Source organism: Paenibacillus sp. FSL R5-0341 (assembly GCF_037975235.1).
Lineage (GTDB): Bacteria > Bacillota > Bacilli > Paenibacillales > Paenibacillaceae > Paenibacillus > Paenibacillus amylolyticus_A.
Window position 1 is genome coordinate 5,820,886 of sequence record NZ_CP150241.1, and the last position, 57,671, is coordinate 5,878,556.

At 46.2% G+C, this 57,671-nt stretch carries 41 protein-coding genes (1 of these 41 running past the window's edge); 1 reads left to right on the forward strand and 40 read right to left on the reverse strand.

Annotated elements, in window-relative coordinates; all coding sequences use genetic code 11:
* Positions 1 to 137: 137 nt before the first annotated feature.
* The 3 genes from MKX75_RS26295 to MKX75_RS26305 form a co-directional block, all read right to left on the reverse strand.
* Positions 138 to 542 (reverse strand): TIGR03826 family flagellar region protein, encoded by a 405-nt coding sequence (locus tag MKX75_RS26295; RefSeq protein WP_339167428.1) that lies wholly within the window; start codon positions 540 to 542, stop codon positions 138 to 140.
* A gap of 149 nt (positions 543 to 691) precedes the next feature.
* A complete protein-coding gene (locus MKX75_RS26300; RefSeq protein WP_339167429.1) occupies positions 692 to 5,143 on the reverse strand; it encodes a fibronectin type III domain-containing protein in 4,452 nt (1,483 codons plus the stop codon).
* A 377-nt stretch (positions 5,144 to 5,520) separates the two neighbouring features.
* Positions 5,521 to 5,919, reverse strand: coding sequence for a ComF family protein (locus MKX75_RS26305; RefSeq protein ID WP_167350930.1), 399 nt, complete (start codon positions 5,917 to 5,919; stop codon positions 5,521 to 5,523).
* Positions 5,920 to 6,192: 273 nt separating this feature from the next.
* Between MKX75_RS26305 and MKX75_RS26310 the strand changes: the two genes are divergently transcribed.
* Positions 6,193 to 6,399 (forward strand): hypothetical protein, encoded by a 207-nt coding sequence (locus tag MKX75_RS26310; protein WP_175623753.1) that lies wholly within the window; start codon positions 6,193 to 6,195, stop codon positions 6,397 to 6,399.
* Between the two features lie 185 nt (positions 6,400 to 6,584).
* On the opposite strand, the gene MKX75_RS26315 is transcribed toward MKX75_RS26310, so the two are convergent.
* From MKX75_RS26315 to atpB, 37 genes are all read right to left on the reverse strand, one after another.
* Positions 6,585 to 7,838 (reverse strand): helicase-related protein, encoded by a 1,254-nt coding sequence (locus MKX75_RS26315; protein WP_339167430.1) that lies wholly within the window; start codon positions 7,836 to 7,838, stop codon positions 6,585 to 6,587.
* A gap of 1,059 nt (positions 7,839 to 8,897) precedes the next feature.
* A complete protein-coding gene (locus tag MKX75_RS26320; protein WP_175623752.1) occupies positions 8,898 to 9,323 on the reverse strand; it encodes a hypothetical protein in 426 nt (141 codons plus the stop codon).
* A gap of 329 nt (positions 9,324 to 9,652) precedes the next feature.
* A complete protein-coding gene (locus MKX75_RS26325; RefSeq protein ID WP_026081439.1) occupies positions 9,653 to 10,375 on the reverse strand; it encodes a response regulator transcription factor in 723 nt (240 codons plus the stop codon).
* Positions 10,376 to 10,382: 7 nt separating this feature from the next.
* Positions 10,383 to 11,543, reverse strand: coding sequence for a sensor histidine kinase (locus MKX75_RS26330; protein ID WP_062836988.1), 1,161 nt, complete (start codon positions 11,541 to 11,543; stop codon positions 10,383 to 10,385).
* Positions 11,544 to 11,590: 47 nt separating this feature from the next.
* Positions 11,591 to 14,305 carry a stalk domain-containing protein gene (locus MKX75_RS26335; RefSeq protein ID WP_339167432.1) on the reverse strand — a complete coding sequence of 905 codons (2,715 nt, stop codon included), beginning with the start codon at positions 14,303 to 14,305 and terminating at the stop codon, positions 11,591 to 11,593.
* Positions 14,306 to 14,536: 231 nt separating this feature from the next.
* A complete protein-coding gene (locus MKX75_RS26340) occupies positions 14,537 to 15,616 on the reverse strand; it encodes a stalk domain-containing protein (RefSeq protein WP_339167433.1) in 1,080 nt (359 codons plus the stop codon).
* Positions 15,617 to 15,723: 107 nt separating this feature from the next.
* On the reverse strand, positions 15,724 to 19,434 hold the full coding sequence (locus MKX75_RS26345) for a SwmB domain-containing protein (RefSeq protein WP_339167434.1): 3,711 nt from the start codon (positions 19,432 to 19,434) through the stop codon (positions 15,724 to 15,726).
* Positions 19,435 to 19,625: 191 nt separating this feature from the next.
* Positions 19,626 to 20,828 (reverse strand): methionine adenosyltransferase, encoded by a 1,203-nt coding sequence (gene metK, locus MKX75_RS26350; protein ID WP_339167435.1) that lies wholly within the window; start codon positions 20,826 to 20,828, stop codon positions 19,626 to 19,628.
* A gap of 255 nt (positions 20,829 to 21,083) precedes the next feature.
* Entirely contained in the window at positions 21,084 to 21,356 is a 273-nt protein-coding gene (locus tag MKX75_RS26355; protein ID WP_017691962.1) for an alpha/beta-type small acid-soluble spore protein, read from the reverse strand.
* 148 nt (positions 21,357 to 21,504) lie between these two features.
* Positions 21,505 to 22,071 carry a hypothetical protein gene (locus MKX75_RS26360; protein WP_339167436.1) on the reverse strand — a complete coding sequence of 189 codons (567 nt, stop codon included), beginning with the start codon at positions 22,069 to 22,071 and terminating at the stop codon, positions 21,505 to 21,507.
* Between the two features lie 140 nt (positions 22,072 to 22,211).
* Positions 22,212 to 24,812 (reverse strand): hypothetical protein, encoded by a 2,601-nt coding sequence (locus MKX75_RS26365; RefSeq protein WP_339167437.1) that lies wholly within the window; start codon positions 24,810 to 24,812, stop codon positions 22,212 to 22,214.
* Positions 24,813 to 24,949: 137 nt separating this feature from the next.
* Complete coding sequence (locus MKX75_RS26370; protein WP_339167438.1) at positions 24,950 to 27,967, reverse strand: S-layer homology domain-containing protein; 3,018 nt, start codon at positions 27,965 to 27,967, stop codon at positions 24,950 to 24,952.
* Between the two features lie 558 nt (positions 27,968 to 28,525).
* A complete protein-coding gene (locus MKX75_RS26375; protein ID WP_076332560.1) occupies positions 28,526 to 28,867 on the reverse strand; it encodes a hypothetical protein in 342 nt (113 codons plus the stop codon).
* Positions 28,868 to 29,072: 205 nt separating this feature from the next.
* On the reverse strand, positions 29,073 to 33,029 hold the full coding sequence (locus MKX75_RS26380; RefSeq protein WP_076332559.1) for an S-layer homology domain-containing protein: 3,957 nt from the start codon (positions 33,027 to 33,029) through the stop codon (positions 29,073 to 29,075).
* 165 nt (positions 33,030 to 33,194) lie between these two features.
* Positions 33,195 to 34,322: an MraY family glycosyltransferase gene (locus tag MKX75_RS26385; RefSeq protein WP_036612523.1), complete on the reverse strand. Its 1,128-nt coding sequence runs from the start codon at positions 34,320 to 34,322 to the stop codon at positions 33,195 to 33,197.
* Positions 34,323 to 34,695: 373 nt separating this feature from the next.
* Positions 34,696 to 35,457 carry a WecB/TagA/CpsF family glycosyltransferase gene (locus MKX75_RS26390; RefSeq protein WP_076254027.1) on the reverse strand — a complete coding sequence of 254 codons (762 nt, stop codon included), beginning with the start codon at positions 35,455 to 35,457 and terminating at the stop codon, positions 34,696 to 34,698.
* A gap of 7 nt (positions 35,458 to 35,464) precedes the next feature.
* Entirely contained in the window at positions 35,465 to 36,646 is a 1,182-nt protein-coding gene (gene csaB / locus MKX75_RS26395; protein ID WP_339167439.1) for a polysaccharide pyruvyl transferase CsaB, read from the reverse strand.
* The gene (locus MKX75_RS26400; protein ID WP_339167440.1) at positions 36,622 to 38,643 is read right to left on the reverse strand and encodes a DUF5693 family protein; all 2,022 of its coding nucleotides are present in this window, start codon (positions 38,641 to 38,643) and stop codon (positions 36,622 to 36,624) included. Before MKX75_RS26400 ends, csaB begins: the two co-directional genes overlap by 25 nt.
* Positions 38,644 to 39,051: 408 nt before the next feature.
* On the reverse strand, positions 39,052 to 40,773 hold the full coding sequence (locus MKX75_RS26405) for a phospho-sugar mutase (RefSeq protein ID WP_339167441.1): 1,722 nt from the start codon (positions 40,771 to 40,773) through the stop codon (positions 39,052 to 39,054).
* 111 nt (positions 40,774 to 40,884) lie between these two features.
* Complete coding sequence (gene fabZ / locus MKX75_RS26410; protein WP_036613058.1) at positions 40,885 to 41,316, reverse strand: 3-hydroxyacyl-ACP dehydratase FabZ; 432 nt, start codon at positions 41,314 to 41,316, stop codon at positions 40,885 to 40,887.
* A gap of 478 nt (positions 41,317 to 41,794) precedes the next feature.
* Positions 41,795 to 42,019, reverse strand: a complete 225-nt coding sequence (locus tag MKX75_RS26415) for a DNA-directed RNA polymerase subunit beta (RefSeq protein ID WP_062836973.1) — start codon at positions 42,017 to 42,019, stop codon at positions 41,795 to 41,797.
* A 12-nt stretch (positions 42,020 to 42,031) separates the two neighbouring features.
* On the reverse strand, positions 42,032 to 42,871 hold the full coding sequence (locus MKX75_RS26420) for a flagellar hook-basal body protein (protein ID WP_062836972.1): 840 nt from the start codon (positions 42,869 to 42,871) through the stop codon (positions 42,032 to 42,034).
* Positions 42,872 to 43,291: 420 nt separating this feature from the next.
* Entirely contained in the window at positions 43,292 to 44,176 is an 885-nt protein-coding gene (locus MKX75_RS26425; protein WP_062836971.1) for a flagellar hook-basal body protein, read from the reverse strand.
* Positions 44,177 to 44,278: 102 nt separating this feature from the next.
* On the reverse strand, positions 44,279 to 45,277 hold the full coding sequence (locus MKX75_RS26430) for a rod shape-determining protein (protein ID WP_062836970.1): 999 nt from the start codon (positions 45,275 to 45,277) through the stop codon (positions 44,279 to 44,281).
* A gap of 219 nt (positions 45,278 to 45,496) precedes the next feature.
* The gene (spoIIID, locus tag MKX75_RS26435; protein WP_024632710.1) at positions 45,497 to 45,784 is read right to left on the reverse strand and encodes a sporulation transcriptional regulator SpoIIID; all 288 of its coding nucleotides are present in this window, start codon (positions 45,782 to 45,784) and stop codon (positions 45,497 to 45,499) included.
* Between the two features lie 170 nt (positions 45,785 to 45,954).
* Positions 45,955 to 46,695 (reverse strand): M23 family metallopeptidase, encoded by a 741-nt coding sequence (locus MKX75_RS26440; RefSeq protein WP_339167444.1) that lies wholly within the window; start codon positions 46,693 to 46,695, stop codon positions 45,955 to 45,957.
* Between the two features lie 345 nt (positions 46,696 to 47,040).
* Positions 47,041 to 48,381, reverse strand: coding sequence for a stage II sporulation protein D (gene spoIID, locus MKX75_RS26445; protein WP_339167446.1), 1,341 nt, complete (start codon positions 48,379 to 48,381; stop codon positions 47,041 to 47,043).
* A 463-nt stretch (positions 48,382 to 48,844) separates the two neighbouring features.
* A complete protein-coding gene (gene murA / locus MKX75_RS26450) occupies positions 48,845 to 50,191 on the reverse strand; it encodes a UDP-N-acetylglucosamine 1-carboxyvinyltransferase (protein ID WP_082762960.1) in 1,347 nt (448 codons plus the stop codon).
* Between the two features lie 521 nt (positions 50,192 to 50,712).
* The gene (locus MKX75_RS26455; RefSeq protein WP_076332551.1) at positions 50,713 to 50,970 is read right to left on the reverse strand and encodes a DUF1146 family protein; all 258 of its coding nucleotides are present in this window, start codon (positions 50,968 to 50,970) and stop codon (positions 50,713 to 50,715) included.
* Between the two features lie 608 nt (positions 50,971 to 51,578).
* On the reverse strand, positions 51,579 to 51,983 hold the full coding sequence (locus MKX75_RS26460; protein ID WP_062836965.1) for a F0F1 ATP synthase subunit epsilon: 405 nt from the start codon (positions 51,981 to 51,983) through the stop codon (positions 51,579 to 51,581).
* A 60-nt stretch (positions 51,984 to 52,043) separates the two neighbouring features.
* A complete protein-coding gene (gene atpD, locus MKX75_RS26465; RefSeq protein WP_047840699.1) occupies positions 52,044 to 53,447 on the reverse strand; it encodes a F0F1 ATP synthase subunit beta in 1,404 nt (467 codons plus the stop codon).
* Positions 53,448 to 53,542: 95 nt separating this feature from the next.
* Complete coding sequence (gene atpG / locus MKX75_RS26470) at positions 53,543 to 54,415, reverse strand: ATP synthase F1 subunit gamma (protein WP_036612560.1); 873 nt, start codon at positions 54,413 to 54,415, stop codon at positions 53,543 to 53,545.
* 209 nt (positions 54,416 to 54,624) lie between these two features.
* A complete protein-coding gene (gene atpA / locus MKX75_RS26475) occupies positions 54,625 to 56,139 on the reverse strand; it encodes a F0F1 ATP synthase subunit alpha (RefSeq protein ID WP_047840700.1) in 1,515 nt (504 codons plus the stop codon).
* Positions 56,140 to 56,155: 16 nt separating this feature from the next.
* Complete coding sequence (locus tag MKX75_RS26480) at positions 56,156 to 56,704, reverse strand: F0F1 ATP synthase subunit delta (RefSeq protein WP_062836964.1); 549 nt, start codon at positions 56,702 to 56,704, stop codon at positions 56,156 to 56,158.
* Positions 56,701 to 57,189: a F0F1 ATP synthase subunit B gene (gene atpF / locus MKX75_RS26485; RefSeq protein WP_062836963.1), complete on the reverse strand. Its 489-nt coding sequence runs from the start codon at positions 57,187 to 57,189 to the stop codon at positions 56,701 to 56,703. The genes MKX75_RS26480 and atpF overlap by 4 nt, the downstream gene beginning before the upstream one ends.
* A gap of 115 nt (positions 57,190 to 57,304) precedes the next feature.
* A complete protein-coding gene (gene atpE, locus MKX75_RS26490) occupies positions 57,305 to 57,529 on the reverse strand; it encodes a F0F1 ATP synthase subunit C (RefSeq protein ID WP_017691934.1) in 225 nt (74 codons plus the stop codon).
* Between the two features lie 78 nt (positions 57,530 to 57,607).
* Positions 57,608 to 57,671, reverse strand: the 3' end of a protein-coding gene (atpB, locus tag MKX75_RS26495) for a F0F1 ATP synthase subunit A (RefSeq protein ID WP_062836962.1). 755 nt of this gene lie beyond the right edge of the window; 64 of the gene's 819 nt are visible here — the last part of the coding sequence; the start codon falls outside the window, past its right edge; its stop codon occupies positions 57,608 to 57,610.

Consider the following 57,671-nt stretch of genomic DNA (forward strand, 5'->3'; position numbering starts at 1 on the left):
TATACGCTTTTCTTACTTTATCTTTATGTTATCGAAATGATTAGGATAATAAAAAAAACCGATAATCTTTAATAAGTTTATCGGTACGTTTCAAAACATTTGTTATAGCAAAACATGTATTTGAGCCCTGACTCCTATTAATCGCGTAGTTTGTCGAGAGCATTGTAGGTTCGTCCGCCTATATTGCCGTTATCCTTCTGACCTACATCACGAGCTGCACCAGCCAAGTCTTTCGTCAAACGATTACGACAAGAGTCACACATATGACCTTCACGAATCAATGTTCCGCATACTTCACAAGGATACATCATATTCGGGGCATTTTCGATGGAAATCCGTCCCTCACGGATGAACTTGGTAATGGTTTTAATCGAAACATCTGTTGCATCAGATAGTTCCTGTATATTGGTGCCTTTGTTTTCACGCAAATAATCTACACAGATCTGATATTCCTGTTCCATTTCCTTAATACAATTCGAGCATACATCTCGAAAATTTAACGCATATAATTTACCACAGCGAGGACAATTACCTAGATTCATCGCTAAAACGCCCCTCTCAAACTTCCATTTCCGAATAGATAATAACTATACATTACCTTATTTTCTCTAATGAAGCCATAGTCTATTTACAAAACAAAAGAGGGGACAGGATGCATATATACGCAAGCCCTTTCCCCCACTTTAATTCATTAATTCAATGTTCTAATGTTTAGTACAGCAGACCACACGCTTGTGTTCTGGTCATTGAATGCTCTGATACGATATTTATGCAAACTGGACGGTAACAGATCAGAATGAATAAAAGTTGTACCACTAACCGTTGCCACGATTTGTCCATCGGCTTCAATTTCGTAAGATGAAGCTCCCACAACCGCGTCCCACGTCAGAATAACATTCGTTCTGTCCGAAGTTCCTTTCAGCACAGCTGTAGTTAATTGAGTCGTTCCCGTTAAGATCTCACTCCAAGCTCCCGCACCGGAAGCATTTTTGGCACGAATACGGAAGGTATGCTCCGTATTTGGTGCAAGTCCGCTCTTCGTATAAGCAACTCCACTCACGGCCACTACCGTACCATCAATCTCTAGGTCATAACCGGTAGCTCCAGTTACAGCACTCCATCTTAGCGCAATCGCCGCTGTGGTTGCAGAGTTAATACTCAAGCCTGAGACACTCGCAGGTAACGTAGTTTGAGACAACACTGCTGTCCATGCACTCACATTGGTGTCGGTCAGGGCACGAACACGATATTTATGAATCGTTCCACCAAGAACTCCATTGTGTACATACATGAGATCACTCACCGTAGCAACTACTATGCCATCTGCCTCAATCTCATATTTAGTTGCACCAGCAACTTCATTCCATGTCAGCGTAACTGCCGTTTCTTCAGGTACACCTTTCAGCGTTGTGGGTACATTCAACTGGGTCGAAGCAGTTACGATCTCACTCCAGCTACCAATGCCAGCAGCATTTTTGGCACGAATGCGGAAGGTATGATCTGTATTGGCTAGAAGACCACTTTTCGTATAAGCAGATCCACTGACAGAAATTACAGCACCGTCAATCTCCAAATCATAAGCGGTAGCGCCTGCAACTGGGCTCCATTTCAACGAAATAGCAACAGGTGTAGCTGTATTTAACATGAAACCGTTAACTGCAGCAGGGATGGTGCTTTGCGTCAGGATTGCTGTCCACGCACTTGTGTTTTCACCCTTTAACGCGCGAATTCTATACTTGTGAGCCGTTCCAGGCAATAAACCATCGTGTATATATACTGGCTCACTAACTATGCCAACAATTGTACCATCGGCTTCAACTTCATACGCTGTCATATCTTCTACATCCGACCATGACAGATTGATTGCTGTTTCTTCCGATGTTGCCTTTAATACAGGTGTGTTTAAAAGCGTCATACCACTGATTAGATCGCTCCAAGTACCTACTCCTGCGGCGTTCTTTGAACGAATACGGAAGGTGTGCTCAGTATTCGCAGCAAGACCACTCTTCGTATAGGACACTCCCGTTACTGGAACAACGTTACCATCAATTTCTAGGTCATATCCCGTGGCTCCGGTTACTGCTGTCCACTTTAGAGTGATACCCACATTCGTAACAGAACTAATATTAAGTCCTGCAACTGAAGCTGGTATCGTACTTTGAGTCAGCATAGCAGTCCATACACTCGTATTGGTATTCGTTAGAGCACGTATACGATACTTGTGTGCAGTTCCTGGTAACAATCCATTATGTGAGTATGCCGGATCACTAACTGTGGCAATCACTGCACCATCTGCTTCAATTTCATAAGTGGTTGCGTCTGCTACCTCAGCCCATGTAAGGTTGATTGCAGTCTCTTCCGATGCTACTTTCAAAACGGGTGTGTTCAACTGCGTTGTTCCACTGATCAGATCGCTCCAAGCACCTACTCCTGCGGCATTCTTGGAACGAATACGGAAGGTGTGATCTGTGTTTGTTGCAAGACCGCTCTTCGTATACGCTACTCCCGTTACTGGGATAACGGTACCGTCGATCTCCAGATCATATCCTGTTGCACCTGTAACTGCTGTCCACTTCAATGCAATAGCCACGTTCGTTATTGAACTAATGGTCAATCCTGTCACTGAAGCAGGAATCGTGCTTTGCGTCAGAATTGCTGTCCATGCACTTGTATTGGTATCGTCTAACGCACGAATGCGATATTTATGGGCTGTTCCTGGAAGCAGTGTTGTATGGGTAAAGCTAGGTTCCCCTACCGTTGCTACTACTGCTCCATCGGCTTCAATCTCATACTTCGTTGCATCAGCAACGGCTGCCCATGTCAAATTGATTGCAGTTTCTTCTGAAGTTGCTTTTAATACCGGTGTATTTAGAAGTGTTGTTCCACTGATCAACTCACTCCATGCCCCTACACCTGCGGCGTTCTTGGAACGGATTTGGAAGGTATGATCTGTATTGGCTACAAGACCACTCTTCGTATAGGCTACTCCCGTCACTGGGACAACCGTTCCATCGATCTCTAGATCATATCCCGTTGCACCTGTAACTGCTGTCCATTTCAGTGAAATGGCTACGTTCGTAGCCGAGCTAACCGTTAAACCTGTAACTGATGCAGGTATAGTACTCTGCGTCAGAATTGTTGTCCATGCACTTGTATTGGTATCCGTCAACGCACGAATACGATACTTATGGGCAGTTCCTGGCAGCAGTGCTGCATGGCTATAGTTAGGCTCTTCTACTATTGCCACTACTGCTCCGTCCGCCTCAATCTCGTATGTAGTCGCATCTGCTACATCAGCCCAAGTCAGGTTGATATTCGTTTCTTCTGATGCCGCCTTTAATACAGGTGTATTCAACAGTGTCGTTGTACTGAGCGGATCACTCCAATCACCCACACCTGCAGCATTTTTCGAACGAATACGGAAGGTGTGTTCTGTATTGGCTGCAAGGCTACTCTTTGTGTAGGCTACGCCAGTAACAACTACAATTGTGCCGTCAATCTCCAAATCATATCCTGTCGCTCCGGTCACTGCTGTCCATTTCAGACCAACAGCTGCATTAGTGACCGAGTTTATAGTGAGATTCGAAACAGGACCAGAGAGTGTACTTTGGGACAACATTGTAGTCCATGCACTTGTATTCGTATCATTCAAAGCTCGTACACGATATTTATGAAGTGTCCCTGGTGATAGGTCAGTGTGTGTATAAGCCGGATCTTCAACAATTCCTACGTTAACTCCATCAGCCTCAACCTCATAAGAGGTAGCCCCCTCAATTGCAGGCCATACCACAAACATATCTTCTTGCGAAGAAATCGCTTTAATAACAGGCGTACTTAGAAGTGTCGAAACAGTTAGCATGTCAGTCCACTTACCTACACCGCCTGCATTTTTAGATCTCAATCGAAATGTGTGCTCGGTATTGGGCATAAGAGCCGTCTTGCTGTATGTTGTACCAGAGACCGGAACAACAACCCCATCAACCTCCAGGTCGTATCCACTTGAACCTTTAATTGCAGTCCAACCTAAAGAGATTTTATTGAATGTATTTTCTGTAATTTTCAAACCACTTGCTGAGTCAGGTACAACAAGTTGCGTAGCCGTTCTGCTCCAATTGCTCTCATTATCTGATGATACTGCTTTTAATGCATAGGTATGACTAGAATTGGCCTCCAAACCAACGTGTTCGTAATTCGTTACATTACCTAGGTCAATTGGGGCTTCACCATCAATCTGGAGTTGATATCCATCGGCATGATTAATTGCAGCCCACTCTATTATATTTTTCCCTTGCTCAGAGCTCGTGGAGATCACAGGTTCGTTAAGCAGTGTTTTAATATTAAAGACACTACTCCATTCACTTTTCCCTATAGAATTTATAGCACGTATTTTGTAAGAGTAATTCTTGTTAGGAATGAGTACGGCATCATCCAAGCTCGTACCATAATAAGGTCCCATTAAAATACCATCACGCTCAATTTCATACTGTACAGCTTCCTGTGCATGATCCCAGCGAATATGAGTCGTGTTTTCACTTGAGTTACCCGTTATATTCGAAGGCACCGATGGTACATTATTAATCGGTAATGGATTTACCTCCTGTTTGGTAAAAGAAGCCGGTTCAGCTTTACGTGTATAGTACGGATTAAGTTCAGAGTAAAAATCTACAACTTCTCCCGTATCTGCGTTTACAACCAAACTCAACTGTCTGACATCATAATCATATACATCAATCGGTGTCAGTTGACCTAGCACATTATAGTGTGTGATCTCCCATTGTCCGACTTGGTTATAGGGTTGTCTGTACGTCATCTCAGTAGCAATTTCACGAACTTTGCTCAGATCGATAAGAAAAGCATTGTCGATCTGTCCGGCATATTTGGATGTATACGATCCAAAGCTTATGTTGGTAATATCACTTGTGAAACCCAGGATAGACTGCATTCTGGTGAACGAATATCCCGTTGATGAAATATTGTAGGATCTAGCCCAACTCAGTTTAACTGATTTTTGATTCACCTGTAGTTGGCCGTTGTTGTTGGTCATTACATATTGATAATCATTGCTTGATGAGACTATCCCGCTTCCTACCGCTGCATGTGCCCGGTTCCCCCCGTACACGCCAAACTGCCCGAATACCAGCATGAATACTAGTAGACGGACAGTCCATAGGTTAAATCTGTTTTTTCTTTTTCCTGCGACCACTCTTGTTCTCTCCTTCAGTAGATATGATGTGCCACTCCCTATGCTGTCACCTGTGGTGAACGGCAAAACTATCTATTCTGCGTGAAAAAACCAATCCCTCTTTTTTACATGTAAAATTTTTCTTATAGCGCTTTCATTTATAGTTTCTTTAAACAACCATATTGCAAACGGTATAAATGGAAAGGAGAACCGCACAAATATACCAATCATTAATAAAAGAACATATTTTCCTATCTACCATTAATCATAGAGTAAAGATCCCCCATCTAAAGTCACTGAATATTACTGGACAGTCATTTATTATTTGGATTTAGCTTCTACGATCTTGCCAGTGTCAGTGTGAAAATCTCGACCGGAAGATCCATGGAGAAGCCAGCATTTAGAATAACCCGTCCACAAGCGTCCAAGGTGCTACCTGTTGTGTATATATCATCGATTAGCAGGATCTGTATGGGTTTGGCATGTGACATGGCCTTTTGTGTTGGCAGATGAAATCCCCTGTATAGCTCTTCAATTAACTGCATACCATCTCGGTTGATGGAAAAAGCGTTCTTCATCGTTTCAATACGCTCACCGCGTGATTTGAAGCTTTGTTTGGTCGTGTTGATCTGGCGCTGCAACAGATCCACGATGGGTAGGCGGAAGGCGGTGGCGAGCCCAGCAGCCAGCCGCTCCGCCTGATTGAAGCCGCGTTCGGCTAGGCGCTCGCTGCTCACGGGAACATAGGTGACCGCGTCAGGCCTCCATTGCGGCTTCGTTTGCAGAGGCGGCGACAGCGGGCGTTGAGTTTCTGCTCTGGGATAGGCGTGCGCGTTGGTTAATGCGCGCGGGTGGGGTGGATGTGAGCTGACATCCACCGGCTTTTGAGCAAGTGTGGCGAGATGAGCCACGGGGGCTGGGGGTTCTTTTGCCAAAGCAGAAATTTGTTCCTCGCTCATCGCTTGAAAAGCTTGAATCAACAAAGCGGTTAGGAGCGGCGCGTATCTTTCGTGGCCTCGGAATTTGTACATGCCTATCCATTCTTTCATAAGAGCATTGTATTGTACGGCGCTGCGATTGGAGATAAAAGATCGGTTTTGCATGTGTGGACGAGCACAGTCCGGGCATCCGACACCCCGACCACAACGCAGGCAGCGGATGGAACGGATCCATGGAATCTGCTTCACACAACGTGGGCATATGCCTGGATAGATTGAAGACAGCATCGCTCGAGTGCCGCATGTCAGACAAGTCGCTCCCGGTGGGGCGAGCAGGTGATGAAGACGCCCGGTCAGGTGCTGCGCATAATCGTTCATGTTACTGAGCCAGTTGGACATAGGGGGCATACCTCCAGTCTCGGGAATGTAATATGAAATGTGGAACCGAACTTAGCAGATGACAATTAGGTTTGGGATGGTGGGTGCAGATAACCTTTGCGACGAGCGATGGTATTCATTTTCCGGATCTGTGCAACGGCCTTCACCTGAGAACGTGTCCGACGAGATGATGCAAAAACCACTCTACCCGCCGGGTCATCCATGGAACGTCCTGCTCTACCTGCCATCTGGACCAGTGAAGCTTCATCAAAGAGACCATTGTCTGCATCCAATATGAAGACATCGCTGCGCGGAATGGTCACGCCACGCTCCAGAATCGTTGTCGTTACGAGCAAACGAATGTCGCGATCACGAAAGGCAGTAACTTTGTTAGCACGATCAGGGTCCTGAGATGAAGTTCCTTCGATATGGATCCCAGGAAAGGTACGACGCATCAGATTCACAAACGCCTCAATTTGGGCAATACGTGTCACAAACACAAATACCTGGGCGTCACGCTCCAATGAAATCTGGATGTTAGTCTTCAAGGCAGAAGGAAGATTTCGTTTCTTAATACATTCAGCAACGGTAACCATCTTGATCAGTCTTGGTACGGGCAAAGGATGACGGTGGAAACGTACCGGGACTTTGGCATGAGTGAGTTTACCTTGCGCTGCTTCCCTCTGTAGCCGAGCTGGCGGTGTAGCAGACAGATAGACGAAATTCCCCTCTGGTTTACAAGAAGATGCCGCCGCGTGAGCGAGCATGGGATCGTTGTGATACGGAAAAGCATCCAGTTCATCGATAATGACGAGATCAAATCCCTGATAAAAACGCATCAATTGATGCGTGGTCGCAAGCGTGAGCTGCGCGTCTTTCCAGCGTTCGTCGCTGCCTCCGTAAAGAGTAGCGAGCGATGTATCCGGAAAAGCTTTGGCCAGACGTGGAGCCAGTTCCAGCACCACATCCCTGCGTGGCGTGGCGACCAAAGCTCGTCCACGACGATCCAATGTATGTTGGAGCAGCGGGAAAATCATCTCGGTCTTGCCGGCCCCGGTCACGGCCCACAGCAAGAACCGCCCCGGCCCATCCCCTGCGGGTGGCCGGGCCAAAAACGCAAGCGCCGCGGCTGCTGCCGCGCTCTGCGCTGCGCTAAGCCCCCACCGGGCGAGCCCGCCGCCGGTGGGGGCCAAGGCCGTGCCACGCGGTGCTTCGCCGCGTCGTGGCACGGCCCCTTGCGCTGCACTGCGTAGCAGCAGCGCACAGGCACGGCTGCGCCCCAGCGCGAGGCAAGCCTCGCAGTAGGCGCACGCCGCCAGGCCGCAGGCAGCGCAGGGCACGCGCTGCCTAGCTTCGCTGCCACAACGGTGGCAGCGGGGCGCGCTCCGCGCGCGTCCAAGCCACGCGTGCCGGCGGCGCGTGGCGGGCCCTTCGAGGGCGGCTGTGATACTCAGCCGCCCGTGCAAGCGCGCGAGCTGTGCAGCCGCGCGCCACTCCCTAGGCGGCTGGGCGGTATTCGCCAGCAACGCCTCCGCCTCGGCCGCCAGTAGTTGGCGGCCGCTGATCCGCTCAGCCAGCAGGGCCGCGTCCCGCTCCAGCTGAGCCCACTGCCCGGCGGGATACGGCTCGGGCATCCCGCCTACCTGAATGCGATGCTCAGCACCACTCCCCGCTTTGCCCGCTATACCTTCTCGCGCCTCAACTTCCCCCGAAGCCAGTTCATATACATCCAGCTTCCGCGCAAGATAGCTCTGCCATTCGCGCTCACCCCAGTGATCCATGCCCCGCTCCATCTCAAAATGCTCAACCAACCAAGATGCCTGACTTAAAGGCACCACCGCATCTAAGAACAACCAGCGCAGCACATGCCGACCACTTCCGCCCTCTAGCCACCAAGTTACGTCCACTCGAATATCGAGAGACAAGGCCATGCTCCACCCTTCCCCTACACGACACACATATAAGGCAACTTTCATTTACTCTCCTCCCTCCAACCTACTTTCTCCCGAACGCAAAAAAAGCACATGCCAACCCGGCTGTTCGCCGGAGCATGTGCTTCATGTCCTATTCAATCTTGCGTATGATTAATCTACTCATTACTATACCAATTGAATCTCTACATCACAAGGTTCGTCATGCATCATACAATTCTGCTAATAACCAGAATCTTTCTTTAAAATTGCGAAACTTTTTCCAATCTGGTTCGTCTATACTTTTAAATTAAGAGTTCTGACTTCGAAAATCTTATTTCTGTGATCAAGAACTCATCGTACCCAGACAATAACCATAGATTGCATAAAAACCCATTTTTAATTTAAAAGCAGACTTGGCTACAATTACAAAAAAAGACTACAGCTTCTGCTGTAATCTTTTCACTGTAGATCTGCGAAATGCTAATCCTATTTCCGTTCACATGATGATTTATGCTCTGACTCGCGCAAATCAATCAGGCGAAACGTGTGATCGGTCTGCGCTACCCGTTCAATATCAGCAGGGACAGCAGGCAGATAGGATGTCTCCAATCCTTGCCTTTGCATAAGCTTTTCAATAATCGTAATCGTTTCCGCTTCTGTACGATCAGCGACAACGGTTAGTCTGAAGCTCTTTCCACGGTATAATAATTCCCGGCAAAGTTCTCTTACAATGCCTTCGATCCGCCCTGCCTGATTGGAAGGGATGAGCAGAATCTGCTCGAAACCTTCAGATTCCGGACGGGAAAGATGGCGCTGGTGCATGGCATGAACGGCCATTGCCGCCAGGAAGTATATGAGCAGAATCATAGTCAGATGAGCAACCATGGCAACTGCACCTCCTCGGAAGGTCATGCTCACCCATGGCGAACATCCCTGTATACAACAAGTATATGCTGTACTTCCTGAAGGGTTACACTTGCATTTCCCATCACTCATATTCCATTCTGATCGACACCGGACGAAGAAAGACAGGCCAGGTCATTCATTCACGCCTAAGCTTGAACATATGTTCCGCACAACCTTACACTTTGCTCATTTGCAGTGATAAAGTCCATTAACCCGCAGACCAATCCAACATTCTGGAAAGGGCGCGAGTGAACACCAATCTATACTTCATCAAGGTTGAACCAACCAATGGACTGACTTACGATATAAATACTGCTTTATAAAGAAATAAGGTATTAGAGCGTAACCCAACCATATTTGATCGAATTGATAACAGCTTGTGTACGGTCGTCTACTTCCATCTTCTGCAGAATACTGCTGACATGGTTTTTTACTGTTTTTTCACTGATGAACAGGAATTCACCAATCATCTTATTGCTCTTACCTTCTGCCATCAAACGCAGTACTTCAGCCTCACGACGTGTGAGCGGGTTATTGTCGCCAGCGACAAATTTAACACCGGCTTCCTTCGAAGCTCCTTCACTCATTGCCCCTGTTTCATTAAGATACGTCATACGACGCAGCTGCATGATCAGTTTGCCGGTTACTTTCGGGTGTATAAACGCATGTCCTTCATGCACGGAACGAATCGCATTGATCAGAGACTCGGCCTCCATATCTTTCAGCAAGTATCCGTTAGCCCCTTTACGAAGCGTCTCAAATACATAACTTTCATCATCATGAATGGACAGGATAATCACTTTGACATCAGGGAACAGCTCACGCAATTTCTCTGTTGCCTCAACCCCGTTTTCGATCGGCATGTTAATGTCCATCAACACGATATCAGGTTTATCCTGGTTGCAGAATTCGAGCACTTGAATACCATCGCCGCATTCGCCGATGACCTCAATGTCGTCCTCCATATTTAAAATGCGTTTCAGTCCCTCACGGAACAGCTGATGATCATCAGCCAATAGAACTTTAATTGACGCTTTACCAGTATCACGGTTTTCCATCATCCTGCTACTCCTTTCCCTTATCCACGTTTGTCGGGATATGAATCACTATTTTGGTTCCTTGATTTTCTCCGGATTCAATCTCTATTCTTCCTTCTAACAGTTCAACCCGCTCTCTCATCCCAATCAGACCGAAGTGGCTATGATCCTTGCTTTTCTTCGCAAGAAGCTCCGGTTTGAACCCAAGCCCATTGTCCTGAACGACAATCTTGACGAGCTGAGCCTGGTATGTAATTTCCACTACAACATAAGTGGGATAAGCATGCTTTGCAGCATTCGACAGACCTTCCTGCACGAGGCGGTAGATCGCTGCCTCCATCGCAGAAGATAAACGGTGTTCTTTACCTCTTGTTTCAAAAAGCGACCGGATTTTCGTTTTTACCTCAAAATCCTGCACGTACTTCCGAAGCGTTGGAATCAGTCCCAGATCATCCAGTGCCATAGGACGCAGATTGAAAATAACTTTTCTCATTTCTTCAAGACTGGAACGAACCTGGCCTTTCAAATCTACTATTTCGGCCTGGACCATCTTAAAATCCTGCTTAATGAGCATTCTTTCTACAATTTCCGTCCTAAGCACTAGATTGGCGAGCATCTGCGCAGGCCCGTCATGAATCTCACGAGCAATACGTTTCCGCTCTTCTTCCTGGGCCAAAATTATTTTCAAACCAATCATTTGTCGATTTTTGGCAGATTCGATGATCCGGGTCACTTGACCCAGTTCACCTGACAGGTATTCGAGTACAACACCCATCTGCGAACCGATGGTCTCGGCACGCTCCACAGAAGCTTCCACATTTTTGGCACGCTTCTGTAGGTCATCCCGACGGGCCTTCAGATACATTTCCTTCTCACGATAAATCATCAGATCCAGCTGCAGCTGTGTTGCTTTCTCATACGCCTGCTTGATATCATGCTCGGAATAACGGACAAAGTCACGGCTAACCTCGGTCAGCCGGATCCGGGAACGGCGGTAGTTCAGCTCCAATTGATCTACTTTCTCGATCGTTTCCGCCGTCTCCTTCAGCACCGACTTTAACTCCTCGTTGAGTGTTTTCAGCTCATCGCGAGTCGCGTCCATGATCTCGAACATTTGATATTTGCTGTTTTCCATGACTTGTATGGCGTTTTTAATGACGCGGTCTATGGCATCGGCTTGTAAATCCACGTTTGTTCGACTCCATTTCTATCGTTTCCGGTATATATCATACCATATCACGATGAGATGGTAACGGTCTTCGTTTTCTGTTCCCATTTTACAGTCAGTCCAAGTTGCTCGGAAACGAGTCTAAGCGGGACTAAAGTCCTACCACCCGTTACGTATGGTGCAACTGTTGCGCTCTGTCTTTTACCATTCAGAATGAATTCTTTCTGTCCTACAACCAGATCAATCAGCTTGCCACCCCGTAATACCGTGATCCGCTGATTTTTGCTATCCCAACTTGCCTGACCACCAAAAGCGTCCAAAACATGCTTGATTGGCACATACGTCGTACCATTTTTCAGTACCGGTGCTGCATCAATTGCTTTTTTCGTTCCATTCACCGTCATCGATTTCTGTCCGAGCACAAGCGAGGCTGTACCCGTAGGCAACCCAACTTCACTGGACTTGGAAGGCATCGTGAATGCGATATTGTCAAAAGCAACCGTACCTGTCTTCGCACGCTCATCCTGACCTTCCTCCACGTTCACCACATAGACCCGCTTCAGCTTCGCCGGATAGGCGATGTTCAGTCCGTTCAGATCTACGCTCAGCTTCTTCCAACCGTTCCAGTCAATCGCCTTGGCGAGATCGGCATATACCGTTTTGCCATTGGCATCCGTGAATTCAGCGCGCAGCCAGTTCAGGCTCTTATCTCCCATAACATCCATCGACATCGATGTAGCTGCAGCAGATACCTCTCTGCCAGTAGAACCATTCAGTTGTGCATAAGCGTACATTTTGCCTGTTCCAGCTGTCATATCATAACCGAGTTGCAGTACATTGGAACCGGCTTTCTCACCTGTTCCTGCAGTAACGGTTGCTGAACCAGTTACACCCGCTGCGTTCGTCGTGAAGTTAATCGGATAATTCACGTTCTCGAAGTTCTCCCAGATCGTTTCGCTTGCAGAAGCCGAGAGGACCACGACTGTGCTGTAACCATCATAACGACCAATCGCATATCCCACTTGTGCACCAGAATTGACGGAAGATACGGTTAATTGGTCAGCAGTCACTTTACCTTTGAACCCGATAAATTCCCATGTCAGCGAGTCCGCCGGAACCGTAACACTTTGTCCGCTCTTCGTTGTTGCCGTTACCGGAATGGACATCGTTGTGCCCGCCTTGAGCGAACCGAGACCTGATCCTGCAGTCAGGGAAGCCAGTTCACTTCCACCCAGTACCGATACTTTAATAGAAGATGAAGCTCCATTGCTCGTTGCCGTCAGGGTTGCTGTGCCTGGCTTCACGCCTTTGATCGTGCCGTTGCTGACACTTACGATGCCGTTGTTGCTGGACTTCCAGGACATGCTGATATCGCCTGTTGCAATCGGGTTGTAGTAGGTATCATATCCTTTGGCTGTGTACTTGCCCTCTTGCCCCACTAGCAACGTTTGGCTGCCGCTCACGGCAAAGCCCTTCAGTTTACCTACAGGTGCCGTAGAGAACACACCCAGCGTGTTTACAACCTGACGTTGCTCGGTGCCATACTCTGTGTTGAACGTCAGACCAGCGGTTTGCTCACCTAACGGACGTGTTACCATGGTTGTGGAGCCGCCTCCGTCCAGGTTCATGCCTTTCCAGACACCCACACTGGTCATAAAGGATTGAAGTTCCGTTAGCGACATCCCGCTGCTGTTACTGTTCTTCTCCGCTGCAATGATGTAGACATACCGACCATCCTGAGAGTATCCTACTGCCGTTCTTGCACGAATACCACCAATGCCGGACGCAGCGATATCACGGGAAAAGGAAGCTGCCTTACCACCATTCACCAAAATGGTATGACCGCCAATCATCATCTCCAGATTACTTGGATCGATCGATTGCCCGGTTGTTTTGGCTTTCAGTTTGTAATCCGCATTCAAGGTTTGGCCAACGGATAGATGGCTCATGATCCATGTCGCCGCTGTTCCATGTGCACGCAAAATGTACCCATCCTGCGGCACCGTCATGTTTAACGCTTTTTTATCCGAGATTTGCGTAATGACTCCATTCTGCACGAGAACCTCTGTCGGCGTTGTGGAAGGGTCATTCGGACGTTTGGTGGAGGTCCATGCAGGTGTATAAATATACATCGAGTTGGCATGACTATATTTCACCGTACCAGACTCTACCGTATAATCCTCTTTATTTATCCCACGCAAAACAAAGGTTGAACCATCCTGCGCCTTTACAGTCCCATCAAAGGAATACTCGTCGATCATCGGCTTGCCATCCTTGGTCACCGTGAGGGCATACATACCTGAAAGTTCGGAAGGTGTGGAAACCAGTACGCCATCGGAGACCTGTCCACCAATCGGCGCGAGCTCTCCGGATACATTGAAGTAATCACCGTTCACAGCGGCTACTGCACCATTTTCCTTAGCCATAGCACCTGTGCTCTGTTTGCTGTTCAGATTACCGCCCTTGCCTGTCATCACATCCAGCTTTACATACGGGTTTTGCAGATCCACCTGGATTACATCCGCCAGTACGTTGACCTTGGAACCGGAACGTGTTGTTGTATATCTGTATTTCATGAGCTTCGCACCCGAAGTCAGAATTTCTTCACTTAACTTGCTTGTATTCGTAGATGCTGCTGCGGCTACTGATTGCCACGAAGTACCTGACCACATCTGTCCGCCTGTGCTCATCACCGGTGCAATCCAGATCACACCCGCCAGCGTTACAATCGCCCATTTCTTCACCTTACTGCCCTTAACGTCTTCCAGCTGTTTCCCCAGCATGTCTGAAACGTCTCTCCCATCTTGTATATCAATCTTAGACATCACGAACACTGCCAAGCAGGCAGCAGATAGCGAGATCTCTAGTATACTCTTCTATTAATAGACTGCTTTTTGTGGAAAAAGTTACGCCCCTAGCTAACTTTGAGGGTATTCTTGGCAAAAAGAAACCCATGTATGGAATCAGCTACTCATACATGGGAATTTATCTGTATACTGATATTCGTTAGATTTTCAATCAGGCTCTGGGAAATGAATTTCGGGTAACATTCGATTGGGGTCCTCTTCGTTCACACTAATGTCATGATCATAACTATAATTCCAGTGCCCGTTGGCGTAATCAAGGTAGATCAGCGCCTCATATATAGAATGGTTCTGCTCTATGTTCTCTGAGATGTAGCTCCATTCCAAGGTTGCATGAACAACAGCTTGCTTCTCCCCAAGAAACACGACTCGTTCATTAGACATATGATACGTAGTGTCTCCATACTCAAAGGAAGCTCTTGTAATGTGCTCCCATGTTCTCCATTCATCAACTGCATTTGCGTTCATTCGTTCAATATCAAATGGCGAAGTATATTTATACGTTAGATCAAAGTCTTTCTGATTAAACGCTCTATAATATTGCCTGAGGTCAGATAGGACATTTTGTTGCTTCTCATTAAAATTCTCTTTTATCGTATGTACAGATTTATCGATATCTTCTGGAAGCGTAGTATTACTGGAAAGATATCGATCCTGAAGTATTTTCCACTGATTGTTCTCCTTTATAATTCGAAATACGATCTCATGTTGGTCGTCCATTACCTGATTATTACGAATATATGTAACATACAATAATGCCTGGTTTGCAGATTCGTATGTAATGCTTGTTATATCAACATTGTAGATTCGATCAGGGATTTCGCTAACTTGGGGTGCAATCTTACTATCAGTCAGATAAGATCTCTGTATATGGTCTGAAGCTAATAGTTTTACAGTAAAGGCTCTATCATAAGTTTTCACTAGATCGAGTATCACTTGTTCTTGACCATAGCCGTACTCCACCATTCGCGCGGTATTTGTTTTTCGATCATAGGCCACCGAATGTTTTGTATACCAAGCAGCAAATCGAATAGGAAGATAGAATTTCTCATCAATTAATATACCTGGTTTTTCCAACTCAACATATCCTTCCTTATCATCAAAGTATCCTACATCAGGTACAAAATATATTTCCGAATGATCCGTTCTAGCAAAAATTTCACGACTTTCTATTGAGTAATCTGCCCGGTACCCCATTAGTTGAATAAACTCTCGAAACGGAACATACACCCTCTATCCATGAAATTCATGACTTATGATATAAAAAAGCGAAACCAATCAGTTGAACTTATTCCCCTGATCGATTTCGCTTCACTAAGATAAAGAGCTAATTACTATTACAGATATTCCAACTTGTCCAAAACCCGTTTCAACATGACTGCTGCCTGAGCGCGAGTCGCGTTCCCTTGGGGTTCGAATGTTCTCGCTGTCATGCCTTGAATAATTCCCTCCTGCACCGCTTTGGCAACAGAATCCTTGGACTGAATCTTATTGCTATCCTTGAATTTGGATAACGTCGAAGTAGCGGAGGATTGAAGCGAAACTGTTTTGCCACCGTAATTCATCGCCCGAACCATCATAAGGGCCATTTGTTCACGAGTGATTTCACTTTCTGGTTTGAATGTACCGTCCGTGTTGCCTGTAATAATCCCGGCTTCTGCCGCGGCACCAATGTAGGCACTGGTCAGATCACCACCACGAATATCACGGAAACGACGCGCAGCAGTCTGATCTCCTTTCAAACCAAGACCTTTGGCTACCAATTCGGCAAACTCGGCACGCGTTATTTTCTGATTGGGTCCGTAATAGGAGCCGTTCGTAGCCCCAATGATCCATTTGGACGACAACTCTTTGATGACTGCACCTGCCCAGTGACTGGAGGTATCCTGATAGCTCACAGCATGAGTGACAGGCACTATAGTCTGGTTACCGTTCAGTTGTCCTTTAACGACCACACCTCCTGTTGCACTCGCAAACGTATGTGGCACATTCGCCAGAATCAGTGTAGTCGGATCAATATACGTAAACCCGGAAGTCGCTGTAGGTGTGTTTACAGGCAACTGCATCGCGAGCTGGCTTTTGATATTTTGTTCCACCCGTTGATTCGTATTTCCACTAAACGCAGAGAGGTAGATGTCTGTAACATTACCAAGTTTCTGTGCTCCAGCAACCGCCAGCATTCCGTCGATCGTTCCTGAACTGGAGACAGGAACCGTCTCCACCTGTACGTAGAAGTATGAGGTATCTGTATTGGTTGTATTCCCTCCTACAGCTTGACTCATTGCGGATACATTCAGATTGGATAATGGAACCATCCACAGACGGTCACCATATTTCACACCGATTGAACCTGTACGGTTACTCGATGCAACCTGAGCCAATGTATTCAGCGGGAACCCTACATATGCCGACGATTCGCTGGCAGGGACTTCTAATACAACAGGTTGTGTTGTTTTGCCAGACGTTGTTGCGTACTGGAAGGCCTGCAAAAGCTTGGCCCCGTCTACATTGAATTGACGAGTAGAGCGATTGTTGCGCGACATCATGGAAGCTGTAGCTGCCGTATCCGTGCTCATTACAAGCAGAGCTTGTCCATAACTTGAAGAGTCTTGTTCTGTAAGCCAAGAAGGACGGCTGTTCGTCTGGTTGCCTGTCGAGCTGCTACCATTTTGTTGCAGGGGAAGCGGCCCAAAAGCAGCAATGGTGTTGTTCAACGCATCACGCAAAGGAACTGCTCCCGGAGTATAGCTAACCGTACCTGTCTGTCCTGCTGTTGCCGAATTCGAAAGATTAAGTGTCACGATTGAACCCGATATCGAAGCGTTCAGAACATTCGTTGTTGTTCCTCCAAGCTGCACACTGAACTGCGAAGCAGTTAGAGCCGTCTGAGCCTGAAGCGCATCTCGGAAGTTAATATATATTTTGTCCCCTTGAAGAGTAGCCGACAATATTTTCCCGTTACCAAACGTATATTTTACTGGAGCCAGATTAACGTATCCTGCAGGATTGTTGTTTAGATCGGTTAACCGCAGGGTGCCTGGCACATAAGAAAAGGTTACGTTTTGAGTACTGGCAACTGTGTTGGCTAGCGTCAATGTAATCATATCATCCTCAATCTCGGAATCATTGACAAATACGGCTTTACCATCTACCAATACCGAATATTGGCTCTTGAGTGGTTTGTTCGTCCGGCTCAGCGGCTCATTATATCTGATCCACATCGTCGTACCACTTACTTCTGCACTCTTGAACTCAGGTGGTTTCGTATCAATACTGTTTCGTACATAGAACCCGTTGAATCCAGCGAGAGCTTGACCACGACTGTCTTTCACTGGCCATGTTCCTGGCGCATAGGATACTTGTACAACTTCACCATTCTGGATGGAACGACTGAGATTGAGCGTTACCAACGAACTGTTATTGGTGGACATACTGCTGATGCCCACCGCTGATCCGTCTGCTGTAACACTGAATTGTCTCACCGCATCACTGGAGTTGATATAAACGGTCTCAGGATAATACAGACTGATTGTATTGTAATAAGCTGTGCCTTCACGTGGTTTCGACATAATGGAATCGAGACTGTTCTCTACATCTCTCGCTCCGAATGCTGGAGCCGCGTTAAGAGACAAATCCTGAATTTTACGTGTTCCTGTTCCCGGTGCATAGGCAATGCGGACAACCTGTCCTACAGCTACACCTGTATCCAGAACAACATACACACTGTCTCCAGAAACATAGGAAGAACTTACATTCCGGTTCTCTCCGTTAACCGTCACTGTGAAGCTGGAAGCAAACGGATCAAGGCTGGAGAGCAACTCATCATACGTTAATCGAATGATCGTATTGCTGTACATTTTGGCTGTTTTCAGTACAGGTGGTGTTGTATCTACGGTCAACGTTCTAAAGGTCCACGATGTGGCTCCATTCAGACCAGTGAACAGATTTCCCGTCTGATCCCGGAACACATTCGCAGGAATATCAATCGTATACGTTGTGTTGCTTGTCAGAGTCGTTTGCGGGATGATGCGCAACTGTCTCGGGTTGGACGTACTAATTAATGTCGTCGAAGCCACAATCCCGCCGTTTGCATTCTTAACCGTAGCTGAACTTGCAAAATTCCGGTCCAGGTCTTTGTTGAATGTCAACGTAAACTCATTCGTGAGTGATACGCCTGTTGCTCCGTTTGCAGGAGACAGGGTGGATACGGTTAATGCAGTGGGATCGGATATCACATTGAACCCCCATGTCGTTCGCTGAATGGCTCCCGTATCATTGTTCAGGTCATCACGCAAAAACCCTTCCGGTACTGCTATGTAAATCGTGCTGTTATTCGCCCAATTGTTCACTGGATCAATCGTCACCGTTGTTCTCGCCGTGTTGAAACTAATTCGGGTTGAATTGGCATCGATTTCTTCCAATAATGTACTGCCACTATAGATCTGAAGCTTGCCTGCACCGACCTTCATTGCCCGATCGTACGTAAGCTGGATATTGGCTGAAGGAGACACATTGGATGCCGCATTAAGAGGTGCCTGCGCTGTTAATCGAGCTGTGCTAACTCCTGCTGTACGGAATGTCCACTCTTTGTTCAATCCTTCAACCGGTTGACCGTCCCCATATATGAAAGACTGACTGCCAATCCTAACATAGAATGAACCTCCAGGCAGAGCTGTAGGAAGCTGGATTTCCACACGTTTCCCCAAATATGCATCAATAGCAGCATCATCTGCAACGACAGTTACAGCTGCATTCGTTACGGGAACTCTTGTTACGATCGAGTCATCCTGAACTCGGTGTACAGAGATTTCCTCTGTAGAAGTGTCGATTTTCTTTACTGGCTTAATAAAATCAATCGTTAGTGGTGCTGATCCACTTGCCTGTTGTTCGTTCACAGCAGGGGACGTTGTATTAATCCCTTTCCCCGTCAACTCATCGGCGGCATACGCGGATTCTACTCCTACCCATCCGGCGAGTATCCCTTGAGTGACTAACATCAAAATCATAAGACTAGCCAATCCCTTGCGGGCCATTTTTTTCACAAACACCCGACCTTCCCCCTTATCTCAATTTCCTAATTGTCTGATATACAGACCTCTATATTTATGTCGGTCAAAGAGAGATTTTCAATTAATAAAATGGAAATGTATGGTGTTTTATTTTGTAAAAAGATGCAAAAAGCCCCTGATTCCATAGCGGAATCAAGGGCTTCATTGGATGACCATATAACGTTAGCTAATTACAGACCTGCTTGAGTTTTCAAAAGGTCCACTTTGTCCACTTGCTCCCAAGGTACATCCAGATCTGTACGGCCGAAGTGACCGTAAGCAGCTGTCTGTTTGTAGATTGGGCGACGCAGATCCAGCATACGAATGATGCCAGCCGGACGAAGATCGAAGTTGTTACGCACAAGCTCAACCAATGTCTCTTCGCTGACTTTGCCAGTTCCGTATGTATCCACGTTGATCGATACCGGGTTGGCTACACCAATCGCATAAGCAAGTTGGATTTCCACCTTGTCTGCAAGACCAGCAGCTACAAGGTTTTTCGCTACGTAACGAGCCGCATAGGCTGCAGAGCGGTCTACTTTTGTTGGATCTTTACCAGAGAACGCACCACCGCCGTGACGTGCATAACCGCCGTAGGTATCTACAATGATTTTACGTCCAGTAAGGCCTGCATCTCCCTGAGGTCCGCCAATAACGAAACGTCCTGTTGGGTTAATGAAATATTTAGTCTGCTCATCCAGCAATTCCGCTGGAACGACAGGCAAGATGACATGTTCTTTGATGTCTTTTTGGATCTGCTCCAGCGTAGTCTCTTCAGCATGCTGAGTAGACACAACGATTGTATCCACACGTACCGGCTTGTCACCGTCGTATTCAATCGTTACTTGCGTTTTACCATCCGGACGAAGATATTCCAATGTACCGTTCTTACGCACTTCCGCCAGACGGCGTGCGATACGGTGGGACAGAGCGATTGGCAAAGGCATGAGTTCAGGTGTTTCGTTCGTGGCAAAACCGAACATCAGACCTTGGTCACCTGCACCAATGTTTTCTGTTTCACGAGCGACTTGTTCCGGGTCACGGTTCTCAAGCGCTGCATTAACGCCTTGGGCAATATCAGCGGACTGCTCATTCAGAGAAGTCAGCACTGCACAAGTGTTATAATCAAAACCGAACTTGGCACGTGTGTAGCCAATATCCTTAATTGTATTACGAACGATGGACGGAATGTCCACGTATTCAGAAGCTGAACTGATTTCACCAATGACAAGCACTAAGCCTGTGGCTACGGAAACTTCGCAAGCTACGCGAGCATTGGGGTCGTTTGCAAGAAACGCGTCCAATACGGCGTCTGAGATCTGATCGCAGATTTTATCCGGATGTCCTTCGGTTACAGACTCCGATGTAAATAGATGCCGGCCTTTAACAGACATGAAGTTTCAACCTCCCATAACTAGTAGTATGGCGATTGCCCGAACAAAACATGACAGCGATTCGTTCACTGTACCCTCGAAGCTTTCCAAAATGGAATAAGGACGCAGGGTCCGCAGTTACGAAGATAAGGATTTTTCAGGTAATTGCCTCAAACGAAAATCAACCTTTCCCTAGTGGAAAAGGTTGCATACCTCAAATGCCATCTTAACGTATTTGTCAAGACGTGTCAAACGAAACGGGGTAAGGAAAATGCCCTATAAGTGCTGCTCTGCCTGACGAATTAGCCTTTTGGTAATCTCTCCACCAACCGATCCATTCTCACGGGAAGTCAGATGTCCCCACCCTTTATATTGCCCATAGGAATGATCACTCACTTCACCCAGTTCAGATCCAAATTCTGTATCCGCACCAGCCAAACCTCTGCCACCATAACCTACATTGAGACCAAACTCTGCAGCAATCTCATACTTCATCTGATCCAGCATTTGACGACTTTCCGGTACCACTTTGCGATTGCTTCTAGCCATGGTTCCTGCACCTCCGTTAATTGGTTGTCAACAGTTATAGAGTGAGCAGGAACAAGGCTGGCTAGCCGTATTAATGATTGTTAGAACTGGGTAATCTGAGCAAATGAAAAGCATAACGAATGAATAATTCCTTTAACAGCTACAAATTCTATTTCAAAGTATATCCACCACGAACCATTACAGTTAGGCTATATTTGTTTCCTTCCAATACCGTGATCCCCCGTCCATCCCTTGGAAAAGAGAGCAGGTGATTGGTCGGCGCTGCCTGTCCATTGGTCAGATCAATCCCGTCCGTCAGATCAGCTACACCGTTCGTACCTTCACTGACGATCACAGCTTTACCGCTACGTACAATGAACTCCGCGCCAGACTTGCCGATCAGCTGTTGACCCGGCTTCACGGTGACAATCTCAACGGCATCAGTAGCGCCTGAGACCAGTGGAGGAAGTGATGTGTCTCCACCTGTGCTACCGGAGTTTCCGGTTCCGGTCGAGCCGTTATTGCTGCCTGATGAGTTGCCAGAACCCGTGCTAACGCCTCCACCCAATGCTTTTTGAATCTGTTGGTCAACATAACTCTTCGTTACAACCGGATCGTCTGCTGTTCCTGGCTGACTTGTACCTGCACCGATGGCCGTATTGCTATATACCGACCCAACCCACACGCCAACACCAATCGCGAGCGCAGCAAGGGATACTTTCATATAAGGTTTCATGTGAATCATTTTCCTCCTCTGGTAATCTATTAACTTTAACTATAGAGAAAAAATAGGGATGCCACAAGCAAAACCTCGTTTCCGTTGGGGTGGAAACGAGGTTTTGTGGACAAATCTTACGATTATTCGAATCTATGCATCTATCTCAAATCGACAGGTTCTTCCTTCGGTAGCTTGGTCAGGTCATATCCGTAGCTTTGTTCCGCAAGACGAAGACGTTGTCCCTGGAACTGATCATCTACGCTTAAGCGATACGAACCACCACGCAACTTCTCGAAGAAGCTGTCTTCTACGCTCCAGCTCAGTGTCTGGTTGGTTCCCACTTTCAGATCGGTTCCCAAAGTCAGCTCTTTCTCATATGATTTACCTGCTTGATCCGTCAGAGTGAGGATTAACTTGTGCTCGTTCTCACCCATCTCAATCTCTTCATTACGGGATAAGCTGTAATTCATCTCAATCTGTACAGATGAGCTGCCTGCCAGATATGCTCTCACACTGTTGGCAGTCCAAGAATAAGGATAGAGATCAATATTAGTTAACGAACCTTGAACACTAATGGAGGTTGGCGGTACTTCGAATGCCAGAGCATTCACATAAGCAGTCGCTTCCCCTTCACCGGTTACAAACTTGCTGTCTGCAATACCTTCACCCACAATCAGACGCAGGTCTGAGAAAGTAACGGACTTCGGAATCTTAGCCCAGAACGTAACAATCGACTTCTGTCCTGGACCAGGCAGACGCTCTGCTTGCTTCGCAGTTGCTCTGTAATACTGGCCATCCGATGTTTTGAAGTAACCTACCAGTTTACCGTGGCCACTTTGACGCAGTGATTTGTTCGTCATTTCGAATTCTGTATACACGATGTCCGATGACGTTCCCGGATAACGAATCGTTCTCCGCACACCCATTTCGGTCTCTTTATCAGCAGTACCCGATGTGTATGTCTTGCCGCTTCCAACATAAGATACCGGTGGAATTAATCCAGACGTATTTAACGTAATCCACTCATTCGTCTCTTCTTCACTAACTTTCTCGTTCAGACTAAGTTCCAGACGAGATATACGTAATTCAGAAGGAATCTTGGTCAACAAGTAAGCCTCGGTTGTCATGCCCGCTCCAAGTAGCTTGCCACTTTGTGTGTAGATTAGCTTCTTGTCTCCCTCAATCTCAGCAGAATCAATCATAAACATCGCTTCAAGCTCAGGAAGTTGAACTGTTTTGTTACCTGCATTACGAATGGTCACTTTGGCAGCAACAATATCACTGTCCAGCCAAGGCAAACGCTGTAACGATCCAAAAGACACACCAAATGTACCTTTGTTATTTTTAATGACCGTTTCGGTCGTCAATCCATCTCCGCTGGATATCGACTCAGGGATTGCATAGACACCTACAGGATAGGAGAAAACAAATCCATTGGTTGGAGAAGAAGCTGTTGTTGACTCTGTACTTTCATTTTTATCCACCGGACTCATTACATAGAGCTTGATTTTTTTTGTATCCCCATCACCCTGAAGGGTTGCACTCAGCTTAATCGTCTTGATATCACCCGGGTTCAACTTCAATGTATCCAAAGCTTTGGTTTCGATCGGATTAACTGTTCCGTCTGTATTTCGTACCTCGAAGGTATATGTCGGCACCTTAATGACTTTCTTGCCTTCATTCTTGAATTTCATTTGAAGGTTAAGACTGTACTCACCATCATCCATTCGGACTTTGGCAGATTCAAGCAATGTGGACAGTCGTTGTCCTTCAACAGAAATGATATTGGGCTGATTGGCAGCAACCTCTACATTCGTCTTGCTAGCCTCTGGCAATTGCAGTGCAGCAACAGGCAGAACACTCTTCTCTTCACCCTGCTCTTCTACCAGCAACAACTCAGACTTTTGCAGCTTCACTGACGTAGGAAGAGATGCCATCAGACTGAGAGCCTTATTAGCTTGGGCTTGAATACTGACACTCGTGCTGTCTTTATCCGGGGTTAGCGGATAATTCGTACCACTTGGCGTACGTAAGATCCATTTGATATTCGGATTTTCAAGCAATTTATAACTAATATTGTTTAAATTCACGCCAATTTTCACATACTGTTTCTTATCTTCACCTGGAAACACTTTAATACCTGATACTTTCACCTTCACCGCAGAGTCGCTCAGACGAACCGTCTTTGGTTTTCCTACAGGTGTAGTAATGCTATAGGATGCGGGCACATTAAACTTACCCAGCGTACGTTCATAGTTAGCTTGACTGAAATCCCACTTCACGATGAGAAAGTTCAGATCACTGAGTTTCACCTCGCGACCCACCTTCATAACATAGGTCAACTCAACGGTTGATCCAGGCGCGACCGTTTTCTTTTCCTGATCTTTGGCGATCAGTTTAGGCGAGAACGATGTTCCACCCTTGGTTTTCACTTTGCTCCAGTAATCGAGCATCATCATTGGGGTGCTGTCATTGTTCTTGTAAGACAATGTATACGTAACCACATTACCATCGTCTTGAGCCAAAATATTTACATCTGTTAATCTTACGGAACTTCGTGCTGTCACTTTAACAGCTGACAGGTTACCAAGGGTATGTACAACCTTCTGCGTTGTTGTTGTCGTTTTCTTCGATGTACTGCTATTTGAACTGGTGGCAGCCGTTTTATTGGTTGTGCTCGATGCCATGGCGATGCCAGCTGTTGAACTGATCAACATCGCACTTGCGAGCAAGCTCACAAACATTTTCTTTTGATCCACTTCCAAACCTCCCATAAGTTGCTTGTTGCTTTATAGTATAAACGTTTGGGAAGGGGAGAAAGTTACGATGTTGTTGTGTTTTCTTGATAATAAAAAACCTCTCCCTTAAGGGAGAGGTTTTAAACTGGATATTGAACTTAGTAAGTCAAGGATCCAGCAACTGCCACTGGTACATTAACTGATTTTGTGAAAGATTTTGCTGCATTATCTTTCAAATCAGTAACTACGCCAGCTTCAGTATTTACATCTTTCAAGAATACTTCAACCAATTGTTTGTCAGTAATGGAGTTATTATCAACACCATTGAAGTAAACAACAAGGTTTTTACCATCTGGTTCTGCACCAACTACAGTAACTGCTTTACCTTCAACACGTACTGTAAAGAGGTTAGGAGTGTTTGTAACTTTGAGTGTTTCATTGAACTCTACTGTAGCAGAGAATACATTTTGTGGTGCATCAGGGCCAGTACCAAAAGTATCTTTCGCCACAACAACAGCAGTATCAGTTACTGTTGGAGCAATTTTGTCAACCAAAGTAACTGCCGCGCTGCTCAGTGGAGCACCAAAAGCATTTTGAGATTTTGGAGTTGAGCTGATTACAAACGCGCTTCCAGCCAGATCAGGAGCAAATTTGCTATCGCTATTCAGTGTGAATGTTGCGACAGTTTTACCATCAGTAGTAGTAGTATCTACAGACTTAGGTGCAACACCATTGATTGTGAAATCATTAATATCAACGTTAGACAAAGTGCTTTGGAAAGTAACTTTAACAGTATCTGTAGCTGTTGCTTCAGCTTTTTCTACACCGATTGTTACAGCACTTTTAGCCTTAACTGCTGTGTATACAAGATAGTCAGAACCAGCATAGTTACCATTTGTGTCAGCTACAGTAGCAATACGCAGACCCAAATCAGTACCAGCTGCCAGCAATGATGTCTCAGAACGTGGCAATGTGATTCTCACTGTTTCAGCATTAACCAGTTCAACTTTGGAATCAGACGGAATTGGTCTGAAAGTACCACCGTTTGTAACGGCATCAAAGTTAGTAGCATAGTTATACTTATTAACTTGAGTTACATCTCCAGCACCACTGATAGCCATAGCTTTGCTGAATTGTACATAAATTACGGAATCATATTTATTTCCAGCAGTAGTTTCTTCTACCCATGTAGTGGAAACTACTGGTCGAATTGTGTTAGATACATCTACAGTTGTGGTGTATGGAAGCATAGTGTTGGCAATAGAAGCTGTATCACGAACACCCGCTACTTCAACAGTATATTTACCTGCATCCAGTTTACCAAGCAAAGTGAAGGATGCCTTTTTAGTAGTTGGGTCATAGCTGATGGAAACAGCTGGGTGACCGTTAGAATCTAGACCTTTACCTGCAACTACTTTACCTGCAGAATCTTTAACAGTGTAGTTCTTAGGTTCCCGTGCGTCAGCAGACTCTACATTTTTGCTGTATTCAAACGTGAATTTGTGAGCAGAATCATTGTTCACCAATTCAGTTTTCACACCTACAACTGCTGGTCTTTGAGTGTCCAATACTGGAGTCACTTTTACTTCGCGATTAGCAGAGTTATTGCTGTAGTCTGTTACGTTTTGCAGATATACTGTATTCTCAGAGAGACTCAACTTTTGATTGAATACCAATTTCACAGTGTCATCATTAATAGTTACAGAACTAGCAGTGTAACCAGATGTAGTGTGATATACAGTACCTACAGATTTAATTGTTTCGTTGAATTTAATCTCAACTTCAGTCAAATCAGTAGTTTTAACAGAAACCACTTCTGGTGCAGTAGTGTCTTCAGCTACTGTAAATTCTTGCTCAGCAGAAGAAATCTTGAACCCTGCGAAATCTTCTACATTGCTTACAGTCAACTTGTGGTTACCAACTGGAAGATCAGTAGTGATGATTGCAGTATTAGGGTAAGAGTATTTCACAGATCCAGAAACAGCATTTCCGTTGATACGGAAGTTGGAAGTAGTATTAACTGTAGATTGTTTAACAGGCTCAGAGAATACAACTTTAAAAGCTTTAGTTCCCAGTCCAGTTACGGATTGTACTGTAGGAACAGTTGTATCAATCGGTGTGAATTTAACTTTTTCTTCCAAAGTTTTGGATTCGTTAGCATTTTTCACATTCACAGCAATTGTATATTCTTTTTGTCTATCCAATGTATCTGCATCAGCTTGTTTCAACAACAAAGTTGCAACTTTCTTGTCAGCAGAAAGACTAGCAGATTCAAATTCAAAACCATCGATTGTGTAGTTTTTTACATTTGTAGCAGAAGCTTCTTGAACTTCACCATCAAATGCTACAGTGATTTGTTTGTAGTTGTTAGCAGATACGCTTTGAACTTTAGTCGCTGCAGTTACTACATAAGTAACTTTCTCAGTGAACTCTTTATCTTTGTAAGTGAATTTCACTTCAGTTTCTTTGTTAGCTTCAAGAGCTTTATCCAAAGTTACTTTTACAGTTTCGCCGTCGCTGATTTTGAATTCAACTACTTTACCAGCTTCAGTTACTGTGTAAGATTCTACTTTCAAGCTTTGAGCTTGATCGATAGAGTAAGCTGCACCTACCAACAATTCGCGGGAAGCATTACCAGAGAAGTTAGCGTTAGCGTCGATCAGACCTGCGTTGATCGCTGCTTGAACATAACCTTTAGCCCATGCTGCTGCATTGTTGTTAGTTTCAGTTGGGATTTCAAGATCAAGTGCACGAGTCAAGATTGTAGCCATTTCAGCTACTGTCACTTTACCATTGAAGTCAAAGATTTTTTTCTCTACGTTTTTACCTTCCATAATACCCGCAGCAGTTACTGCTTCGATGTAAGGTACAGCCCAGTTTTTAGCTGTGTAGTTTTTGTCAGTGTAAGAAAGAGTTCCAGTGATCTCTTTCAGACCGAGCAATTTAGTGATAACTTTTGCGAACTCAGCGCGAGTCATCTCTTTGTCCAGACCAGCTGAACCATCTGGATAACCAGTGAAGATACCTTTTGCTTTCAATGCGTCAAACTGTTGTTGTGGTGTTACTGCTGTGTCACCGAATGCTACAGATGCAAACATTGAGAATGCCATTGCTGTAGACAATGCTACGGATAAAATTTTCTTCATAACCTTTTTGTCTCCTCCTTGGGCGTTCATAACATTGGAATTTTCTTTAATAGGGTCGCTCGTATTCCTCATTCTATTGTCGCACCCCCTTTCCAGAGTTATGAGCAAGTTAATATAAATGATGTCTGTGAGCATATCACAGAAACTTGTAAACAAGAATAAATGATAGAATCATACGTAAATAGAGTAGTTTCCTAATCCTACCTTACGTATTATACAATGGGTCTCTCGTGCCGTAAAGCAATTTTTTCTAATAAATAGACAAGATTCTTCACGAGGTCAATCTTGGTAAGATCCCCAATGTTTTTGACTCTACATCTTAAACGCAGCAGATTTCAAAAAGTTGCGGATTCCTCAAAAAAAGTTTTGAACTTATTTATGTATTGATGCAGTGCGGGTCTCTAGCGGGTTCAAAACCTTTGATGCAGCTGTATTTATGACCTTTCCTCCGAAATCACCCTGTGTAAGGAATGATGTGGACGTTTATTTATACCCGTTATTTTCCACGATGAAGCGACAAATTCTACAATATTGAAAATAAAAAAAGAGGGCCCTCAGGGCACCTCTTCTTGGATCAGTGACTATAACTTAGCGGATCTTCATCGCTAGCTCAATAATCTGAGCACGCATATTCGGATCACTATTCAATCTCAGATACATATCGTCAATTGGTTGTCTGTTCTCCCGGTATGTCTTCTCATGCTTCATCGTGGTGTGAGACCATTCAATCAATTCATTCTCGGCCAGAACCAGACTGTTATACGCATCATGGAAGCCGGTGGACTGTACAAGCCCTTCCATTACTTCCTGAGAGATCTCTTCGGTCTTACGTGTATCTTCCAACTTTTTCTCCAGAATGACTGCCTGCTTCTCGAACTGTGTCTTTGCCTTCATGTAACCCAATTGGGCTCTCGAATAAATCGGTTTCATTAGCTAACTTCACCCTCTAGATCATTGTGTATTTACCGTTATTGTATCTTAATCTCTAGCAAATTACAAAAATAGTTATTGGTAAAAAACAGTTTTCTTCTATTATAAATGAATTCTATACAAGCTGTTCTACAGTCATAAAAAGAACCCACCCCTTTTAGTAAAAGGGACAGGTCCTTCCTAAAATTATCTCAACAATGCTAGATTAGCTCAATGTTTTAGGGAATAACTTCGTGCTCTTCTTAAGCAGTTCTACTGCAATCTTGGCTGCTTCTGCACGAGTCATATTACCTTTTGGATTGAATTGGAATTGCGTTTTGGCTGCACCTGGAATGTTTACAGGGCTTCCTTCCATGATTTTCGCTTTGGTAACCGCCACAATGGCTGGTCGTGCATAGAAATCGATAGAAGTTGAATCCAGGAACGATTTGGCCAAAGTAGCTGTCAGCTTACTGTCATTGGCTGCAAGCTTGGCATTCATTGCCCGTGCAATCATAACCGCTGCTTGCTCCCGTGTAACCGGCTGATCTGGTCCAAAGAAGCCATCACTAAGCCCTTGAACAATCCCTGCGCGTGCTGCTGTTTCAATCGCTTCATACGTCCAACGATCCGATTTGGTGTTCTCGGAAACGTCTGTGAAGGTTGTTTTGCTCGGTTTAACCAATTGGATATCCATACCTTTGACAAGCAAAGTAGCAAATTCGCCACGTGTTGTCTGATCATCCGCACCGAACGCATTGGTTCTGAGCGGATTCATGATTCCTTTGGAATACATCGCATTCAGCAAGTTCCGTGCCCATGGATGATTTGTGATATCCGGGTAGCTTTGACTTTGCTTCATCACTTTGTAATATCCAAATTCATCAAACGGAACGGTGATGGTGTGACTCTTCGTGTCCACTGCACCACCTATGGAAACCCATTTACCTACATTAGAGTCATCTGAGTAACGATATACCGTAATCGTAGACCCTACATCGTCAACAATGGATGGATCATAGCTCAGTGTTAACGTTCCGCGCTGGGATGGGGTCAGAATACGCTCTTGAGCATATCTCGTAAACTCTCCATCAATGGAATACGGCGTAATTCCGTTCGTTCCCGCTTTGTATCCGTTCGTACCACGATCACCCAGTTCACCCAGACCACCGTTGATCCAGTAAATATCAGATACTTGAGTAAAGTTGGCTGTATTAATTACCGAGGCGAAGAAGCTAGACAACTCGGTAGGAATACGGATTACGCTGGCACCATTGGTACTTCTGTCATCTGCATTAACTCCGATAACATTACCGTAGTCATTCTTCCGTTCTACAACACCGTCTTTTGGATCAGCGATACCAAACAGCAGTTTGTTGTCTGGATAGAACTTCACCATGCCACTTGTTGTTGTCGATTGCAATACCGTTCCTTTCGGGAATGATAGCACCACATTTTTGTTGAACACGGTATATTTGTTGGCTACCTTAGGAGCCATGAACTGTGAATCAATCGCGATTGCACCTGTGTAATACACATTGACTGTATCGTTGATCGTGCCGCCCTCGCGGATAATCTGAATCTTGATTGCATTATTTTTATCTGCTTTGAGTCCTACATAATCCAATACAAAGCGGTTATTCATATCGGTACGTTTAACTGCAGGCTCTTTACCGATCAATACTTGGGAAGCTCCCTCAGCTTCAATATCGAAACGAACAAAGTTTTTGTTCACAACGATGTTGTTACCCACCGTAGGTTGTGGAGACAAAATGCGGTAAGAAGAAGGTTCGCGTACAATCTCAAGACGTTGTGTCGTTCTCGCACCTGTGCTGTTGATCAGTTCGAGTGTGTACACATGCGTTCCTGGTACATCAAACTTAAGATTCTGAATCCGTGCGATAAACAGGTCACTGTTACCAGTAATATCATAGCTTGGCAAACCAGTTCCGCCAGGCTGATTAACTTCGAAGATGGTATCGGCCGTCAACTCTTTGGTGAAAATTTTATCAGAACCAAAGTAGACGTTCACAATATCAGCGCCACCGCCATTAATGACGAGGTCATAATTCTCTTCACTTGTTACATACTTATCTTCTTTGAAAGCAAATTCAGGTGTAACCGAGAAAATGCGCTTCATCTCGTCATCTTCATATTGCGTAATTGGTTTGTTAATAAACTGCTGACGTGAGTCCTTAGGAATCAGCGTAGGCATGAAAGATGTCACTGTCGACTGATTCTGGTCAATGACGTTGATCTTCAACGTAGTTGAGATGGTGATTGGAAGTTTATTCGCATCCTCATCTGTAGCACGGATTAGAATCGTGTTCTCACCATAGACAATCGGTCCTGATTTCAAGACGGGAAGATCTACACTGAACGTTCCATCCTCTTTTTTCGGGAATGTGGTTGAAGGTGTAAATTTTTTACCATTCACAAGTATTTCCGCGACAAAGTTATCCCCGTCTAGGGTTTTGAAACCAATGAAACGACCTTTTAACGTAAGCTTATCCGTACTGCTCTTCGAGTTAAAAGTGTAGGTTTGTCCGTTTTGAAGACTTTCCACATAAATAGAGCTCGCTGTTACATAAGAAATTTTCACAATCTTAGGTAAGTTTGTCGGACTACCATAGTAAAAGCGTACTTGTTGATCTCCACCAAGGAAACCCGATATTTTATAGATTTTTTGGTTATCTTTTAGTTTCATCTCATCCACAGTATTGACAGGGTCAATTGTAAGCTTTGTAGTACCTGTTGGTAAATATTCACCCACAAGCGCACCTGTGATGGGTTCACTGGATTCTACCAAGATGTAGAATTCATCGCTTTGCAGCTTAGTGCCATCAAGTTTTGTTTGGGAATCAATGGCTTCGCCTTCTTTATAATCAGGCAAATAGTAGATCTCTGTGATATCCTGTGCCCCCGGGGAAAAGGTATAGCTTGCGTTATATCCCGCACTGAAATTACCGTATGCGAGACGAAGACGAAGTGTTTGATTCTTCTTCGGAGATGTGCCATCCATCTCCAAGTTGTAAGGTGTTGTAACCTTAAATTTCACCAATCGATACTCAATGGTTACACCATCCGAGCCCGTGATTAGTACCTCTTCATCAGGATCCGACTCAAACACAAAATTTGTTGGTTGCGTCAAGTTGCCATTAGACAACGTGATCTCACCATTCGTTGGACTAAATGGATTAGGGTTCGCTGAATACGGAAGCAATACCTGTCCAGTCAATGTTGCATTGGTTTGACTGGTACCTGTAAAGGTTGGATTGCTACCCAAAATAGACTTGTCCTGTCCACCCAATTGCACTTTCAAATCCGTAAAAGGTTGATCTTTATCAAAATAATAAATGGAACGTTCTGTTTCAATGGCATTGGATGCACTTGAAATTTTGAACTTCAGATTATTCAGTCCTGCTTTTAATGCTAACTGTGGCAAGAAGAACGATCCATCTTGCAACATGGAAGCATTGATCTCGTCTCCGCCGTTCACTTTTACGCTTACAAGTGTAGAGTTCTGCACTTTACCTTGAATAGATACACGTTGGGTATCTACAACCGTGTTGGAACCTTCATTCAAGTTATAGGACTTGTTACCGCCAGTAGCGGAACTGTCCGTAAATACTTGGAAGCTCTCAATAAATGGAGCCTGATCGTACAATACATAGAATGTATCTGAGCGTTCAACTGATCCCTGGTTACCCGAGAAAGTAACCCGGTTGAATCCCGGGAACAGATTCAGGTTATTGGCTGTGAATTTGTTATTACCACTTGGATCAGCAGTAACCGCAGTTGTAATTGATTTAGTGGAGTCTGGTACCCATTTGCTATCTGAACCGGATGTAACCAAGTTCAGTTGTTCCACTTTAACCTTCAAGCTCGTATTGGATACAAATGCATAAGAACCTGAAATTGTAATTGATGAAGTTGAGGTTGTGTATGCATTCGAACGTGTCAAGAACGCCTTGGTTGCATCTTGAACTATAGATAGAGCAGCGGTCTCCCGCAATGTTCTAAGATCTGGCGTAAAATATGTGGTATAAGCATTAGATCCAGGAGTTACCGGATCACCGTCTGCAGCCGAAGCAACAGCCCCACCGAATAGACCTTGTGGGAACAATGAGAACACCATGGTGACCAACATGATCCAGACCAACGGCCGTTTCTTTTGTTGCATTACGTATCATCTCTCCTCTTTTTAAGTCAGTTACCTTTATATATCGGCAAAAGGTTCCAATTATTTAGTAAAAACCTCAAAATAAACAAAAAACCTTATCCACAAGGGATAAGGTTGGGTCTGGAATAATATTCAAGAATAGCTGTAACCATTACATTTATCTATTTATGATTTCGAACGAGTCTCCGGATTCAACTTGACGCGCATGCGCATCAGGAAGTTAATAACCGGTCTTCTCGTTTTGCTAACAAGTCCGATGACTTCTGCTCCCACTTGGAGGAAGAACATCATGATACAGATGACCACAAACGTTACCCAGTTTGCTTCGAACATGGCAGCGGAAGATTGGATAATCGCCAGAACTCCGAAGAACGCAGCGATTCCATAAATAATCAGTACCGTCTGACGGTGACTGAATCCAAGTTCACGCAAGCAGTGATGCAGGTGGCCTTTATCCGGTGCAAAAATCGGTTTCCGTTGTACCGCACGACGGATAATCGCGAAGAAGGTATCCGAGAGCGGCACACCGATAATGATCAACGGGGTAATGAAGGACACGATAGCAATTTGTTTGAATCCGAGCATGGACAACATCGCAAGAGAGAAACCAAGGAATAGTGATCCGGTATCCCCCATGAAGATCTTAGCCGGGTGGAAGTTGAAGAATAGGAATCCGATAATACTACCCAGCAATACAAGACACATCAAGGCAATCATCATGTTCCCCATCAGGAAGGACATCACGGCAATGGTACCAATGGCAATACCAGATACACCGGCAGCCAGACCATCCAGACCATCAATCAGGTTAATCGCATTAGTTACACCAACGATCCATAAGATCGTCAGCGGAATGGATACCCAAGCTTCGAGTGAAGAGTAGGAATCCTGAAAAGGAATGTTAACGAAATCTACGCGGATATTAAATCCGAATACAACGACAGAAGCAGCAACGATCTGACCGAGCAACTTCACTTTGGCCGACAGTTCAAACCGATCATCGAGTGCTCCGATCAGTACGATAATCGTTCCACCAATCAGAAACGCGCTGACAAAACTCATATCCCGCGTCGTGAACCATGCCGATACAAACGGAAGCAATGCAGCAACTGTAATAATAAAGGCCAGGAATATTCCCAGACCACCAAGACGTGGCATGATCCGTGTGTGTACTTTACGTGCATTCGGCGTATCCATCGCGCCAATGCGGACTGCGAACTTTTTGACAAGCGGTGTCAGGGCAAGAGCCAGTCCCATTGACACGATAAATCCAATGATAAAGATCGCTACCATTTGAACATTCGACCCCCAATTATAATACCTGTACGAAATTATAAATCCCCTGATCTCTTTTTATATATAAAAATATTTGTTAGTCACTTTTGATGAAATGCCATTTGCACCAGAACGGAGAGGGCAGAAATAACCTGTAGAAGCGAAGCGTTCGCCTTTATCGCGGGATTTCAACCTTGAAAAGGTTAGATAAAAGAAATCCAGAGATAACAGCGATCAAAAGGTTATTCTGACATCGAAGTGGCAACGTGCAACTTAAAGTTTCATTTGAGTGGCACACATGTAATCCGGAATGAATTATACGCTCATCACACCCGAAAAGCCATCCTCAATTTCTAGCAAAAACACGCATTTATCTCGCAATTACCTGTTTTTAACGGACTTTCGTCACGTTTTCTTTGTCACGCATCACCTTAACAGCGAATTTCGGAAGCGCAAGCATCCGGCCAGCCCGGCTTGGTTCACGCAATAAGCGATAGAACCATTCCAGTCTTAACTTTTGGAACAGGACAGGCGCACGTTTGGTTTTGCCCGAAATCACATCAAAGCTGCCGCCAACGCCCATGGTTACGGGAACTTGTAGTGCATCTTTGTGTTTGTGAATCCACGGTTCTTGGGTGTCTGCCCCACGTGCTACAAACAACAGATCAGGTGCAGCTTCCCGTATGGAAGCGATGACCTGCTCATCCTCAGCCGGACCAAAATAACCGTCGCGATAACCCACAATACGAATCGCCGGATACTGCTGTTGTAACCGAACTGCCGTTTCTTGAATCACCTCAGGGGTGGAACCCAGCAGATATACGCCCCATCGATAGTTTTCTCCAACACGCAGCAATTCATGTAAAAGCTCAAATCCCGGCACTCGCTCAGCTACAGGATCTCCACAATAGTTAGCAGCCCATACGACACCTGTTCCATCAGGAACAATCAATTCCGCAGCTTGCATGACTTCCATAATTGCGGGATTTTCCAATGCGGCCATAACCATAATCGGGTTGGCTGTAATGACCTGATGGGGTGTCTGCTTGGACAGCACAGCTTCCTGGAGAACCTTCACCGTTTCTTTCATCGTCAGTTTGGAAAAAGGAATGCCGTAGATCGAAACGGTAGGTATTGATCCGGTCTGACTCATCTTTATCTCATCCTTTGCGGCCTAAATAGTTAATAATCTGCTGTGCAGGCACTCTGGCTTCCTGCTTCAGTTCAGTGATGCCTTCTTCATGTTCCTTCAACCACTGTGAACGTTGATCCAACAGTCCAACGACCGTCTTGGCGAGCTTGTCACCATCGAGTGTATCCGTATTGCCTGCCGGCTCACTATCCAGACGAAGCAGGAATTGATCGATTTTCGGATCATACGAGATGCCCACCGGAGGCACATACTGCGATGCCGCATAGATCAGACTGTGCAGACGCATACCAATGACAAGATCACACTTGCTGACTTCCTCCAGCATAAGCTGAGGATCGGTCAGATCTTGAGTGATGCTAATCTCACTGCCTTTGCTGGTCACATCACCGAGCATTTCCATAAGGAATCGTGATGCTTGTTCATCAACTGGCAAATGAAACGGCAGAAAACGCAAGTGCACGGCTCTTTTCGAGCATAGCTTTTTTAATCCGGCGGCAATAGCCGTAAGCTCTTTACGGTCTGACTCCCAGAACCGCACCGATACGCCGATCACGGGAAGCTTGGTATGTCCTCCAGATGAAGGTTCCACTCGGTTAGCTTGGTTAGCAGCATCTGCTAAAGTAGCGCCTACTCCAGTTTTCGAATGACTTTCAGGTAATGGTAAGCCCATTACTGGGTCGGGTACTACATGGATCTGATTCCACTGTAGCCCGAGCCCACGCAGGTAGTCTGCAGATTGTTCATCCCGAACGGATACATAGGTGCAGGCCTTGAAGACCGATTTGATCATCGGATTGAAAATTTTACGGTTCACAGGACCAATCCCCTGTGCATAGATAAACGTTGGTTTTTTCAACCACTGGGCCAGCTTGATGACACCCAGATAATAAGGAATGGATTTCAGTCCAGTTGCATCCTGCAACAGACTTCCTCCGCCACTGATTAATCCGTCACTCTCCTTGAGAGCTTCACGGACTTCCTTCAGTTTCATTCGATGCACAGAGCGCACACCGTACATGGAGGTTGTCCACTCGGGATCACCCGAGAGTACAATCGGTTCAATGGTGACGTTAGACCTCTGACTTTCCTCTTCCAGCGCTGTCAAAATCGACTTTAGCACCGCTTCGTCTCCGCTGTTGCGGAATCCGTAATACCCCGAGATGACTAACTTTTGAGAAGTGGTGACCATTTTTTCCAACATCCTTCCGCTACTTGCCACACACCCACAGCAATGATACCGAAGATTAAGCCAAGTCCCAATCCCATCACTCCACGAATGAGTGACAATACAGCCGGCGTATGGATATGCGCGAACGTATCCACCATGGACAATTGTCCAATCGCTGCAATAATGAGCACAAAGATGACTTTACGATATTTTAAAGCGGCGAACACGCCAACGATAAACAGCGGGTGTCCCAGCATAAATTCTTTAAATCTCGGCCGTACACCGAACGTATCTTCCAACGTGGTACGCAGGAACATCTCGAATGGTGTTACTGAACCCGAGTTGCCTGTACGGCTCAAATAATAGTATCCAACAACGGCAGCAACGAGTGCCAAAACAACCATTAAAACATTAATTGGCATACGAAGCATTTCTTTAATTTTCTTGATCGAGAACGAACCTGAACCACGATAAAACACAATGTAAATCGCTACCAGGGCCATAGGTGCAAAGTGCAACAGACTCACGCCGCGGAACTGGTTAATCACCAGACTGTACGTAATGCTGTTAAGCAACGCGATGACAAAAGGTACCGCCAGGAACGAAAGAATTGATGTTCTTACATATAAAACTAATGTTTGCTTCAAACGACGACCCGCAGATGCGTCGGGTTGACGCTGTTGCTGATAGTTCACTGTACGAACAGCCAGCACCATCGCTATGGTTGGAGCGGCTATGGCCACAAGCAAGGCAATTCCTTGCTCCAGCAGCGTTGGTTTCAAAAGGAACAATCCGGCACTGCCCACCAGAGCAACTACAAATGCGATCAATGTCAGTAGTGGGATGAAATAAGAAACCATAAGTGCAATCATCGCAATTGCACCAACGAGAGCAACCAGCTTGGCATAACGCTGAATCGACGAATCCTTAACTGTAAATGCTTCAGCTTGTCCAAGTTCAAATCCATGCTTCGCCATACGTTCTACTGCATGACCCGGTTCACCCAGGCTGTTGATCAGATTCTCAATTGGATCTGTAATCATAGCCTTGGCTGTATTCCGACTAGGCGAAGCATTCATATAGAGCATACGAATATTTCGGTCTTTGGTTGCCAGAACAAAACGGTCAGCAATCGTATCTACATCCAGATTGGCATCTCCATCACTAAGTGAGTACAGACGCGCGACATTGTAGTCCGTTTTATAAGCAAGGGTCTGGAATCCAGACTGCGGTTTCTTCAAGTTCTCGATGGCTGCAAGACCAATATTGTGCTTGTTCAGCAATTGTGCGAACTGGTCGAGACTTTTCATCTCTGCATTATCATTGTACCCTTTCACAGCATCACCATCAAACAAGATGCGCTTCACGCCATTCTCCTCGAAGAAGGTAAGCAAGCGCTCCATCGATTCCTGGCTGTATGGCACACCGTCCGAGATGCGCGGCAAAATGTAGAAACCTTTATCACGAAGCATCTTCACGGCAACCGGATCGGGCTGCAAAGGCTGCATGTTGGCATTCTCCGGAGGAGTCTGCAATATTAAGCCGCTACGACCTTCATATTCCCATGGTTGCACCGGAATCTGCCGATCAGCGAACGTTTGTTCAATAATAGGGGTATACGTCTGTGCGTTTTCCTCCGATGTAAATAACACATACGTGTAATTTGCATTAGAAGGGATCACATCTTTGGTCAGGTTCGCGAGATCCTGGCCGTTGTACACCATCAGTCGGCGTGTCTTTCTCAGCTCGTCCAATGTACTTTCGAACACAGCCATCGTTGTTACGCCAGCGTCTTTTAGACGAGTCAATTGTTCATTCATGAAATCTTGCGGATGTGCCTGATAGGCGGAAATATCCAGCAGACCTCTATAGTTGAAGACAAGCTCCACCTTTTTGGCAGAAGATTCTGTCTGCACCCGATCACTGATGACAGGGATGGACGCAACCAGACCGATAATAACGACGAGCCACAACCACTTCCGAGAAGCGTTATTCCAATAAAGCCATTTTTGACGCACTACATGTACCTCCTCAAGTGTTGGAACCAAATGCACGTTCAGCTCAAGTAATTCGTTCATTTAACATTTATACAATAGGTTACAAACAGCTTGTGTCAACAAGCCCTGTTATATGCCATATAAATTGAACTAAAGCAATATTTACACTTGCCACTTCGATGACAGAACAACCTTCCGATCGCTGTTATCCCCCGATTTTTTTGATCCACTTTTAATAAAGGTGAAAATCTGGTGATAAAGGCGAACGTTTCACTTCTTCAGGTTATTTCTGCCCTCTACGTTCTCGTGTAAATGTTCAGTTCAATTTATATAGATCCATCTGTAATATTCCAAATAAAAACCCCTCCGCCAACCAACCTTACGGTGCGGAGAGGCCTTCTCATGTTCTTGCTCATTGCTGCATTCGTATTATTGTGCGTCTACACGCGACATCACTGTAGTCACCAGACGCTCGATCCGGCTTTCCGCATCTTCCAAGTTCTCTCCACGCACGGCGAAGTATACTTTGATCTTCGGTTCCGTTCCTGAAGGGCGCAGGCAGAACCATGAACCGTCTGCCAAAATGAACTTCAATACGTTCTCCTTCGGAAGACCGTCCAGACCAAGGGAATAGTCCAGCACATCTTGTACAGCAATTCCCGCTACTTCTTGTGGCGGATTGGAACGCCAGTCGGTCATTTTGGCCTGAATCTGAGCCACACCGTCTTTGCCTTTCAGCGTACGGGACTCCAGCTTCTCCAGGAAGTATCCGAATTGGTTGTACAGCTCTTGCAAGACATCATAGAGCGTCTTACCTTGACTCTTATAATACGCAGCAGCTTCAGCAATCAGCATCGAGGCAAGGACAGCATCCTTGTCACGGGCATAGTTGCCGGAAAGGTAGCCATAACTCTCTTCATATCCGAACAAGAATGTATGACTGCCTGTAGCTTCGAACTGGTTCATTTTTTCACCAATATATTTGAAGCCTGTCAGTGTGTTCATCACTTCTGCACCGTAATGTTCAGCAATGACAGCACCCATCTCACTTGTTACGATCGTTTTGACAACCGCACCATTGCTTGGCAGTGTACCTGTCTCTTGCAGGCGACTTAACAGGTAATGTACCATAATGGCACCCGACTGGTTACCGGACAAGACGAAATATTTACCATCGTTGTCTTTCACAACAGCACCCATGCGGTCTGCATCCGGATCTGTTCCGATCAGAATGTCAGCCCCTACGGATTCTCCCAGCTTCATTGCAAGCGTAAACGCTTCGCGTTCTTCCGGGTTGGGGGATTTCACTGTAGAGAACTCAGCATCCGGCTGTTCTTGTTCAGCTACAATGTGCACTTGTTCGAATCCGATCTGCTCCAGCACGCGACGTACAGGGATGTTGCCTGTTCCGTGAAGCGGTGTGTATACGATTTTGAAATCACGGCCTGTGCCGGCTTGGATCAGTTCGCGGCTCAGACTGCGGCTTGCTACGGTATCCACGAACGCTTGGTCTTGCTCTTCACCCAACCAGATCAGAAGGCCTTGAGCTTCTGCTTCTTCTTGCGTCAGCTTCTTCACGTCAGCAAGAGAAGGCACTTCTTGAATGTACTGAATGACTTTTTCAGCTTCATCCGGTACCAACTGACCACCCTCATGATTGTAGACTTTATATCCGTTATATTCAGGTGGGTTATGGCTCGCTGTAACGACAATTCCACCAGTTGCATTCTGATGACGCACCGCGAATGACAACTCCGGAGTTGAACGCAAGGATGGGAACAGCTTGGCCACAATGCCGTTTCCAGCCAGTACAAGCGCAGCATCCAGTGTGAATTCAGGTGAGAAATGACGGGAATCATGAGCAATGACGACAGAAGGTTTGCCTTCTTGGTCACCATGCTGCTCAAGGAGATAACGCGCAAACCCTTGCGTCGCCCGACCCACAGTGTAACGATTCATCCGATTGCTTCCGGCACCAATGACTCCACGCAATCCTCCTGTACCAAACTCCAGGTTTCTGTAAAAACGTTCCTCCAGCTCTTTCGGCTGATCCTGCAAGTCACGAAGCTCCTGTTTCGTTGCTTCATCAATCGAAGCATCCTCCAACCATTGCTGCAACGTTTCTGCTGCTGCTGTACTTAACTGTTCCATTCCGATAAACCCCTTCCGTCTATATAAATTCAGGTGTGCTGAGTTACTTCAGCATCTTGCATCATTCGGTCCGTGTACGTTCCTGCATGATGTAAATGCTCACGTATGTAATCAGCTTGGGTCAGACAGTGCAAACATGATCTCGCCTTCAGCGACCACTTTGTCGTTCACTCGGGCAGTTGCTTTACCTTTACCAATCGAACCCTTCAGACGTGTAATCTCTACTTCCAGAATCAACGTATCTCCGGGCACAACTTGTCCACGGAATCGGAAGTTGTCCAGTCCCGCCAAAAAGCCGATTTTTCCTTTGTTACCTTCCAAATTCAGAATGGCTACGGCACCAACTTGCGCCAGCGCTTCTGTAATCAGTACACCCGGCATTACCGGATACTCTGGGAAATGACCAATGAAGAAAGGTTCGTTAATGGTTACGTTTTTCAAACCAACGGCACGTTTGCCATCCTCAATCTCTAGAATCTTGTCCACCAGCAAAAACGGGGGGCGGTGCGGGATGATCTCTTGAATCTGTTTGATATCGAGCACAATGTAATCTCCTCTCGGGATGTTTATATGAGCGTTCTTCATCATGAATTTTTCATGTGCGCATAGGTTATCGTTACGGTTACGGATCGTTCTTTCGATCGCTGTTGTTTCCTAATGTTTCTGAACTATTCTTCAGATGGATAACATTTGGAAACAAAGGCGAGCGCTTCGCTTCTTTCGAACGATTCCGTTCCCTCCACTACTTCCAGCGCCGATATGAAAACCCTACGATCAATCGAAGTCTCATATAAATTTTTGTTTTTAAATTTTGTATGGAAAGCATATTTTCGGTTAACACTAGTTATATCCTTCATGACTGCAGTAGTGAAGGTTAAGATAAGGGGTCTCTCTTCGCGATGACGAATGTCTTTCGCAGGGGAGGCCTCTTTTGACGTCAAACGTCATCCATCATTATACTGTTTTCAACGTCAAAAAGAAAACTCCTGCCTGCGCAGGAGTTTTCGCTTAACTCGTTACATTATGGAGCGAATACCAGATTATATACATGTTCCCATGTACTCCATTGCAATACGGAACCGATATCCTGTTTGCCCAGTACCACATATCCAGCTACCATTCCGCCAGCAAGGGCAAGAACAAGCAGGACCGGAACCAGAAACCATCTTGCGATGCGCCATCCACTCTTCTTCTTCTTGACTTCCTTCTTCTCTGGCTTACTGTTCTGCTGCTGTGTTTCTGTCATCACATTCACCTTTTACGCTCTTATAGTGTTGGCAAGACCCATCATGGAGTCACTCGAAGTTAGCGCCCGTGCCGCCAGCTGATATGTCCGCTGTCCTTGCATAAGCAAAGCCATCTCCTGTGTCAAATCCACATTGGATTGCTCCAGATAACCTGGGCGGATCATGGCTGTCGCTTGACGTGTAGCTGCATCAGCGCCAAATACATCATCCTCGGTTAATCCCGCATCCAGCCCAAACAGATTATCTGCATACTGTACGAGCCCCTCAGGGCGTTCAATGTCTACCACTTGCAGCTGTGCTCCAATGGTTGCGTTCGCCTCATTACCGCGTCGGATTAACAGGTTGCCATTTTCATCAAAAGCAACTTTGCTATTATTCGGTGCCGTAATACGGTTTCCTAAACGATCCAGAGCAAAGTGACCTTCGCCATTGACCATCACCATCATATCTGGTGAATTGGGAGTAGGTTTCGGTCTTGTATCCGGTACAAAATGAAATGCACCCTGACGTGTCCACATTTTCTCCCCATTCGCTTCAACTGCAAACATGGCATTTCCCTCAATGGCCAAATCGGTCGGAAGGCCTGTCTCATTTAAGGTGCCCTGAGACATATCCTTCGTCACATCCGCCAAACGAGCACCAAAACCGAGGTTATAGCCCATCGGTGTGGAGCGTCCGTCGAGCTTATACTTATCCGGTTGTTGTTGAACCCGGGTCAGCACATCCTCGAAAGCCGCTTGTTTACTCTTATAGCCTGCCGTATTCACGTTGGCAATATTATCGGAAATGACATCCAGACGCTGCTGTATGGCGGTCATGGAAACTTTGGCACTAATCATGGAATTATTCATCGGTGGTTTACCCTCCCTTGGTTCCTGTCCACCCTCCCAAACCCTCCCTAGTAGGGAGGGCCCCAGATGGCGCTGCCCTCTGGACTCCCGAAACAGGCGGATTAGGTAAGTGGGGTACGATCTTGCTAAGTGGCGGTGGTGTTTATGCGCCGCGACTGCCGTGCTATGATTGCCGCCATAGTTTCACATGGCTGAATCATAGCACGGCACGCTCTTTATGCGGCGTGGTAGCTCCGCGTGGTCTCTCCCTGCTTTGCTTCGCAAAGGGCTGTCGAGACCGTCGCTTCGCTCAGGCACTGCTACGCACTCCTCGCATAAGCTCGGCTGCGTTTAGGCTCTTGCGCTTCGCGTGAGCCTCTCTGCTTTGCTACGCAAAGGGCGTTTGGCTCTCCGCTACGCGGTTATATTTAAACGTCGGCGTTATACACGACCGACGTCATTGACGGCTTTTTCCAAACTGCGGTCGTAGAATTGAACGATCTTCTGGTTCGCTTCATATGCACGGTATGCAGCGTTCATATCAACCGTTGCCTGTGAAGCATCGACATTCGAGCCTTCCAGGTATCCCTGACGGATCTGCACATTATCACCAGCAGCCAGCATCCGGGCAGTTGCCCCGTTTTCATCACTCAGACTGAAATTGCCATCACCTTGACGAACCAGTTGATTCGGCTGGTCAATGACACTAATACCGAGAGTAACGCCTGTCGGTGCACCCGTTGCTGCATCCACAAGACGGCCTTGCTCATCCACTTTAAATTGCTCTACCGAACCTGTCAACACTACAGGTTGTCCATTATTATCCAGAACTTGTGAACCTGTTGAACTCAGCAACTGTCCGGTTCCAGTAATCTCGAAGTGACCATCACGTGTATATCCGGTGTTACCTTGTGCATCCTGAACTGTAAAATACGCCTGAGGCTGGTAAGTTACCGTACCATCGGCCCGTACAAATTTGCCTGAAGCGTCAAACGGGACAGGTTGTCCAGTCTGCGGATCATTGACAGTCATATTGGATGAGATGGAAAAATCATTTTTCTGTCCAGTCTCCATAATGGTCCCTTGCAAATTCATGGACAAACTCTCTTCCGCGAACACCCCTGTGTTCAGCTTGCCCAGCCGCTTTGTCGGGAGATTCGCATCTCCGCCTACCAAGGTAATGAGCATTTCCGGGAAGGAACGACTTACGCTGTTCACCTGTTTGTATCCCGTCGTGTTCGCATTTACAATATTCTGTGTTGCTGTGTCATGGCGGCGTTGTTGCGTAATCATTCCCGCAGTAGCGGTGTACAGACCTCTTAACATGAATTAACCCCTCTCCTCAAGCGCTTGTCCTGCATTACAGGCTGGCTGCTTGTCCGTTCTGCTTTCCGAGCATGGCGAACCTTTGCTTTTTATATCGGCAGATTAGAACTTTTTCTTAACCACCTGATCCAAATTATTAAGCATAATGCCTGTCCCCTTCACGACACAATGCATTGGATCTTCAGCAACCCACACCGGTACATGCAATTCATTGGACAAAAGCTCGTCCAGTCCGTTCAGCAATGCGCCTCCACCAGTCAAAACAACACCACGGTCGATAATGTCCGCTGACAATTCCGGCGGTGTACGTTCCAATACCGATTTGGCTGCCACGATGATGGATTGCACGGAATCCCAGAGCGCTTCCTGTACTTCATTTCCCGATACCGTTACGGTAACAGGCAAACCGGATACCATATCGCGTCCGCGGATATCCATCTCGGACTGACGTCCACCTGGCGTCACGGAACCAATCGCAATTTTGATATCTTCTGCGGTCCGTTCACCGATCATGAGCTTGTACTTGGCTTTGATAAACTTGATAATCGCTTCGTCGAACTTGTCCCCTGCGACTTTAATAGAAGAGGCGGTGACCACGTCGCCCATAGAAAGGACTGCAACGTCAGTCGTGCCGCCGCCGATATCCACGACCATATTCCCGCTCGGCTGAAAAATATCCATTCCCGCACCGATCGCTGCCGCTTTCGGCTCTTCTTCCAGAAACACTTCTTTGGCACCGCTGCGTTCCGCCGCCTCACGGATGGCCTTCTGCTCTACAGAAGTAATGTTCGTAGGTGCACAGATCAGAATTCGAGGGTGGCTGTACCAGCTTCTTGCACCCACACGATTAATGAAATGTCTGAGCATCGCTTCCGTAATTTCGAAGTCCGCAATAACGCCGTCTCGCAGCGGTCTAATGGCAACAATGTTACCTGGAGTACGCCCCACCATACGACGCGCTTCTTCCCCAACAGCAAGGACACGCTTCGTATCTCTTTCAATGGTCACGACGGAAGGTTCATCGAGGACAACCCCACTTCCTTTCACGTGAATAAGCACGTTCGCCGTGCCAAGATCAATACCGATATCCTTGCTAAACATAAAAGAGCCCCCAAAGTGATATTATTTGGTCAGCGTATCCTGTGAAAAAGAGTCCCTTATCACGTCACCGCTCGTTCGACAAAGTGCAACATATATATGTAAAAATCGGGCTGATAAGATGTCATAATTCGATCCTGTACCAGCTTTTAACATATCATACTTCAGGGGAGGGATTCAATGCATGTGTGAGCTTTTTGGCCTACGTCTTGGTGAAGATGCTTACGATTTGGCGGAAGCCAACACCTCACGTTTCTTGCCACTCGTTTTTTTGTATTTGATTTTGGTCGCTTCCCCGCCCCGCAAATGGCGGATCGACTTGTGGTACTCCAAAATGTGTTTCACCTGGTCAGCAAGATCAGGGTTGATTTCCGGCAGACGCTCCGTCAGATCCTTATGCACAGTACTCTTTGACACGCCGAATTCCTTGGCTATGGTACGGACCGTATTCCTCGTCTCAACAATGCAGCGACCAATTTTGATGGTCCGTTCCTTGATGTAATCGTGCACGCTCCCGCCTCCCTACTGTGTGGATAGTTTGGTACATTATATGAGGAGCATGCCTATATATTCGCGGTTTAGAGGTGTGACAAGCTTCGAAGGTCCCATTATTTTCTGAAAAGCACAAAAAGAGCAGAGGTTTAACCCTCTGCCCATCATGTTGCTGCGGTAAAAATCATTTATTTTTCCGGAAGATATCCTTGCGGGTTAACCGGCTGTCCGTCTTCGTACACTTCAAAGTGAAGGTGGTTGCCGAGCGTTTTACCCAACTCATTGACGCCAGCAGATGCAATCGCATCTCCCTGTTTCACTTCGTCGTCCTGTTTCACTTTGACGTCCGCCAGGCTTTGGTATACCGTCTTCAGGTTATCGCTGTGTGTGATTTCCACAACCTGACCTGTGAGCGGATTTTGCTCAACCCGTGTAACTTTACCGGCAAGCGCTGCTTTGACTTCAAACGTTTTGTTATCCCCACGTGCCAGATCCACACCCGTGTTCGGGATGAATGTATCATTGTACTGCACCATCGCCGCTTCATGTTCCTCGGTTGAAGCTTCGCTATCATAGAAAGGTTTCACTACCGAAATTTCGGACGGTACCGCTACCGGCCATACAAAATTCTCCGACTTTGCAACAACTTCCACACTTTCTTCTTCTCTGCCTACTGCTGTTCCTTCTGTACCCGCCGATGCGCCTGTTTCTACTACCCCGCTAGCAGGGTCCGAGTTCAGCGTTTTGTCGCCTGTGCCCTGATAGACCCACACTAAGGTTAGTATAATGCCTGCTGCTGCGATGTAGGCTGCCGGGAAGACCCAGCGTTTGGACATTGCTCTTTTCCATGAAGAGGGCTGGCTAGCCGGTACTCCTTGTGTTGTTTTAGGAGTTTCTTCTTGGCCTGTTTTTTTGTTTTGTTCATTCATATTGATCACCTCAGTAACAAGTGTTACCGGGTGCAACTCTTTTATACACGCGCGACTCTAATTATTTTCACGGAGGTTTCAGAGAGTGCTATATATGGAGTGTGTGTGCAGCTAGTTGGTGTGCCGCTTCGGGGCCAGAAAACCTTTCGACCGGCGTTATCCCCGGATTTCCTGATTAATTCTCCTAATGGAGAAATCCGGTGATAAAGGCGGACACTACGTTTCTACAGGCCTTTTCTGTCCCCTGCGCTCTCCATACGCTAGCACTCTCCCTATATATAGCCGAATCTCGAAAGCTCCGGAATGGGTGGTGATAGAAAAGCCTTGATTGGCTGTACCACTCTCCTACTTCGATGCAAGCATCTTGGATGCCTGTCCGAATGAGATGCCGGTATAGTAGTGTTTGAGAATCTGGGTGGCGGTGTGACCCTCCTGCGCCATGCCGTTTGCTCCCCATTGGCTCATGCCAACCCCATGTCCGTATCCATACGTTGTAATCTGAACCTCATCTCCTGCGGTCTTCCAACTGAACTGGCTCGATCTTAATCCAAGCAACTTACGGACCTCGGGTCCGCTGAATGTTTCACCAGCGATCTGCATTTCCTTAATCCGATGTCCTTTGGTTGTAGACAATACTTCCATCCACGATCCACTCTTCTGGGTGGTCACCGGAATGGCATCCAGGTTCAGCTTCTGCAGAATCTCGTTACGCTTCATGGTAACGGTCTGTTTGAATCCTGGAGCAAGATTTTTGTCCCACGGACTGTCTACACTTTGTAGATACGGCACAACGTTCCCCCATACATCCTCCGCATTCTCGGTATACCCATTACTTGTGGAGAAAAAGGATGCGGTAATCGCTTTGCCCTGATATGTCATGACCGTATCTCGACTTTCGCGTACAGCCTGTTGCAGCTTCTCCCATTCCTGCGCTTTCCCTAGACGAGTCCAATCTGCTTTCACCTGATCTGGCGGAATAAACACCTGATGGCTAACCGTATCCGTCACATCCGCCGCACCCGATGGAACACCGCTTGTATCACTCGCAGCGAGTCTTCGTACGATAAATGTGCGAGCTGCAATGGCCTGCGCTTTTAACGCCTCCAGTCTGAATTCCGCTGGCATCTCAGCAGCCACTACGCCGGTAACATAGTCTTCCAGTGGCAGATTCATCGTTGTGCCCGTTGCAGACAGGTATACGCGTACTTGGGGTTCGGGATAGGTAACAGGAACTGCTGGCGCAGGAGCTGGGGTTCTTGTACTGCTGGCATCTGTTGGCGCAGGGATCGGCTTTGGTGATTCGCTCGCCCGCGGCCATACCAGAATTACCGGAATCAGTAATGCCATCGCCAATAGAGCAGATACAGCGGCAGCGGGTTGCCATCTCGTCGTGTTACGCCCCCATCGGGGCTTTCGTCCGAATGTCCGCATTCGGCGACGCTTCACTCGGCGGAAGTGGTCCAGCTCAATAACGGGTATATGGCTGTGCTCGGTTGCCTGTCGGTTTAGCTCATCTGTTGACACCCGTCTTGAACTTGATATTTTTGCATGCTGAGATGCAATATTCCTCAAGTTCGCTGAGGCAAGCTTGTCTTGTTCCACTCCAGCAACGGCATTCTCCTCCGGCTCTTGCATACCCGGGCGAGGGACAAGGGGTACCTTTACCTGAACACGAGCTTCTTTCATTCGAATATAACCCTCCGTTGTCTATGGCCGGTTAAGTGCCGGTCGTGTTGTTCAAATCCATAGTTTAGGGTATGAGCTAGCCCGATCTGATAGAACCTGATTTAAGAGAAACGAGGCCCTTTTCGTTCCGTTAGCTGTCCAGCTTTCTTTTGCCATGTACATCTTAGAAACGTTGATCTGTAGCCGAATACCGGTATTTGACTGGAAACGGAACCCTATATTAAGTACGCTCTTTCATTTGGTTCAGAATCGGTACAGAATACAATGTTATGCTATACAAGTTAGGACCAGCTATTAATAGAATCAGGTATTAAATGTCTCGTTAATCTTTTTGAAAATAAACACAAAAAAAGCCAAGCCGGATGGCTTAGCTTTATCATCTTTTACAATATGTGCTCCATCGTATTCATAATCCACACAACTGTGTGACTCAGACGACAGAACATTTTAAAGAAATCCAGTGTTAAGCCAAAGTTGGTTGTACCTTAAACATCGGTACTTCTTTCTCCACTTTTTCACTAGGTGCTTTGGTTGCTTCCAGCTTAGGCTCATCAACCGAGATCCGATAGATGTCAGCGCCAAGTCCGTTAAGCTTCTCCGCAAGATGTACATAGCCACGGTCGATGTGATGAACACCGCCCACTTCCGTTGTACCTTCAGCAACAAGACCTGCAATAATGAGTGCGGCACCCGCACGCAAATCGGTAGCCGTTACTTTGGCACCCTTCAGTTTGGCATTACCTGTGATGATGGACGAACGTCCTTCAACTTTGATCTCCGCATTCATCAATTGGAATTCATCCACATGCATGAATCGGTTTTCAAAAACAGTCTCTGTCACGACACTTGTTCCTTCAGATGCGAGCAAGAGTGCCATCATCTGGGATTGCATATCTGTCGGGAATCCTGGGTATGGTAATGTTTTTACATCCACAGCCTTAAGAGGACGATCTGCGATTACACGCACGCCATTCTCATCTGGTTGGATCGTTACACCCATCTCTTCAAGCTTCGCAATAACGGAGCCCAGGTGATCAGAGATTGCACCTTCAATGTACACGTCACCACCTGAGATTGCAGCAGCAGCCATATACGTACCAGCTTCTACGCGATCCGGAATAACGGTGTGTGTTACGCCTGTCAGTTTCTCCACACCTTCGATGCGGATCACTCCAGTACCAGCACCACGTACAATGGCACCCATTCCATTCAGGAAGTTGGCAAGATCCACAATTTCAGGCTCTTTTGCCGCATTCTCCAGAACAGTTACGCCTTCGGCCAATGTTGCAGCCATCATAATATTTTGAGTGGCACCTACGGAAGCCACATCCAGATAAATTTTCGCGCCACGCAACCGACCTTGGCTACGAGCTTCGATATAACCTTGGCCCAAGCTGATCTCTGCGCCCATGGCTTCAAAACCTTTCAAATGCTGATCAATAGGTCGTGTACCGATGGCACATCCACCAGGAAGTGAGATTCTTGTATGACCCATTCGCGTCAACAAAGGCCCCATGACCAGGAAAGACGCCCGCATTTTACTTACCCATTCATACGGGGCTTCACAGGAAGTAAGTTTCTCCGCATTTACGGTAATCACTTCGTCCCGGTATGTAACTCCCGCTCCCAGCGATTCCAACACCTTGTTAATCGTCATCACATCGTCTAGAGGAGGCGCGTCAATAATAACGCTTTGTCCTTCTTCCCCTAAGAGAGAGGCAGCGATGATCGGAAGAACAGAATTTTTAGCGCCGCTAACTTTGACACTTCCGGTCAACCTTTTGCCACCGCGGACGATAAATTTGCTCATCATGGTTCCCTCCGCGCTTTTATTCCCTTTTCTTCATTCCGGAATACGTAAGCCCCACTATGCTAGAAAGGACTGTTGCTGTGTGTGGAATTTCGACATATTCTGGCATGTTGCCACAGATGTCTGTTCAGAAAAGAATTGGTTTTTATAATCCATATCAATGATACCATGTGCCGTGCCTCTTGCTATTCAGCATGTAAAATCAGTGTCTTACAAGCCAGCAGAGCATCAGAACAGACAAAGTGGGATGGTTATTAGCCGGCATCAACCGGATATCCCGTTTATAACTACAAAATAAGTGAACAATTGTGAATTCCCTAACTTCCATCATAACATTGTTGAATTGTACGATACAAGCATTTTTACATAAAACATCTCAAATTCATCCAATTTCACGTCACATTTTTTTCTTAATTTCTTTACCGACAACTCATACTCTAATTGTTAACACAATTAATCGATGTTATTCGACAATGAGCTCCTTGAAGATCCTAACAGATGATTAACCAACCATCTCAACATTAAAACAAATTCTTCAACATTTGGGTCCAGGACAAGTAGTCAATGACAAAGCCAGCAACGGCGTGCCCCAAAATGATGGCGAGCAACAAATGTAACAGTCTTCCCTGAGCACCCCGTGGCTGTCTGATGATCAAATCCAGTTTGAGATTCTGCAAAGCCCACCAAGACAACGCTATACATAACAGGGAGACGATAATTGAGACCAAGCCATTGGTGCTTAGCGCCTGATTCACCTGATTCGTCAGATCAGTATCCATATATTCATTACCTCCACATTTGTTGCAGCGATCAGCATATCATATGCCCAGCACCCATAACTTGTTAGTATACTGGAATGCCTTGAACATAACATGCTGAGCGTACTGTCAGATTTACTCCTGCCAGGCAGGAATCTCCTGATGCCCAATCACCGAGCAGCAACAATGCGGCTGTGCATGACTATGGAATCTACTACGCAGCTTCCTGCTTCTGCTGACTCTATGGAATATAGGCTCTTTCATCATACATTGTCAATTACATTGATTTCCACTTCTAAAATATTTTAATTTTAAAATGCCGGGATTTTGTGACTAAAACGACATAAAAGAGCGCTATTTCGATATCGATTCTGTCATTTCCTCGGAAATAATTAGAATTCCCCCATGAAAAAAATGGTTCTCTCAGTGGTAAATGCGCCCACTACTTTAGTCCTACATTCTATTCAAATCCTCATAAATAGGTGAATAATCTGCTTAAGAAACTTCTGCTTAATGAAGGAATGTCGCGGAATTTGAAGCCGGTTGTTTTACTATATTCGATAAAACAATTCTATCTATTAAACTCAAAAAAGCCCGGCAGACTAAGCCGCCGAGCTTCCAAGAATCGTTTATTTGCCGAATACATTAATCCGGTTAACCGCTTTTTGCAGAGCAATCTCTGCACGACGGTGGTCAAAGTGATCCTGATTGCTTTGGCTTGCAAGCCGACGTTCTGCCCGCTCTTTCGCCGCACGCGCACGATCCACATCAATGTTTTCCGGGAATTCAGCACTCTCTGCAAGTACAACAACCTTATCTTTACGTACTTCGATAAACCCGCCACCGATAGCAACTTGTTTATTTTCTTTTCCGTTACGAATATAGATTGGTGCAATCTGCAAAGGTGTAACCATAGGAATATGACCAGGCAGAATGCCCAGTTCCCCTTCAATACCACGAGCCGTGATGCTATCCACTTGTTCTGAATATACCAGACGCTCGGGTGTTACAATTTCCAACAAAAAGGTGCTCAATTCCATCCCTCCTGAAACTATCCGAAGGATAGCCCACATAAGGACAATCCTGGATTCAGACTAAACCAGTGTTTTGGCTTTCTCCACTGCCTCTTCAATTGTACCAACAAAGAGGAAAGCTGCTTCCGGAAGATCATCATACTTACCTTCGAGAATCTCTTTAAAGCTGCGCACCGTTTCTTTAACCGGAACGTATTTACCTGGGATACCGTTAAATGCTTCAGCAACGTGGAAAGGCTGGGACAAGAAACGTTGGATTTTACGAGCACGGTATACAAGCGCTCTGTCTTCTTCACTCAACTCGTCCATACCCAAGATTGCAATGATATCTTGCAATTCATTATAACGCGCCAAGATACGTTTAACGCCTTGAGCTACGCTGTAGTGTTCTTCACCTACAACTTCAGGGGACAATATCCGGGAGCTGGATGCCAGCGGATCTACCGCAGGGTAGATACCCATCTCGGAAATTTTACGCTCCAGGTTCGTCGTTGCATCCAAGTGAGCAAACGTCGTTGCAGGAGCCGGGTCAGTGTAGTCATCCGCAGGCACGTAGATGGCCTGGATGGATGTTACAGAACCTTTTTTCGTTGAAGTGATACGCTCTTGCAATTGACCCATTTCTGTTGCCAGCGTAGGTTGGTAACCTACCGCGGAAGGCATACGTCCAAGCAAGGCAGATACTTCTGAACCGGCTTGGGTGAAACGGAAGATGTTATCGATAAAGAGCAACACGTCACGGCCTTCTTCATCACGGAAGTATTCCGCCATCGTCAGACCTGTGAGGGCTACACGAAGACGTGCGCCTGGAGGCTCGTTCATTTGTCCGAAGACCATTGCTGTTTTGTTGATAACGCCGGAATCACTCATCTCGTGATACAAGTCATTACCTTCACGTGTACGCTCACCAACACCGGCGAATACGGAGATACCACCGTGTTCTTGTGCGATGTTGTTGATCAATTCTTGAATGGTTACCGTCTTACCTACACCGGCACCACCGAAGAGACCGATTTTACCACCTTTAGCGTAAGGTGCGAGCAAGTCGATAACTTTGATTCCTGTCTCCAGCATTTCTGCTTGGGTAGTCAGTTCATCAAATGCAGGTGCTGAACGGTGAATCGGGTTCTTGTGCTCAGCAGCTACAGCACCGCCAGTATCAATTGCTTCGCCGAGTACGTTAAATACACGACCCAGTGTTGCTTCTCCGACAGGTACAGAGATTGGCGCTCCTGTATCTAAAGCTTCCATACCACGAACAAGTCCATCCGTGGAGGACATCGCAATACAACGTACTCGGTTGTCACCCAGATGTTTCGAAGCTTCGAGTGTAAGGTTTACACTAACGCCGCTCTCACTTACTGTAGTGATCGTAATGGCATTGAGGATTTCCGGCAGACCGCCGCGATCAAACTCGACGTCAACAACCGGACCCATGATGCTCACAACGCGTCCTTTGTTCATCTTAACGTTCCCCTCCTACAAGCCTGCTACTTTTGCAAAAATAATGTACCGTTCGTTTATCTTTGCTCTGCAAGCCTTCATTAATAAAAAAACGGTTAGCCTTGTGCTGCGTTGGCACCTGCCACAATTTCCGTAATCTCCTGCGTAATCGCCGCTTGACGGGCACGGTTATAAGTCAATGACAAGTCATTAATGAGTTTGGATGCATTTTTGGTTGCATTACCCATTGCCGTCATTTTCGCGCCGAGCTCACTTGCCTTACCGTTCAGAAGTGCACCATAGATCAGCGTTTCCGCGTAACGCGGAAGCAATACCTCCAGTACAGCTTCAGCAGACGGCTCGTATTCGTAGCTTGCCGTTGGTCCTTCCGCAGCAGTTACCTCAGGTGTTTCCATCGGAAGAAGTTTTTCTACCGTAGGAATCTGGGTCAACGCATTCACAAAGCGGTTATAACAAATGTACAATTCATCAAATTCAGCCAGCTCAAACCCATGAACAGCTTCGTGTGCGATGGATTTGATGTCTGCAAATGAAGGCGAATCCGACAGATCCGTTGTTGTGGATGCCATCGCAATTTCACGACGTCTGAAGTAATCGCGTCCTTTACGTCCAATGACGAACAATTCGTAGTCATCCTGGGAGTTGTGGCGCTCTTTGAGCGTCTGATTAACCTGACGCAAAACGTTCGCATTGTATCCACCTGCAAGACCACGGTCCGATGTAATGATTAGGTAAGCTGTCTTTTTGACCGGACGGCTCTCCAGCATCGGATGCTGTATACCTTGCGTGCTTGATGCAATACTCGCTACAACTTCTTTCAGTTTCTCCGAATAAGGACGGGCTGCTTCCGCTTTTTCCTGCGCTTTACGCAGTTTTGCAGCAGCTACCATCTCCATTGCTTTGGTGATCTGCTTGGTGCTTTGTACGCTTTTAATTTGCCGCTTAATTTCGCGCATGCCTTTTGCCATGATTTCACCACCTTAAAGTTTTGACAAAGTCAAAACTACATCGTAAGCACAACCCTACTTTGACGGGGTCAAAGTTACTTCGTAAGCATCACCACTAGTTTTGACAGAGTCAAAACTACATCGTAAGCATCATCTTTTTTGACAGAGTCAAAGTATTACATGCAGACATGCGGAATCGGTTAGACAACTCCGCACCTGCAATCATTTATTTAGACAGAGACAGCAAAGCTCTTTCTGAACTTCTCAATTGCACCTTTCAGTGCATTTTCGTTGTCTGCAGTCAATTCTTTAGTATCACGGATGGATGCAAGAATCTCCGGATGGCTGCTCTCCATGAACGCGAGGAACTCACGCTCGAAACGAGTAACATCACCTGTTGGAATTTCATCCAGGAATCCTTTAACCGCAGTGTACAAGCTGACAACCTGTTGTTCAACAGGCAGAGGCTGGTTAACACCTTGCTTCAGGATTTCCATCATGCGTGCACCACGATTCAGGCGGGCCTGAGTCGCTTTATCCAGATCGGAACCGAACTGGGAGAACGCTTGAAGCTCACGATATTGAGCGAGGTCGAGACGCAGGGAACCTGCAACCTTTTTCATCGCTTTGATCTGAGCAGAACCACCGACACGGGATACGGAAATACCTACGTTGATCGCCGGGCGTTGTCCAGCATTGAACAAGTCAGCTTCCAGGAAGATTTGTCCGTCCGTGATGGAGATTACGTTCGTTGGAATGTATGCCGATACGTCGGAAGCTTGTGTTTCAATAAACGGAAGTGCGGTTAAAGAACCACCACCAAGTTCATCATTCAGCTTCGCAGCACGCTCCAGCAAACGGGAGTGCAGGTAGAAGACGTCACCCGGATAAGCCTCACGGCCCGGTGGACGACGAAGCAACAAGGAAAGCTCACGATATGCAGAGGCTTGTTTGGTCAAGTCATCATAGATAACCAGAACGTGCTCGCCTTTGTACATGAAGTACTCACCCATCGAACAACCGGAATACGGTGCGATGTACAAGAGTGGTGATGGATCGGAAGCTGCTGCAGTTACAACAATCGTGTACTCCATTGCGCCTTTACGACGAAGAGTTTCCACAACTTGAGCAACTGTAGACTGTTTCTGACCAATAGCCACATAAATACACTTCATGCCGCTACCTTTTTGGTTCAAGATCGCATCAATTGCGATGGATGTTTTACCTGTTTGACGGTCACCGATGATCAACTCACGTTGTCCACGACCGATTGGTACCATTGCATCAATGGCTTTGATACCTGTTTGCATCGGCTCATGAACCGATTTACGATCCATTACGCCTGGTGCTTTACCTTCAACTGGACGGAATTCCGTTGTAGCGATTGGCCCTTTGCCATCTACTGGAATACCGAGTGGGTTCACAACGCGTCCAATCAATGCTTCGCCTACAGGCACTTGCATGATTTGACCAGTACGTTTCACTTGGTCGCCTTCACGAATATCGTAGTAAGGTCCCAGGATAACGACACCGACATTGCTTTCTTCCACGTTCATGGCGAGTCCCATAACACCGCTTGGGAATTCAACCAACTCGTTGGACATGACGTTCTCAAGTCCGTAAACACGAGCGATACCATCACCAACCTCGATTACCGTTCCGACTTCGACTACATCGATATCGGTCTTGTATTGTTCGATTTGGCTCTTAATTAATGTACTGATTTCTTCTGGTTTGATACTCAAGTGTCCTCACCCCAATCTACTGTACTCGTCTGTTAAAAGACTGCTCAAGACGTTCGAGCTTGCCAGCCAAGCTGCCGTCATAGATCGTATCGCCAATGGCGACTTTCAATCCGCCCAGCAGAGTCGGATCAACAATGTTCTCGATACGAATCTTTTTATTCACACGGCCACCGAATTCACGGGCTACCGCTTCTTTTTCTTCATCATTCAATGCATAAGTCGAGTAGACACGCGCATCAGCGATGCCGAGCGACTCACCTTGGATTTTCCGATAATCATTCAGCAAGTCTCCCAGCAATTCAACGCGTCCGCGCTCAATCAACAACAAGACTGTACGAAGAACAGACTCGGATACCTTACCATCAAGACTTGAGTGAAGCACGTTCTGTTTGGCTTCATCAGAAATATTAGGGGATACGATAAATTTCTCGATATCAGCATCTCCGGTCAATGCACTGACTACTGCAACCAGTTCCTGTTCAACCTCAAGCACCTGCTGTTGCTGAAGAGCAACTTCGAACAATGCTTTCGCATAACGCTTGGCAACAATAGTATCGCGGCTCATTGTCGGCCTCCTACCTCATTGAGGTATTGGTTCACAAGTTCTTCTTGTGCAGGACCGTTCTCAACTTCTTTTTTGATCAACTTGGATGCAATCTGAACGGAAGCTGTACCCAGCTCGCTGCGAAGCGCTGCGACTGCTTTGTTCTTCTCGCTCTCGATCTCACGTACTGCATCGTCTTTCAGACGATTAGCTTCTGCTTTCGCATCAGCCAAGATCGATTCAGCTTGTTTGCCACCCGTTTGTTTGGATTGTTCAATGATGTCGTAAGCATCTTTGCGCGCTTGCTCAAGAGCTTGTTTTTGTTCCTCCACATAGGCAATGGCCTGTTCCCGAGTCTGTGCAGCCTCATTCATCTGCGTCAACACGAGTTCACGACGTTTTTCCATAATGGAGAACAAAGGACCGAAAGCATAACGGCTAAGCAGCCAATATAAAATTGCGAATGCAATAATCGCAAGAAGCGTATTTTCCCATATGAAACTCAATCTGTTCACTCCTTCCTGGAGGTATCCTTGAAACGTTCATCTGCACGTAGCAGACATTACCTAAAAAGAAGGCGCGGATGGCTATGGCCTTCCCCGCCAAACCTTTAAAATTAAATTAAGCCATACCGTAGAACATGAACGCGAGTACCACACCGATGATCGGCAATACCTCGATCAAACCTACACCGATAAACATTGTTGTTTGAAGAGTGGATTTTGCTTCCGGTTGACGGGCAATACCTTCCACCGTTTTGCTGATTACCATACCGTTACCAATACCTGCGCCAAACGCGCCCAGTCCTGCAACAATTGCTGCTGCGATTAATGCCATTGCTCCCATTTGTATATCCTCCTTAAAATGTTAAATCGAATTTTTTATTGTTCAGCCTGGTGAAGAAATCTTCGTAGGGCTTGAAACTTAATGCTCGTCGTGCGTCTCGATGCTCTGTGAAATGTACACCATCATCAAGATAACAAACACA

Coding starts and splice junctions, on each gene's coding strand:
- MKX75_RS26295 (WP_339167428.1), bottom strand. CDS start 542: ATGAATCTAGGTAATTGTCCTCGCTGTGGTAAATTATATGCGTTAAAT.
- MKX75_RS26300 (WP_339167429.1), bottom strand. CDS start 5,143: ATGCTGGTATTCGGGCAGTTTGGCGTGTACGGGGGGAACCGGGCACAT.
- MKX75_RS26320 (WP_175623752.1), bottom strand. CDS start 9,323: ATGACCTTCCGAGGAGGTGCAGTTGCCATGGTTGCTCATCTGACTATG.
- MKX75_RS26325 (WP_026081439.1), bottom strand. CDS start 10,375: ATGGAAAACCGTGATACTGGTAAAGCGTCAATTAAAGTTCTATTGGCT.
- MKX75_RS26335 (WP_339167432.1), bottom strand. CDS start 14,305: ATGCTGGGGAAACAGCTGGAAGACGTTAAGGGCAGTAAGGTGAAGAAA.
- metK (WP_339167435.1), bottom strand. CDS start 20,828: ATGTCTGTTAAAGGCCGGCATCTATTTACATCGGAGTCTGTAACCGAA.
- MKX75_RS26355 (WP_017691962.1), bottom strand. CDS start 21,356: ATGGCTAGAAGCAATCGCAAAGTGGTACCGGAAAGTCGTCAAATGCTG.
- MKX75_RS26360 (WP_339167436.1), bottom strand. CDS start 22,071: ATGAAACCTTATATGAAAGTATCCCTTGCTGCGCTCGCGATTGGTGTT.
- MKX75_RS26370 (WP_339167438.1), bottom strand. CDS start 27,967: ATGAACGCCCAAGGAGGAGACAAAAAGGTTATGAAGAAAATTTTATCC.
- MKX75_RS26375 (WP_076332560.1), bottom strand. CDS start 28,867: ATGAAACCGATTTATTCGAGAGCCCAATTGGGTTACATGAAGGCAAAG.
- MKX75_RS26380 (WP_076332559.1), bottom strand. CDS start 33,029: ATGCAACAAAAGAAACGGCCGTTGGTCTGGATCATGTTGGTCACCATG.
- MKX75_RS26385 (WP_036612523.1), bottom strand. CDS start 34,322: ATGGTAGCGATCTTTATCATTGGATTTATCGTGTCAATGGGACTGGCT.
- MKX75_RS26390 (WP_076254027.1), bottom strand. CDS start 35,457: ATGAGTCAGACCGGATCAATACCTACCGTTTCGATCTACGGCATTCCT.
- csaB (WP_339167439.1), bottom strand. CDS start 36,646: ATGGTCACCACTTCTCAAAAGTTAGTCATCTCGGGGTATTACGGATTC.
- MKX75_RS26405 (WP_339167441.1), bottom strand. CDS start 40,773: ATGGAACAGTTAAGTACAGCAGCAGCAGAAACGTTGCAGCAATGGTTG.
- MKX75_RS26415 (WP_062836973.1), bottom strand. CDS start 42,019: ATGACAGAAACACAGCAGCAGAACAGTAAGCCAGAGAAGAAGGAAGTC.
- MKX75_RS26420 (WP_062836972.1), bottom strand. CDS start 42,871: ATGAATAATTCCATGATTAGTGCCAAAGTTTCCATGACCGCCATACAG.
- MKX75_RS26425 (WP_062836971.1), bottom strand. CDS start 44,176: ATGTTAAGAGGTCTGTACACCGCTACTGCGGGAATGATTACGCAACAA.
- MKX75_RS26430 (WP_062836970.1), bottom strand. CDS start 45,277: ATGTTTAGCAAGGATATCGGTATTGATCTTGGCACGGCGAACGTGCTT.
- MKX75_RS26440 (WP_339167444.1), bottom strand. CDS start 46,695: ATGAATGAACAAAACAAAAAAACAGGCCAAGAAGAAACTCCTAAAACA.
- spoIID (WP_339167446.1), bottom strand. CDS start 48,381: ATGAAAGAAGCTCGTGTTCAGGTAAAGGTACCCCTTGTCCCTCGCCCG.
- murA (WP_082762960.1), bottom strand. CDS start 50,191: ATGAGCAAATTTATCGTCCGCGGTGGCAAAAGGTTGACCGGAAGTGTC.
- MKX75_RS26455 (WP_076332551.1), bottom strand. CDS start 50,970: ATGGATACTGATCTGACGAATCAGGTGAATCAGGCGCTAAGCACCAAT.
- atpD (WP_047840699.1), bottom strand. CDS start 53,447: ATGAACAAAGGACGCGTTGTGAGCATCATGGGTCCGGTTGTTGACGTC.
- atpG (WP_036612560.1), bottom strand. CDS start 54,415: ATGGCAAAAGGCATGCGCGAAATTAAGCGGCAAATTAAAAGCGTACAA.
- MKX75_RS26480 (WP_062836964.1), bottom strand. CDS start 56,704: ATGAGCCGCGATACTATTGTTGCCAAGCGTTATGCGAAAGCATTGTTC.
- atpE (WP_017691934.1), bottom strand. CDS start 57,529: ATGGGAGCAATGGCATTAATCGCAGCAGCAATTGTTGCAGGACTGGGC.